Origin of the sequence: Aeoliella mucimassa (genome assembly GCF_007748035.1) — a bacterium.
GTDB lineage: Bacteria > Planctomycetota > Planctomycetia > Pirellulales > Lacipirellulaceae > Aeoliella > Aeoliella mucimassa.
This window is the reverse complement of sequence record NZ_CP036278.1, coordinates 2,595,218-2,652,888: the sequence shown is the minus strand read 5'-3', so window position 1 is coordinate 2,652,888 and position 57,671 is coordinate 2,595,218. Positions and strand designations below refer to the sequence as shown.

Here is a 57,671-nt window from a genome sequence, read left to right as displayed (position 1 = left end):
GCTGAAGACAAAAGGGCGACCGACTTTTGTCTGGTCGTTAGGATGTTCCCAGTTCTCCAACGCCTCGTCGCTAAACCAAATAGTGATGTTTCCACGCTCGATGAGCGACTTGTTATACTCCTTCCAGTTCGTGACTTTGTAGGTTCGTTTTTCTTTCGTAGCCATGTTCGATCTCCGTAAAAAAGGTACGTGGTTCCATTCCACGTTAGTTTTTACGGAGGTTTGTGACTAATTGTTCAACAAGGCCATTGCGAACCGCCATTCACACATACGATTAAGAGGTGTGTACGCCATCATTGTCGGTCACCTTCTGCACTATGGAAGAGAATATCGAGTAGTGAACATATTGGTAATAAAAGAGGTCTCTGAACTACGGTTGTGCTGATGGGCTCTTGAAAAATGCACCAGCGATAAAGCTCCAGCTACCCCAAGCGGTAGCGAACCGGGCTCAGAAACGGGGTGAAACAGTGGTTGCAGGCCAGCCGTAGCGACGCCCGCGTCGTGTAGATACGAACGTAGCAATACTGCATCGTGCAGATTCTGGGTACCATCGAAGTTAAGGTCGCCATTAATATAGCTATCAGCTCCTCCCAAGAAGTACCGGTCCGAGTTGGGAGCCCAACTGGCGACGAATGCTTCTAAATCTTGCGCATCAACGATTCCGTCCTGATTCACGTCTCCTTCCACGCCATTGAATGCTACCGGATCGAGATCGTCGAACGACATCGCACCGAACAGGATCTCTTGGTACAGCGAGTCTCCACCTTCCCAAAGCACGCCAAACTGTTGCGAATCGATTTTCACCAGATCGGAGTAGGCGGACGGACCCGGGTGGATTAGGGTCGACTTTTCCCAGGTGGTTCCTTCGTCGAAACTCACGCTAATGGTCATATCGTTGCGACTCGTCGGATTCGACGGCGCGGAGTGTAGTAGAATGTTTTGGTCGTCTCCTTCATCGGTCGCCTGAAAGCGAACTACCGCATTCTGGACCACCGGACTGCTGAGCTGAGGCTCAGCGACAAACGGTCCGTCGTAGGTCAAGCCGCCATCGCGACTGTAGGCGATGGAACGAGTTCCCGGGGCGGTTCCGTTGTCGCGTGAGTTGAAATAGAGAGAGCCATCCACCAGTTCCACCGCTACGTTTTCGTTCGGCTTGATAACACCGCTTGTCTCGTCGTACACGGCGCCGAGCGCCCAGGTCTCGCCATGATCGTCGCTATACACGACATGGGCACCCCAATCGCCGCTTATGGTGTGGTCCGAGGGAATCACCAACCGCCCAGCGTGCGTACCGCGCTCAAGTTGAATCCCGTGCACCGGGCCAGTTGCGTACCATCCCCATCCAGCCGGTTTGACAGCAGCAGTTATCTCACGGGCGCGGCCATCGCTATCGGCTTGCCAGGTCTTGCCATGGTCGTCGCTATAAGTGACAAACACTCGGTCGTTTTCGAGAGTGAAGGGCATCCAGATTCGGCCTGGGTGCTGAGGATCGAGCAGGTCGACGACAGGGGACTGATTTCCGGCGGTTACGTTTTCGGTTGGCAGGCCATCCCAGCCGCGGTAGTGATCGTTTTCGATCACCACCTGAAGCGGCCCCCAGGTGTCGCCATTGTCGGTGGAGCGTTTCATCACCACGTCGATTTCGCTGGCATCGCCGCCCGATCGTGCTTCGGCAAAAGCGAGAATATCGCCGTTGGCCGCTTTCACCATGGTTGGAATACGGAAGATGTTGTAACCTTCCTTTCCGCTTTCAAATACGACTCGCTTGTGAATTTCCGCGTGCAGCGTGCTACTCATCGCACAAGTGCACACAACCACCATTCCCAACGAGAGAAACCGCCTCAATCGTCGCATGATCAGCTAGTCCTATAACATAAGTAGTATCGGATCTCTGTTTCCAATTGTTCGTGCGGTCCAGCCGGGTTAGCCTCGTCGCAGACGACGAGGCCAACCCGACCGGTGCTGCCACCGCGTAACCAAGCTTAGCGGCGTCGAGCCCAGAAACCGGCCATTGCCAACGCGAGTAACGTTGTGGTTATGGTTGCTGGCTCCGGCACGATCGCTACAAAATCATCCGGATTCAGTGCTCCCAGGGAGATACGCACCTGATCCATATCTCCTACGAACTTTCGATTACTTACACCAATGAAATCACCGATCGTCAAGTCAGCGGTTCCACCCATGATGGGTGAGCCCCACGCATTGGGGGCAGCGACCATATCGACGAGTTGATGATCCACATAAAGTCGTAATTCCCCAGCCAATGCGTCGTAGACGCCAGCTACATGATGCCAGTCGCCGTCGGTTATTTCTTGTCCTAGCAAAGTAGAGTCGCTCCGCACCGCAGCTGTCGTGGTCGCATGATCGTCGAGGAAGAACCGCACGTCGCCATCTCCCTCGATACGAAACCACATTTCTCCGCCGCCGGTATCGTTCTTAGAGACCAATCCCATGGTGGAACCAACCTGTGACGTGCGAAACACCGACTCCACAGTGAAGCTCTCGCCCGGCAAAATGTACAAGTCACTATCGTTCGCAATTGAAAGTCGGTGCGAGCTTTCGCTATCGTCGCTAAATGAAAGCGCGGAGTCTCCAGCATCTAAACCACTGGTGTAGCTCAAGGTGTCGCTAAGAACGAAACCATTGTGGTTTCCAGTTTCATCGACAAGCAAATCGCCCGACACCAACCCAGTGCCTGGTTGCGACTCGTTGAATTTATAGTCGGCGAGGATTCCCGAAGTACGAATTCCAGGTGCAGGCAAGCTAGCAGGCGAGGCGGTTACGCCGTTTTGCATGACATCGAGCACTTGCCCATGCGACAATACGTCGTCGTAGAGAGCAATGTTGGAAAGCAGCCCATTGTAGAACCATTGGTTGCCACTGCTGTCGGTATTGGATCCGACTGCCATGGTATCGAGCGCCAAAGCGGCATCGGTGAGACTTCCCCACAGCGGTTCGTAGCTCTGTCCAACATGAACGCCGTCGAGGTATATGTTCGTGAGCTCCGTCACGCTATCGACCGAGACTGCAAAGTGATGCCAGTTTCCATCGTCGACACCTTCTTGACTAGCGACGAATCCCGCTTCGCCGGTGGGGTTGCCGCTTTCATCTCGAACGTCGTACCGCAAACGATTATTCTCAATGAACAAGCGAGCTTCAGTAGAACCGACGGTGCTGTTCGAAAGCGTAAAAATGGCTCCAATCGAAGTGTTGCCGTGGTTAAACCACCCGGTGATGGTGCCACTTGTGAGTTCGTTTAACTGGGAAACATGGTCGGACAAAGCGACGCGACCATCGACTCCATCGAGCTGCATCACATCGCCCATGACACCGTCGGTGACGCCTTGCGTAACTCCCCCTTCGATCGAGCCATCGTAACTGTTGCCCGATTGATCGAGTGCGGTACCGCTACCCGCGATGTCGTCCAATGGCCAGTGAGCCACCAGAACCGCCTGCGTTGTTTGAGCAAATAGAATAGAGGAAAAGGTGAAAGCAATTACCCACAGAGGTCTCTTCGTCATTGGACACTCCTCAAGTCAAGCTGTTACCTCATGAGACTAGGAACCAAGCCGTCCCGGTACTTGTAGCACCACTGGCACTTCCACACATTCTGGTTCTTCAATGCTGTTTTGAGTCTGAGCTAACAGCAGTTTGGCCAAGTGGTGACCGATTTCCTCATCCGAGGCAACCGGCTTCGCAAACGCGTAACGCTCCTCTTCTTTGTCGCGGGCGAAGTAATCGCAAAAGGTGATGTCGAACTTCCCTCGCTCCAATCCAAGCTGTTTGATCGCTTCGTCTACCGCTTCCGCCATGCGACGCGTACGGCAGATGATCGCCGTCGGTGGATCGGGCGTGTCGAGTACGGTCTTAATTTCGGCGATCGATGCGTGAATATCCGATGGCAATCCACGCATGGTCAGGCGATCGGTGGTAAACCCTTCGCCCGCAAGCTCAGCGGAAATTGCGTCGAGCGTGGAATGATCGCCCGGGTAGATGATTTGGCGGACAAAATACGCAAATCGTTTATGACCTTGTTCGAGGAGCCAGTTCGTGAGTATTTTGCCCGTATCCCACATATCGCGATCGAGTCGGGCCAGACCACGAATTCCGGGATACACCGATCCGTGAACCACCGCAGGCAAACCCGATCCTGAGACGAGCCGCTGCGTCTCGCAACTCGCCCGCACCAATACAAAACCGTCGGTAGTGTCAGCCCCTAACGCCTGGCTTATAAGTTGCTGCACCAGACCCACTTCATCCCCCTGAGGCAGGAAGCTGATCTGAACGTGAACTCCCGGCAATTCGCTTTGCATCCCCAACAGGATGTGATCGTTGCCAACCCCTTCTGTCCGTAAATAGAGTGGGTGAACGAGAAAATGCACGCGGTGCAGCAACAAGTGTTCGGTTGTATCTGGAGTAGTGAGTATAAATGCACCACGTCGCTGTTGTCGCGAGATAATCTGTCGCCGCGCGAGCAGTTGCAACGCACGATTAGCGGCACTCGTACTGACCGTCAAAAACTCAGAAGCTTCGGCCGTAGAGAAATAGCGATCGCCCGGCTGCAATTGCCTGGACTTGATATCCTCGATCAGCAACTCCGCCAAATCAGCAATTTGCGGAGTAATAGAAACCGCTCGCTTAGCCATGACCCTACAACTGAAAAGACAAGAAATACCGCCAGCGACTTGAGTCGTTGCCCGCATGATACTATTATATTGCCTTAGGTCAAGTATTATTTCTACGCTTTCAGAAATGTTTTAAACACCTGTTTTCCAGACACTATTGCAGCTCACTAGCCTTCAGGCTGGCCCCACGTGCTCTAAGATGACACCTCGGACTGGGGAAGATCTCGTAGAAACCACATCGAACCGGGCCAATTTGCTCTCTGCCTTCTTATCTCGGGAGATTCGCATGTCGCCGACACGTTTCCACTGCTTCCAACTCGTCCTAGCGTTGATTATGTGTGCAACTGCCTTCCGTCCCGCGGATGCAGCCGATGCATCAGGCTCGACTACAGAAAACTCGACGGTTCACGAAGTCGACGTGTTCGTATCGGGACAAGGTGCCTACCACACCTACCGCATTCCCGCGATCGTCGCGACCACCGAAGACACGCTGCTCGCTTTTTGCGAGGGTAGGAAAGAAGGGCGGGGCGACGCTGGCGATATCGACCTGCTTTGCAGTCGCTCGACCGATCAGGGGCTAACCTGGTCGGAGCCTGTCGTAGTTTGGAACGATGGCAGCAATACCTGTGGTAACCCAGCCCCGGTGGTCGACCAAGAAACCGGCGTCATTTGGCTCGCTTGTACTTGGAACCTCGGATCAGATCACGAGAGCCAAATCATGGCGGGCACGAGCGAAGACGTGCGTCATGTGTACATGCTGAAATCGGAGGACGACGGACTCACCTGGTCGACGCCAAAAAAGATTAGCGAGTCGGTTCGCCAACCGCACTGGCGATGGTACGCCACGGGGCCCGGCAATGGGATTCAACTCGTTCACGGGCCGCACGCAGGGCGGCTATTGATTCCAGCGAACCATTCGGATCACTCGAATCCCAAAGCACACCCTTACCGAAGTCATGTGTTTTGGTCGGACGACCATGGTGACACATGGCAACTGGGCGGCGTGCACGAAGATCGCACGAACGAATCGGCCGTCGTCGAGCAGGCGGATGGTTCCATCCTGCAATTCATGCGGTCGTATCACGGAAAGAACCGCCGGGCCGTGGCCGCGAGCGACACCGGCGGCAGCAAATGGGACTCACTCTATCTCGACGAGACTCTCGATACGCCCGTGTGCCAGGCGACGGTCATTCGCTACTCGTGGCCCGACGATGAGCAACTTGGTAGCAAGAGTCGCATTTTGTTTGCGAGCCCTCAAGGCACCAAGCGTTCTCACATGACTATTTGGCTCAGTTACGACGAAGGAACAACCTGGCCGGTTTCGCGAGAGATCTACGCCGGTGGTGCAGCGTACTCTTGTCTAGTGGTGTTGCCGAATCACCAAGTCGGTCTGCTTTACGAAAAGGACGATTACAAGAAACTAACGCTGGCGACCTTCACGATCGAATGGCTGGAAAACCAACCATGAAGCCACTCTCAAGCCGTGAGATACGCGGCAACTGGGCAACCTTGCTGGCCAGTTGGAACGCCGATGAGTCACTAGACCTGGGACGCATCGCGGTCGAGATCGACCTGCTCATCGCCGCTGGAGTCGATGGTATCTATTGCAATGGCACCGCAGGCGAGTTTCATGCGCAGACCGAGGAGGAGTTCGCCACGATTGGAAAGCTTCTAGCTGACAAATGTGAGTCGGCTGGCATGCCATTTCAAATCGGCGCCAGCCATACGTCGGCCATAATCAGTCGGCAACGCGTTCGCCTTGCCACGTTCCTGCGTCCCTCGGCCATCCAGGTCATCTTGCCCGATTGGTTTCCGGTGACCATCGACGAAGCGATCGTGTTTCTCCAACGCATTGCCGATGATTCCGCAGGCGTGGGGCTCGTGCTGTACAACCCACCACACTCCAAAGTCGTGCTGTCGGTCGACGAGCTTGCTCGGCTGGCCCACGAAGTACCACAACTGGTTGGTATTAAGGTCGCCGGTGGGGATGCCGAGTGGTACACCAAGATGCAACCGCTGTTCGAGCGGCTAAGCGTTTTTGTCGCCGGGCATACGCTTGCTACTGGAATATCGCAAGGCGCGCATGGCGCGTACTCAAACGTCGCATGCTTGAATCCTGCGGCAGCGCAGCGTTGGTACGATCAAATGCTCAACAACCTGCCGGCTGCCCTTGAGGTGGAAGAACGCATCCGCCGCTTTATGCGAGAGTCGATCGAACCCTTCATTACCGAACAGCGTTTCTGCAATGCGGCTTGCGACCGATTGCTGACTCAAGTAGGGGGATGGTGCGACATTGGCCCCAACATGAGGTGGCCTTACCGCTCGATTCCCTCCAGCGTAGTTCCCGCGCTACGTGAGATGGCGCAGCGCACCATTCCGGAGTTCATCGTGCAACAACCGTAACGCTTCGCCGAAGCTACGGCTTAGGATACACCTTCGCTTCTTTCGACCACGCCTTCCACTTGGCGGCCATCTCCTTCACCTTCTCGGGCATGTCGGCCGCCAGGTTATGCAATTCGGTACGATCGACTTCGAGGTCGTAAAGCTCCCACTGCGCCGCATCGATCCGGCGAGGCTTGGCAACGTTTCGCCCCACGAGCTTCCATTTTCCATCGCGAATGAATGCGTTGTGCTCGTGCTCAATGAAGATCGGATTCTCGCGGCCGAGGGCCTCTCCGGTAAACGCGCTACGCAGCGAAACACCATCGCCTGGCAAGATATCGTTCCCCTGGTAGGTCGTCGGATAGGTTGCACCTGCGACGTCGATCAACGTTGGCATGATGTCGATCAGCTGGGCGGGGCTTTGATACCAGTCGGCCTGCTGCTTTACGCCGTTCGGCCAATGCATGAAGAACGGAGACGAGGTTCCCCCTTCGTGGGCAAAATGCTTGTAAAGCCGGAACGGAGTGCAACTGGCATTCGCCCATGCTTCGCCATAGGAGTTATCGTTTTGCTGATTGCGTTTCTCGACATCGTAGAACTCACCGCGTCCGAGGATGCCACCTTCGGCACATGCTCCATTGTCGGAAAGAAAGACGATTAACGTGTTATCCAGCAGATCATGCTCAGTCAGGTACTTTTCAAGCTTGCCGACATTTTGATCGATGCGATCAATCACCGCAGCATAGATCGCCATCTTCAATTCCATCTCGTCCTGCTTAGCCGGTTTCAGAGAATCCCAGGCGGGAACCGACTCGGGGCGAGGTGAGAGTTCCCACTGCGAGTCGATCAAGCCTAGTTCGATCTGGCGTTGGTAGCGCTGCTTGCGTAGTTCATCCCACCCCATCTTGTACTTACCCCGATACTTGGCAATGTCGTCCTCGAATGCCTGGAGCGGCCAATGCGGAGCAGTGTAAGCCAAGTACAGAAAGAAAGGCTTTTCGCTCTGTGCTTGCTGGTGCTCGTCGATAAAGCGAATCGCGTAGTCAGTGAAGGCATCGGTGGTATAGAACGCTTCGTCGGTCGTGCTTTCGGGTTTCGCGATGGCCTCGTTGCCGAACGTCATACCGCGTGGATGCGTGGGGAAGAAATAGCGAGTCGCGCCGGGAATGCAACCAAAGTACTTGTCGTACCCACGTTGCAAGGGCCAGAGCTTCTGATCGTGGAAACCAAGATGCCACTTGCCTGCCATCAGTGTGGCGTAGCCACTCTCGCGCAGCACCTCAGCGATCGTAACGCAGTTGCGATTCAAGTATCCCTGATAAGCTGGAACCGAGTCATCGTTCACGTGCGTCGGTGAGTTGGTCATATGACCGATGCCCGTCTGATGAGGATGCATGCCGGTCATCAACGTAGCGCGAGTAGGACAGCAACGAGCCGTGTTATAGAACTGAGCAAACCGGACGCCACCAGCAGCCAAGCGATTAATGTTTGGTGTGTCGATCTCACTGCCGTAGCAACCGAGATCGGAAAATCCCATGTCGTCTACCATCATTAGAATGATATTCGGGCGTTCGGCCGCACCTGCACGACTCGCTACTTCAGTAATCCAACAACAACCAACGACTATCGCTGCGCAAACACTGATTGCACGACATCGGAACGCATTCATCGAAGTGCCTAACTATGATCTGTGCTCAGGCAATGGTATCGCACAGCCTGAGTAATCCATGGAAGAATCCAAGCATCGCCTGCGAAGGAGAACCAAAAAAGCTGACGAATTGCCGCCTTCTACAGAGATTTACGTAAAGATTTTGCCAGCCAAGAAACAATATACTATACCCACCTGGGCTTTGCGAATCGGTGATTTTTGATTCTCTCCGGCGGTTCCCCTTGTTGGTTGAGTAGTTTTTGCTCATCACAAGAGGGTTACACGAGAACCAAGAACACGTGCCGATCGCACGGCTCAATTACACCCTTTTTTGTCTCCTATTTCCTTGGTACTCCAAGGATCTGGTGGCCATCGAGGAACTTGCGCGCCGAGTTCCGCAAACTTTTTAACCTATACTCTTTTGTAAGCGGGCGGCTGTTGCCAAAATCCGCTTACGTTAGCTTGGACCCACATCACACGACGACTTGAGATGACTTATTCTCACAGTTTTTGCTTGGCGTTATGCATGGTCGCGTGTGTGTGTTGCTGTCCCTGCATAGCCGACGAACCAGCACTCTCCGCGGCCGACAGTCCTAGCAAACCGCTATTTACCGATCCCCACTACAACGGATCATGTGATCCCGAAATAGTTTGGAACAACAGCAGCCAGGAGTGGTGGATCTACTACACCGCACGTCGAGCCACGCGCGACATAGCGATCTACGTGGGCACGCCGATCGGTGCGGTTTCGTCGCCCGATCTTGTGCACTGGACGTTTCGCGGCTACGTGTCGTTCGACGCAGTGCCAGGCAAGCCCGACATGTCGACCACCTTTTGGGCGCCGGGCATCATCAGCCATGGCGACTCGCTGCACATGTTTGTCACTTACAAAGAAAACGCCATTCCTCCCTGGGGAGGTAAAGGAGTCATTCGGCACTACGTGACCTCTGCCACTCAACCGCTCGATGGCTGGAAGCTTGTTAATGTCCCCAACTTTAACCAGCCCGATCCGATCGACGCCTCGCTGCTGCGAATCGGCGACGAGTATCGCGCGTACTATCGCGTCGGGAAGGGGGGTGGCATTCAATGGGCCACCAGCACCGACCTGAGCGAATGGACTCCGCAAGGCAAATGCCCCGGCGACGTGAACGCCCCAGCCCGGCAGCGCGGCTTCGGCTACCAGGAAGCCCCTTATGTGTTTCGCTGGCGAGATCGCTACTGGATGCTAACCGATCCCCATGAAGGGCTTGCGGTGTACGAATCCGCGGACGCGATCACCTGGACGCAACGACCTCGCATCTTGCTCGAACCAGGTACCGGCTTGCAAGATAACAGCCGCGCGCGTCACCCTAGTGTGGCGGTCGTCGGCGAGCGGGCGTTCGTTTTCTATCACACCGAACCGAATCGTCCGTACCCAACCCCACCGCCCGAAGAGCGGACTCCGCACCAGAAAATCAGTTATTTGCAAATGGCCGAGTTGAGCCTCGAACAGGGGCAGCTGACCTGCGATCGTGATATCGCGATCGATTTAACGAGCCTGGCTCGGCCGTAATTATCGTCTTCCTTTCCACAAATCCCCGAGAACAAATGATGAGTGATTACCTGCTTGGACGTTTCCACTCGAAACCATTTCGCCTTGGCAGTTGCCTGGCAGCAATTTGTTTTTGCTGCAGCCTGCCGATGGCTCCGGCCAACGCGCAAGAAGCGAATGAACGCGAAGTGAAGAAGCCATTCGCCTCGGAGCTCATTACCAAATGGGGCGAGGAGGTCACTGCCGAGAACGCATGGACCGAGTATCCTCGCCCGCAACTGGAACGCAGCAATTGGCAAAACCTGAATGGCAAATGGGACTACGCGGTCCGGCTCGAAACCCGCAAGAACGCTCCCAAGAAATGGGACGGCGAGATCCTAGTGCCTTATTGCCTGGAATCCCGACTCGGTGGGGTGCAGCGACTGCTCACCCCGAAGGACGCCTTGTGGTACCACCGCACGTTCACCGCGACTCCTGTGGAGAACGAGCGAACCTTGCTGAACTTTGAAGCGGTCGACTACGAATGCGAAGTATTCGTCAACGGCTCTTCGGTCGGCACTCACAAAGGGGGTAACACTCCCTTCGCTTTCGACATCACCGACGAAGTGAAAGCTGGCGAGAACGAACTTATCGTGCGTGTGGAAGACAACACCCAAGAGTATCAGCTTCGAGGCAAGCAAGTGTTCAACGCCGGCGGCATCTGGTACACCCGCGTCTCGGGCATCTGGCAAACCGTGTGGCTCGAGCAGGTTCCTGCCAGCTACATCGAGAAGCTGAAGATCGCGACCGACGCCGAGAATGGCAGCATCACCGTGCGTCCCACCCTGAAGGGGGCAGCCGAGGGAGCCAAGGTAAAGGTCGTGGTGAAGGATGGCGAGCAAGTGGTCGCCGAGCAAATGAGCGATCAAGACAGCATCGAACTTACGATCGAAAACGCCAAGCTCTGGTCGCCCGACTCACCGCATCTCTACACGCTGGAAGTTAGTACGCTCGCTGCCGATGGCTCGTCGGCGGATTCGGTGAAGTCGTACGCTGGTATTCGCACCGTGGGTAAGGTCACCGATAAAGATGGTAACTTGCGGTTCACGCTGAATGGGAAGACCATCTTTCACTTCGGTCCGCTCGATCAAGGTTGGTGGCCCGATGGGTTGCTGACTCCTCCTTCGGACGAAGCGATGGCCAGCGACATCGAGTACCTCAAAGCGGCCGGTTTCAACATGATTCGCAAGCACATCAAGGTCGAACCTCGTCGGTACTACTATCACTGCGACAAGCTCGGCATCATGCTCTGGCAAGATCAGGTGAGTGCCGGTAAGGGTCCCGCTTGGACCCGCTTGGCTCCGAATCCCGAAGACGCCCAGTGGCCCGACAGCGCCCACGAGCAGTACATGGTAGAACTCGAGCGGATGATCGATACGCTTGAGAACCATCCCTCGATCGTGGTCTGGGTTCCGTTCAACGAAGCATGGGGCCAGCACCGCACGATGGAAGTCGGCAAGTGGACTGTCGAACGCGATCCTTCGCGCCTGGTGAACATCGCCAGCGGCGGTAACTTCTGGCCAGTCGGCGATGTGGTCGACGCCCACCAGTATCCGCACCCTGGATTCCCCTTCGAACGAGGAGAAGGGGGCCGCTTCGATGGCTTCATCAAAGTGGTTGGCGAGTTCGGCGGCCATGGGTATCCCATCAAGGAGCACCTCTGGAACCCCGAGACCCGCAACTGGGGCTACGGCGACCTGCCGCAGACGAAAGAGGAGTACAAGCAGCGCTACGAGACTTCGATCGAGCGTCTGAACTCGCTCCGTCTGCAAGGCATCGCCGCTGGTGTTTACACCCAGACCACCGACGTCGAAGGCGAGATCAACGGCCTGATGACTTACGACCGCAAGGTCATCAAGTTGCCAGCCGAGGATCTGGCGAAACTGCATCAGCCGTTGTACGAAGTACCGGCCGATGAGAAGTAATGCAGCCGCGCTGGTTCGCGTGATGGGCCGAAGCCATGCCTACCAGCTGCAACCTTAGCTGCAAGACCAACGACCGCGGCATTGCCACTCAACCGGCAATGCCGCGGTTCGCCATTTTCATTGCAGCCATCCCCGTACTACGATGGGGTGCTTCACAGAAAACGCTGGACAGTCAAACTACCGGGCGTTTTAAGAGTTTTGACAGACTAGTGATGCCAAGCCTGGCACCACCACAATTCCCCTAAGAGCAAGGGGAAAAGGATACTTGAGCGTGATTTGCACCATTCGACGTCTGATGTTCCTTGTAGTCCTGGCCGTGCTGATGCCGAGGGTGCTGTCGGCCGCGGAGACGACTCCGCCGAATATCGTGCTGGTGTTCATCGACGACATGGGCTGGTCCGATCTCTCCTGCTTCGGCGGCGAGGGACCCACCACCGAGAATATCGACCAACTTGCCGCTGAAGGCATTCGCTTCAACCACTTTTACGTGAACTCGCCGATCTGCTCTCCCTCGCGGGTGGCCATTACCACCGGCCAGTACCCGCAGCGATGGCAAATCACTTCGTACCTCGACAACCGGCAGAGCAACGACAATCGCAAAGTCGCTCAATGGCTCGATCCCAAAGCTCCGATTCTCGCTCGCGAGCTTCACCAAGCTGGCTACGCGACCGGGCACTTTGGCAAATGGCACATGGGGGGGCAGCGCGACGTCGACGACGCTCCCCCGATCACCGACTATGGGTTCGACCAAAGCCTCACCAACTTCGAAGGCATGGGTCCCAAGCTGTTGCCGCTCGCCATGACTCCAGAATGGCCTGAACCACGTAAGATTTGGGAAGGAGCTGTCCGCCTGGGTGGCCCTCCGGTCTGGAAGTTGCGATCGCAGATCACCGGTGGCTTTGTCCAGACGGCCATCTCGTTCATCGACGAAAGCCAACGCCGTGGGGTGCCATTCTATGTGAACGTCTGGCCCGACGATGTGCACTCTCCGTTCTTCCCGCCGGTCGAAGACTGGGCCGATACCAAACCGGGACTTTATCAAGCGGTGCTCGACAACATGGATCGCCAACTCGGTCCATTATTCGAGCGGATTCGTAGCGACGAGCAGCTTCGCAACAACACGCTTATCGTGTTCTGCTCCGACAACGGCCCCGAGTTCGGCGCGGGGACCTGCAAGCCACTGCGAGGGGCCAAAACCTGGCTCTACGAAGGAGGGGTTCGCTCGCCGCTGATCGTATGGGGGCCAGGGCTGATCAATACCGATCGCGTGGGGCAGATAAACAAACAATCGATGTTCAGCGCGATCGATCTGAATCGCTCGCTCTACCAGATTGCCGGCATCAATCCCCCGGCCGACACCCAGCTCGACGGCGAACCACTGGCCGACACGCTACTCGGCAAGTCGAACCAAAGTCGACAAGCACCGATCTTCTGGCGACGCCCGCCCGATCGCCCTGGCTTTAGCCAAGGCTTTCAGGAAGACAATCCCGATCTCTCCGTGCGCTCGGGCAAGTGGAAGTTCTACGTCAACTACGATGGTAGCCTACCACAGCTTTACAACATGGATAACGACGAGTCGGAAACCACCGATCTGGCCAGCGGCTACCCCGACGTAGCTCAGTCGCTGCAAAAAGCGGCGATGGACTGGAACGCAACGCTCCCGCAAGACGCTGGTGCGGATCAACCGACTCGAACCGAGTAACCTTATTCTACAGGATCCACTTCGATGCCAACCCATCGGTCATGCAAGCTCGGCATTATTCTTATTCTGTTGGTATTGCCCCTCGCTTCACTCGCCTGGGTGGCACCTGTGGCCACCGCGGGTGATCGCCCCAACTTTTTGTTGATCGTGGCCGACGACCTCACCTGGACCGACCTCGGCTACGAAGGCAACTCCGAAGTCCATACGCCGAATCTCGACCAGCTTTGCCAAGAGAGCATGCACCTGACTGGCATGTTCACGCCAGCGACCACTTGCTCTCCTTCGCGCAATGCGTTGTATACCGGGCTCTATCCGATTCGCAGCGGAGCTTACCCGAATCATACGCGGGTCTACGAGGGAACCAAGAGTGTGTTCACGCTGCTCAAGCAAGCTGGGTATCGGGTTGCCTTGCAGAACAAGTCGCACGTGGGGCCTCCGTCGAGTTTTCCCTACGAGCATATCGAAGGGGCTGATGACCTTACCGAGACCGAAGCGTTCGTGCGCCGCAGCGGCGAAGAACCCTGGCTGCTGGTGTACGCCTCGAACGATCCGCACGGGCCTTGGACACGCGGTCCCAAGAAGCGATTCAAGCCTGCCGAACTGACCGTCCCCCTGTACCTGCACGACAATCAGGATACGCGCCGCGCACTGGCGAACTACTATGCTGAGATCACGAAGCTCGACAACCAGGTTGGCAATCTGCTGAAACTGCTCGACGACTGCGAGCAAAGCGACAACACGTTGGTGGTGTTCGTCAGTGAGCAAGGGAGCAGCTTCCCCTACGGAGGCAAATGGAGCCTCTACGACAATGGCATCCGCGTGTCGACACTCGTCCGCTGGCCTGGCAAGGTGCAACCCGATTCGACTAGCGATGCACTAATGCAATACGTCGACGTGGTTCCCACCTTTCTCGAAGCCGCTGGCATCGATCCCACCACGATCGACGTCGGTTGCCCCGACGCTAAGGGAGCCACCGGGTACGATGGGCAGAGCTTCCTCGGCATCCTCACTGGCAAACAGCAGCACCTACGCGACTATATTTTCTCGCAACACACCACGGTCGGCATCCATGGTTACGACGAGCCCTATCCCATGCGGGCGGTGCGAGATTCGCGTTACAAGCTGATTCTCAACCTCACCCCGCAAAACACCTACTCCATCGGCGGCATCCACAAGCATCGCCTACTGGCTACCTGGCAGGCCGATGCCAAACACGATGCCGAACTGCAGGCCCGCATCGACTGGCTAGGCAAACGCCCCGCCGAGGAGCTTTACGATTTGGAGTCCGATCCGCTGGAAACTCACAACCTGGCCGACGATCCCGGGTATACTGAGATCAAACAGCGGCTGCGGGCGGCACTCGACGAGTGGATGCACCAACAAGGCGACCAAGGACTCGACACCGAAATGGCCGCCAAGAGCAGGCAAGGCCCTAGCGACGAAGAGAAGAAGGCCGCCGCACCGTAAGCGAATCCCCTATTCCACCTACTAGGCGAGGGTATCGGCGATGAACACGCAACCGTTTCTGGGCTCGATACTCCTGCTGGTCGCGTCGACCTGTTTGGCCGCTGGCTCCACCGACGCGCAGGTGGTACTCTCCGGCGAGCTAAAGCAATGGCATAACATCACGCTCACCCTCGATGGCCCTCAAGCGGCCGAAACGGACGACACCCCGAATCCGTTTCTCGACTACGCGATGCAAGTGACTTTCGCCCACGAGTCGGGGCAACTGCAGTACGTGGTGCCTGGCTATTTTGCCGCCGATGGCGATGCAGCGAATACTTCGGCCAGTTCCGGCAATAAATGGCGGGCGCATCTGGCGGCCGATCTCACCGGCGAGTGGACATATCGCATCTCGTTTCGGCAAGGTCACCACGCGGCGATCGACTCATCGGCCGACAGCCAACCGCTCGCTCCATTCGATGGGCTCAGCGGCAAGTTCACCGTGGCACCGACCGACAAGCGTGGGCGCGACTTTCGCGCTCATGGCCGGCTCGCTTATGTCGGGGAGCGATACCTGCAGACCAGCGGCACCAAGGAGTACTTCCTGAAGGTCGGAGCCGACGCACCCGAAACGCTGCTAGGCTACGTCGACTTCGACAACACCATCGCCGGCCGGGGAAAGAGTGTTCCGCTGAAGACCTGGCAACCGCATGTTCGCGACTGGCAACCGGGAGATCCCACCTGGCAACAGCAGAAGGGCAGGGGACTCATCGGGGCGATCAACTACCTGTCGGGCAAGGGCTGCAACGCCTTCTCGTTTCTCACCTACAACGCCGGCGGCGATGGCGATAACGTCTGGCCATTCGTCGAACGCAACGAGAAGCTGCATTACGACTGCAGTAAGCTCGATCAATGGGGCATCGTGTTTGAACACGCGACTACCAAAGGGATGTACCTGCACTTCAAGATGCAAGAGACCGAAAATGACGACCAACGTGGCTCTGACAAACCAGTACCCACCGCCCTCGATGGCGGAGAACTTGGTCCCGAACGTAAGCTCTACTGCCGCGAACTGGTCGCCCGCTTCGCCCACAACCTGGCGCTCAACTGGAATCTCGGCGAGGAGAACACCCAGTCAACCGTCGAGCAACAAGCGATGCTCGACTACCTGGCCGAGATCGATCCCTACCAGCACCTCCGCGTGCTGCATACCTATCCCCAACAACAGGACAACGTCTACCGCCCGCTACTCGGTGAGCGTTCGCAATTAACCGGCGTGTCGCTACAGAACGACCACATCCATGAGACCCACGTTCAAACCGTGAAATGGGTGCAAGAGTCGACCGCTGCTGGCAAACCGTGGGTGGTCGCCTTCGATGAGTCGGGTTCCGCGGCCCACGGAGTCTGCCCCGACCTTGGCTATCGCGGCTTTGATGGGCACGACAAAGCGGGCAACATGGCGTATACCGAGCATGAGGTCCGCTGGCAAACGCTGTGGGGAACCCTCATGGGAGGCGGCGCTGGTGTCGAGTACTACTTTGGCTACCAATTCGACGAGAACGATCTGCTGTGCCAGGACTGGCGTAGCCGCGATCGCAGTTGGAACTACTGCCGAATCGCGATTGATTTCTTCCGCGACCAGCAGATTCCGTACTGGCAAATGACCAATCACGACTCGCTGGTCGGAAACCCCGATCACGACAACACGAAGTACTGCCTGGCTAGCATCGGCGAGTGTTACGTGATCTACCTTCCCCAGCTAGACCACACCGAACTCGACCTCCGCAATGTTGCTGGTGAGTTCGACATCCAATGGTTCAATCCCCGCGATGGTGGAGAGCTAATAGCCGGAAGCGTACCGACCGTCTCCGCCGGTCGGCTCGTCGACATCGGCTCCCCGCCTGCCAGTACCGACTCGCACGACTGGGTCGCTTTGGTACGGAAGGATCGCTAACGACTTCTTTTGGTTCAGCCTCCATTTCATTTAACACTTTTTGCCTGCGTTGCAGTGAAAGATTGACTTGACCCGAACTCCATGCACAATAGCTGAAGCTCAACAGTCGTAGGACTAGTACGACTCTCGAATGCCCGATTCCCATGAATAAGAACCTCAGGTGGTGGCTCTACTTTACGATGGCCACTGCAGTACTTTTTGTCCTGCACCTACTTCGATTGGTAGATACGTGGAACGCATATTACCTGGATGGCTCTCGGGAGTTTGGCTGGCCGCTGACCTACATCTGGGCGAACGTTTGGGGATGGCATCTCGAATACCGCAGGTTTCTGATCGACTTGCTAGTGATGGTGCTTATGGCCAAACTGTTTGCGGATGCCTCCGTAACCGGCTATCGAAACTACTTCCGTAAAGTAAGGAACTGGGGACTCCCTGATTCTACTTAGTCATCTCCTTCGACTGGTCTTTTTTTCAGAACGCCATGAACCCATACCAATCGCCCGAGAGCCCCGCTGTCGCCCGCAGTCTATCGATGTGGAGATCGTTCGCCATCGTGGTAATGAGCGGCGTTGGGTTCGGCCTGGCTGGCTCGCTGCTGGGGCTGATGATTGCCCTGCTCGCGCCGGATTATTATCGCATGGTATTCCACATCTCTAACAACAGTGGGACGAGTCTTCTGCAACTCGGCATGGGACTTGGCCTGACGCAAGGCGTTGGGTGCGGCATCGCGGTTGGTGTCGCTTTGGTGTTCGCGAACGCCTGGTACCGCTCGCGGATCGCCCGCATCCTCGGGCAGGGTTCCTAATGCCCTTCCCGGCACATCAATACCAGCAGGTCAGCCATCTCTGCTACACTTGAGTGGCCTTCGCCGCCGACCCAGGCGATTCCCCCTTCCGACACCTGCCCCCACGCTGACGCATGCCCCGACTTTCCCACGTAAGCTTCCTTCTGATCGCTGGCTGGCTGCTTACTTCCAGCCATGGACTGGCCCAGCTACGCCTGAACGATACGACATCGCTCCACTTTGCTACCGCCAAGCAAGGGCGCGAGGTGCTGACCGCGCGCGACGACTTTGTCGAGCGGCTAAGCCCCTTCGATCGTGCTGCGCGTTTGAAGTCAGGCGAAGAGGTTGCCGAGGACCAGTACCTGGAGTTCGTCGGCCAGCAGGTTCGAGAGTGGAGCGACGTAGAGCAGCAGCATATCGCTGCCGCCTTTGCGACGGTTCAACCGATGTTGGAATCGCTCGACTTGCCGCTGCCGAAAGAAGTGTTGTTGATCAAGACCACTGGCAGCGAGGAAGGGGGAGCCGCGTACACGCGGGGCAACGCGATCGTGCTGAACAACAGCCATATGGCCGAGTCTCCAGCCATGTTGAACAAACTGCTGTGCCATGAGTTGTTCCATGTGCTCTCGCGGGCGAACCCTGAGCTTCGTGAGCAACTTTACGATTCGATCGGCTTCGTCGCTTGCGACGAGCCACAGCTGCCGAAGGAACTCGCCGCACGAAAAATCACGAACCCCGATGCTCCGAAAAACGACCACTGCATTCGGCTGAGCATCGACGACCAGGAGCAATGGATGGTGCCAGTGCTGCTATCGAGTTCCAAACGGTACGACCCACAGCGCGGTGGTGAGTTCTTCAACTACCTCGAGTTCAAGCTGCTGGTGGTCGCGGATCCTGAGGCCGAGAAAACCACCGACGAAAGCACTCCGCCCGCCGAGGCGAAGCTCGTCGATTTGCGACAAGCCAGCGGTTTTTTTGAGCAAGTCGGAAATAACACCGGCTACATCATTCACCCCGAAGAAATTCTGGCCGACAACTTTGCTTTGCTCGCGATGAAACGAGAGAAGCTTCCCTCGCCGGAGGTAACAGAAAAAATGGCAAAGATTCTGAAGAAGTTTTCTACGCACCGCGCGCAGCAAAGCCCCGTGGAGTCCACCGAGCCTTAGTCGTTCGTCGCCCAATCAGTCGAACAAGCACTATCGCGTCGTGATCAACTCACAGAGCAAGCAGCATACGGACTTCTGCAGCTTCAACTCTGCAATTTAGCAATTCGCTTTCGCCAGCTAGCTACCATGCTTTTCACGGTGAATTCAGCGTCTTTTCCTTGCACTTTTTGCCTGGGGACACTTCCCAAACTACCCTTGTTCAGGGCAAAATAAGTGTCAAGTCAAAGCCAACGATCTATCTGCTGCCCCGGGTGGTCATCGGCTGTGGGAGCCTTATGGGCTCGTCTAAATCTAAGTTACCTTCCACCCGAGGTATGCTATGCTTTGCCGCCGCTACCGCTGCGTCACATTTGCTATCTGTACATTGCTCGCGCTGCTCGTTTGCCGCAGCAGCCAAGCCGACACCGACTACGCTTCGCTCGTCAACGGTTTGATCGGCACCGACTCGGAGCCGGGCTTCTCGCACGGCAACATCTATCCGACCGTTGCGACTCCCTTTGGGATGACCTTCTGGACTCCGCGGACTGGTCGTGAGTCGGGCTGGATCTATCAGTACGACAAGACCGAGCACCATGGCTTCCACGCTACGCATCAGCCGAGCCCCTGGATGGGCGATTACGGCATGCTCGGCGTGATGCCGTTCGACAATGGCCCGGCCAAGGGTCGTTTGCCGGTTTCGAAGTTCAGCCACGACACCGAAGAGGCAAAGCCTTACTACTATGGTGTCACCATGGAAGACTCCGGCGTGCGGGCCGAAATGTCGGCTACCTGCCGTAGCTCGGCCATGCGGTTCGATTATCCCAGCAGCGACAAGGCCTGGATGCAGGTCGACGCTTACGGGCGGAGTGAGTTCAAGATCAACGAAGCCGAAGGCACCATCGAGTGCACTGGTCGCGTCCAACGCGGCGGTGTTGCCGGTGACTTTGGTTGCCGCTACGTGCTCGACTTCGATTGCAAGATCGTGGATGTCGAACGCTCGCCCGACCAACATTGGATCACCGTGAAGCTGGCTCCGGCCGAAGATGGCATCGTCAATCTGAAGATCGGTAGCTCGTTCATCAGCCACGACCAGGCGAAGCTGAACCTCGACCGCGAAATCGGCAGCAAGTCGTTCGACGAAGTGGTCGCGGCAGCGAAAGCCGAGTGGAACAAGCGTCTGTCGGTCATCGAGATCGAAGGGGCCACCGACGAGCAGATGGTGACCTTCTACTCCAACCTGTACCGCGCTTTGCTGTTCCCCCGCATCTTCTTCGAGTACAACGCCGAAAACGAGATGGTGCACTACAGCCCCTACTCGGGCAAAGTGGAACCAGGCGAAATGTACGCCGACAACGGTTTCTGGGACACTTTCCGCGCGGTTTACCCACTGCTGTCGATCATCGATCCCGATATCAACGCTTCGATGGTTCGCGGCTGGATTAACGCCTACAAAGAAGGGGGCTGGTTCCCCAAATGGGCGAGCCCCGGTTATCGCGACTGCATGATCGGCACCCACGTTGAGAGCGTGATTGCCGACGCCCTGTGCAAAGGCATCACCGATTTCGATCTCGATGCGGCCGCCGAGGCTTCCATCAAAGACGCTACCGCGTTTAGCACCAACGGCGCTTACGGCCGCAAAGGCTTGAAGGAATACCTGGAACTCGGCTACGTGGCCAGCGATCGCACCGGCGAAGCCACCGCCCGCACGCTCGAGTTCGCCTACGACGACTGGTGTGCTGCTCAGGTTTGCAAGGCAGCTGGCCGCGACGACGTGGTGCCGATGCTGCTCAAGCAGTCGCAGTACTACCACAACGTGTTCGATCCTGAAGTCGGCATGATGCGTGGCCGCGAAGCGAGCGGCGAATGGCGTCCGAACTTCAAGGCCGACGAATGGGGTGGCCCGTTCACCGAAGGTAGCTCGTGGCACTATAGCTGGAGCGTACTGCACGACCTGCCTGGTTTGATCGCCCTCATGGGTGGCGACGATGCCTTCGCTGGCAAGCTCGACGAAATGCTCGCCGCCAAGCCGACGTTCGGCGTTGGTCACTACGGCGGCGTGATTCACGAGATGACCGAAATGGTCGAGTGCCACATGGGTCAATACGCCCACGGCAACCAACCTGTGCATCACGTGCTGTACCTGTACAACTTCTCGGGCAAGCCTTGGAAGACCGCAGCTCCTGTGCGTCAGGTCTGCGATACGCTGTACGGTCCTGGTGCCGATGGTTACTGCGGCGACGAAGACAACGGCCAGATGTCGGCCTGGTACCTGTTCAGCACGCTCGGCTTCTACCCGGTTTGCCCCGGCAAAGCTGGTTACGTGCTCGGCAGCCCCCGTTTTGCCAAGGCCACGATCCACCTGCCTAGCGGCAAGGATTTCGTGATCGATGCTCCCGGCAACTCCGACACCGCTATTCACGTGCAGTCGCTCGACCTCAACGGCAAGTCGGTCTCCCGGTCGTGGATCAAGCACCAAGAGATCACAGACGGCGGTACCCTCACGGTCAAGATGGGCACCGAGCCCAACGAAGACTGGGGCACCGACGTCGAAGACCGCCCCTTCGGAGATTGGGAACAAGAGTAAGGGGTCGTCTTGTGAAGGATTCACGAGGCCAGGGATCGGCCTCCAAGTCCTGCTCTTGAAAACACCGCTGGCCCTCGGGTTCCTGCTTCCTACGTGGGAACCCGGGGGGCAAGCAGACGGTCGCCTCGCTTCGCCCTGGCTGCCGAATCACTTCTTCCAACACTTCTTTCCAGGCACATCATGAATATCAAACACTTGCTTTGCCTTAGTCTGCTCCTCACCTGCGCCGGCCCGCTGCAGGCTCAAAAGTTTGAGTCGAAGCGCCCCGCAGAGAGCGAGCGATGCTTTACGAGTCCCACCATCGAGAAGGCGATTGCCACGACTAAGGCCAAGATCGCGGATCCGGAACTTGCTTGGATGTTCGAGAACTGCTATCCGAACACCCTCGACACGACCGTCGACTACGAGGTGATCGATGGCAAGCCCGACACGTTTGTGATCACCGGCGACATCGATGCCATGTGGCTCCGCGATTCGACCGCCCAGGTCTGGCCTTACATGCCTTACATCGTGGAAGACGAGAAGCTTCGCCTGCTGGTCGAGGGTCTCGTGCGTCGTCAAACGAAGTGCGTGCTGCTCGATCCGTACGCCAACTCGTTTTACAAGGATATGGAGCGTGAGTCGCACTGGAAAGACGATTATCCCAGTCCCATCGACGGCGTGCACGAACGCAAGTGGGAAATCGATTCGCTCTGCTACACCGTGCGACTGGCCAACGAGTACTACAAGCTCACCGGCGATGCTTCGATCTTCGACGAAGACTGGCAACGCGGTGCAAAGCTGATTGTCGAGACGTTCCGCACCGAGCAACGTCGCAACGGCACCCCGTTCCGGTTCCGCCGCAGCACCGATCGCATGCTCGACGCCCCGGCGTTCGATGGCACCGGTCGCCCTGTGAATCCGTGTGGGCTCATCGCTTCGTCGTTCCGTCCGAGCGACGACAGCACGCTGTTCCCCTTCCTGATTCCCAGCAATCTGTTCGCGGTGCAATCGCTCAAGCAGCTGGAAGCCATCTTCCGCAACCAGCTTGACGACGACGATTTTGCCGACGAATGCAAGGCGATGGCCGACGAAGTGCAAGCAGCCATCAACAAGTACGCCAAGCTCGACCACCTCGACTACGGCGAGATCTATGCGTACGAGGTCGATGGTTTTGGCAACCGCGTCTTCTGGGACGATGCGAACGTGCCAAGCCTGATGTCGCTCGCTTACCTCGGTGTGCACAAGACCAGCGATCCGATTTACGTTCGCACGCGTAAGTTCCTCTTGAGCGAGAACAACCCTTACTACTTCCGCGGCACCGCCGCCGAGGGTCAGGCCAGCCCCCACACCGGCAAGGTTCGGATCTGGCCAATGGGTATCATCCTGCGGGCGATGACCAGCACCGACGATGCGGAAATCACCCACTGCCTGCAGATGCTTAAAGACACGCACGCTGGCACCGGCTTCATGCACGAGGCCTTTAACAAGGACGATCCACAGGACTACACCCGCGACTGGTTCGCCTGGGCCAACACCCTGTTTGGCGAGCTGATCGTCAAGATCGACCACGAGCGTCCGCACCTGCTCGAGACCAAGTTCGAGTAAGTGAGCCTGCGGCGAACTTCCGACGCTGCTCGTGACAACCGAAACCTACAGAAACCCTCGGCGAAAGCCGGGGGTTTTTCTTTGCCATCGGTCGTAAACGCTCAGTGCTATTCGGCGGTTTCCGCTGGAGCCATCAGCGCCCGTTCACAGCCAGCTATCGATCGCTGTGCCTGCCATTCAAGCGGTACATGCCACAGAACAACAGGTAACCACACACCGCACCACCGATCATCATGCCCCAGATCGGAGCCCTGTAATAGGAGGCCTCAGAACCCGCATCCGTTAGCAGCGCACCAATTCCCATCGAAGCCATCAGCACAAACATGCTCCCCACAAGGTTGGCGATGCCGAGTAGCTTCTCTCGCTTTCGAATCCGATAGTGCCAAGCGCTCCACTCTCCGTAAGCGTACCAGCCCAGCGGGCAGAGAAGTACGATTCCGCTCTTCGAATCGCTAGGTACATCGGACTGAGGGAGCACGATGAGCACTCCCAAGATAAGCAGCAACGCAGCGGTGAAGTTCACCACAAACAGCCCCCACTGCAGAAGCGTGAACTCTGCCGGATCTACAGGATCTCCCGCGACTTCCTCGGGCGACTGATAGGGGTTGATTACTATAGTCATCGTCGTGATGGGGTACAACCGATGCTCGCTTCCAAGGATTCGCACGCGACAGGCACTTGTCAGTCAAATCGCAGTATATCCGCGAGGTCGAATGGCCGTCACCTAGCAAGGGGTGGGTGTTGCTTCGCTCGTCGCTAGCGAGCAGAAAAACTATTGCGCATTGCCCGATTTTTCGCTCGCAAATGGCCACCTGGCGCGGTATAAAACAACCACACAAATGAACATTAGAACACCTACCCATTGCCCCCGATCCCACCCACTATTGTGCCCCCAGGGGGCTTTATGTTGCTCCCCTCCTTCAGCGACTTACGACGACACGTTTGCCAAACAAGCCGACAAACGCAGTGGTTATTTCGATCCTCCGTGACGTAAGTCGAGCGAAAATAAAGCCCCCACCCATCGATTTCCTGACTTCTGGAGCATTTCCCGTTTGGCGTCCAGTGATCTCCATCGGGTACAATCAAGGTCCTCACTTTTCTGCACACGCCAGCCTAGGAATCGCGCCATGCCGAGCCTACTCTCCCGCCTGTTCGTTATGCTGCTGTTGGGTCCCCTGTTGAGCGTCGGGGCCATCGCGGCCGAGCAGCCCAACTTTCTCATCATCCTGGTCGACGATCTTGGGCTCCATGACTTAGGAGTCGAAGGAAGCACGTTCTACGAGACACCGCACATCGATGCGCTGGCCAACTCCGGCATGCGATTCGAGCAAGGGTACGCTGCGTGCCAGGTTTGCAGTCCGTCGCGAGCGAGTTTGATGCTTGGCAAAACGCCCGCTCGGATCGGCATCACCAACTACATCGGCGCATCCAGCGGCTGGCAATACAAGCGGAACGATCCGGTGATGCCGGCCGAGTACGCCCGCCGGCTTCCGGCCAGCGACACCACCATTGCCGAGGCTTTGCATGCGGCCGGATACAAGACGTTTTACGCAGGCAAATGGCACCTCGGCGACAAAGGTTCCTGGCCCGAGGATCATGGCTTCGACATCAACAAAGGTGGTTGGTCGGCAGGCTCTCCCAATGGCGGTTACTTTGCCCCGTGGAACAATCCGCGCCTGCCAAGTGGCCCCAACGGCGAGTCGCTCGCTATCCGCTTGGCGAACGAGACCGCTGCGTTCGTCGAACAGCATCAACAGCAACCCTTCTTCGCCTGCATGGCGTTCCATCACGTCCACAGCCCAATTCAAACCAGCAAGGCGTTGTGCGAAAAGTACCGCCAGAAAGCAGCCGATGAAGGACTGCTCGACAACGAGCATCGCTTTCAGTTCGATCGGCGTTTGCCTGTGCGGCAAGTGCAGGACAACCCGATTTATGCAGGCATGATGGAGACGCTCGACGACGCAGTCGGCATCGTGCTCGACAAACTCGCAGCGACCGGGCTCGATAAGAATACCGTGGTCGTTTTCACCAGCGATAACGGTGGCGTTTCGTCGGGCGATGCGTACTCGACTAGCTTGCTTCCGCTCCGCGGCGGCAAAGGTCGGCAGTGGGAAGGTGGACTGCGGGTTCCGTTGTACGTTCGCGCTCCCGGCATCACCGAACCTGGCGCGGTGACTTCGGTCCCTGCGATCGGCATGGACATCTTCCCCACCTTCCTGGAACTCGCTGGGGTGACAGCCATGCCCGAGCAGCACCTCGACGGGGTGAGCCTGGTTCCTGTGCTGAAGGGAGAGACGATCGCCGACCGCGACCTGTTCTGGCACTATCCGCACTACGGTAACCAAGGGGGCGAGCCTTCGTCGGTCATTCGCTCCGGCGATTGGAAGCTGATTTACTACCACGAAGACGGCCGCGTGGAACTCTACAACCTGCCCGACGACACCTGCGAACAAACCGACCAGGCAGCCGACCATCCCGAACTCGTCCGTAAGCTGCGTGCGAAGCTGGTCGCCTGGCTTGCTGAAACCGGCGCGACGTTTCCAACAGCCGACCCACGGTTCGATCGCCAGAAGTTCGAGCAGAAACTCACTAACAGCCGCACCAAACAGCTCGAAGGTTTAGAAAAGAAGCACGCTCGCTTCCTCGACAGCGATTGGCAGCCGAATCCCACCTGGTGGGGCAGCTTGCCGCAGGATTGATCGGCTGGTGCGTGAGACACAAAAAAACCCTCGACTTTCGTCGAGGGTTGATGAATCGTCCGTTAGCAGCTGCTCGCCAGGTTACTTGTCGAGTGCTTGCAAGGCAAACGCGTAGGCCCCCAGCGAGATCGCTTCGCTCGTGCCAAGGCGACTCATGCCGACTCCGATGCGTTGCAGCGGATCGTACATCACCTTTTGATCGGAACCAGGAACCGTCACCTCTCGCGAATCGCCCTTGAGGAACTGCTCGAGCTGGGCAGGGTCTTCGAGATTGAAGACCTGAGTCGGAATCCGGCGGAAACGATTTCCGTCGGGGCCTACCCAGTCGCTATTCATTTCGTCCACTAGCGCCGGCAAGAAAGCGGGCCAGGCACCAGAAACACCACCACCAATCACCCCAATGCCATCGATCAGAGTCAAAGCAGTTGCCATGGCGTCGCCCGCCACTTCGCCGAGTCGGCGGAAGGCTTCCTTCGCCGCGTCGGTATTGCCTTCGGCCGTGCCTTGGGCGATGTCGAAAATATCCTTCGGCTCAGGTACCTGCTCGAGCGCAATACCACTCTGCTCGGCATATACCCGACGGACCGCACGGATGCAGGCACCTTCTTCCGCGTTCATCTCAGGAGCCAGTTTATTGCGAAGCGTCCACACCTCAGCAGCAACGGAATTGTCGCCGATAAACGCACGACCATCGCGTACGATACCGCCCCCCAGGCCGGTGCCGAGCGTGATACCGAACAAGTTGCGATACCGCTTGGGGCTGCCAGCCTTCTCGAGCAAGTCGTTCAGATATGGCAGGATGCCGCCGATAGCTTCGCCATACGCGAACAGGTCGCCATCGTTGTTGATGAACACGGGGATGCCGAACTTCTGTTCGAGCATGGGTCCCAGCGGAACCCCACCACGGAAGGCAGGCAGGTTGCCGAGATCGCCGATGATACCGGCCGGGTAATCGCAAGGCCCAGGGAAGGCAAAGCTGATGGCCACCGGCGGTTCGGGGCACATCTCTTTGACCTTGGTGAAACCTTCGACCAAACCAGCTAGGCACTTGTCGAGGTCATCCGCGTTCGAAGGCAACGCGACCGTTTCGGTCACCGGCGTTCCGCCACGCATGGCAGCAAAACGAAAGTTTGTTCCCCCGGCATCGAGGGTCATGACGATGCGAGAATCGTTATTCATGGTATTGAAAAGGGGTCAGGATTCAGCAGCCAGAGGTCGCAGCGAGACTCGCCAGGACCTCGGCCGCCATCGAATGATAGAAAGCGAGCAGCACGAGCAGTCGATGTTCGACAGCCAGACGCTGAGCACGTGCGTCGAGTCGAATTACTCGGCCGCTGCAGGAGCCTTACCGCTACGGAGCGACAAAATGAGCAAGTACAAGAAGCAAACCGCCGGTACCGCGAAAGCGAGCGTGGTGGCTACTTTCGAGTCGATGAGCTGTCCCATCAAAAGCGGCACTAAAGCACCACCCGAGATGGCCATGCACATCAAACCCGACAGTTCACTAGCCCGCTCGGGCTTCTCTTCCACGGTGATCGAGAAGAGCATCGGCCAGATGTTCGCAAAGCCCAAACCACCGAGCACTACGCCGGTGATGATCAGCGGCTTGCTGCCGGCAATCACCAGGCCAATTCCAATGAGACCCAACAACGCGGAAAGGCGGAAGAACAAATGGGGGTTGATATTAATCGAACCAGCAACCAAGCGACCAACCGTGAGCACGCCGAAGAACAGCGTGGGGCCCAGCAGCTTGGCGTTGTCCTGCGTCAGCCCAACATCCATCAACACCGGTTCCAGGAAGGTACCCATGCAGACTTCGGCACCCACGTACAAGAAGATACCCACCACGGCCAGCGCGAACACTGGCAGCCGGAGCAGAGCGAGCGACTCGATGATTCCAGGTGGTTCGTCGGCTTTGGTCTCGTCGATCCGCATGATGGCAACCAGCACGAACGCGATGGCCATCAAACCAAAGTAAATCGGGAAAGCACCGCGCCAGCCCAATTGGGCGAGCAGACCAATCGCACCGACCACTGCTGGCAAGTACGTGGAGGCCGAACTACCAATACCCTTGAAGCCTTGAGCGAGCGCCAGGTTGCGGCTGTAGTTACCGGGAGCACTCACGTCGCGCATGATCGGGTTGCCAGCAACTTGCAGGAACGTAGTACCCACGCCCAACAGGAAGATGCAGCCCAGCAACAGAGCATAAGGAGGAGCCACAAAGGCCGGCACCGCCACGGCGATGGTGTTGAGGCCCAAACCGAGCAGCAGTACTGGCTTCTTGCCGATACGCGCGGCGAGCCAACCGCCGGGCACGCTGAACACGGCAAAGGCAATAAACACGGCGAACGGCATCAGCGTCGCCATCACTTTGGAGAGTTGATAATTCTCGCCTACCGCATTGGACAACGGGCCCATGGCATCGGCCACACCCATCAACAGAAACGCGAGCAGGATCGGGAGCGTCTTAAGATTCATAATTGCGCAGCACCATCGGGGCCAGTGATGATAAGAAGAACGAAAGTCGGCCGCGGACAATGGGCAGTAAGACACACAACCGGACGAGAGCAAGCGGTTGGAAACCGCCTGTTTCCTATGCTCTGTTATAATCGCCGGCCACGGGATACGGTAGCGGGGGCGGCTAAGAAACAAGACCTCGACACGAAAGCTGTTCGGCCGGAACACACCGTAAAAACGAAGCTTCTGTGTGCTGAAATCGAGCGGAATCCTGCCACTCGGTGTGCGGTTCAGGCACACCACTCACCTTTGAACGACAAAGGCCTCCGCTGCCGATCATCGGCAACGGAGGCCCCGCGTGATTTACTCCGATTATTCGGCTGCGTTCGACTACGACTCGTCGCTCGAAACCGAAACGTCTTCGGTATCCATCGGCACGATACTGCTGCCGGGGGTCGAGGGGAGCCGAGGCATCGAGATCTCGGGGAACTCTCCATCGAGGGCCGAGAGGAAGGCCACCAAGTCGGCGACTTGCTCGTCCGAAAGGTCTTCGCCCAACTGCAGCGTACCCATCAGTTTCACGGCTTCCTCCAACGTAGCGGCCGAACCATTGTGCAAGTAGGGAGCGGTCATGGTGACGTTACGAAGCGTGGGAGTCTTAAACAAGTAGCGGTCCGACTCGTCGCCGGTGGCCAGCTCGCGTCCGTAGTCTTTGTCGAGATGATGCTTGGCGACCAACTCTTCCTCGGCCGACGAGGGGAACTCGTAGAACTCTCCACCAAACAGCGGTGCGTCATGGCACGACGCACAGCCTACCTCGTCGAACAGCAGCATGCCACGAACCTGTTGTTCGTTCATCGCCTTCAGCTCACCCTTCGCATAACGATCGTAAGCACTGTCGGGCGTGATCAGCGTGCGCTCGAAAGCAGCAATCGCCTTGGTCGCGTTCTTGATGTTCATGGCGTCTTCGCCGAAGACTTCTTTGAACGATTCGACGTAGCCAGGAATCGCCTGAATGCGTTCGACTACCATATCGTGCGATGCCATGCCCATTTCGGGCGCGGCCACCATTGGTCCACCAGCCTGGTCTTCGAGCGTTTCGGCGCGGCCATCCCAGAACTGGCTCGGCATGAAGGCCGCATTCCACACGGTCGGCGAGTTACGTTCGCCAGTCCGTCCGAGGATGCCCATGCCGACGCAGCGGCAGTCGTCGCCACCTTCCATCACGTTGTGGCACGAGTTGCACGACACGGTACCGTTGACCGAGAGTCGCGGATCGAAGTACAGCTGCTTGCCGAGTTCCACCTTGGCAGCCGTCGAGGGATTATCGTCCGGCGTGGGGGCAGAGGAGGGGAGGGGAGCCCACCCTTCCGGCAACTCCGACTTGGCTTCGGCCACTACCGGAGTGGTAGTCACTTCGCCGGCGGGGGTCACGAGGGCGGTTTCGTCGGCGGGGGTCACGAGGGCGGTTTCGTCGGCGGGCTCCGGCGCTGGTGGGGTTTGGACTGGTTTACTGCAGCCGGCGACCAGTACGACAGCGAAACATGTCGCGGCCATCGCCAGACAACGACCAACAGGGTGCATCGATATCAGCATGGCAATTTACTCCTCTGGAGGGGATCCAGTATTTGAAGGACAGCCTGTTTCTAGCAATTCGATAGAGCCGCCTATCATAAGCCCCGTTCAAGCCCGTGACGACAGGGCTGAACCGCCCACACCTGGGCCGCAAAGTGGCCAAAAACAGTTGTGGAAATGGCCAGAGAATCTGTTCTAATAGGGGAAAACATGAACTCAGCTCGCTCGAAGCGATCGACACTCACCGACAACTGCGACAATATGTCTCATGCAATAGCACTACAAATGCCCCCAATCGCACCCCCTGGGGCGATATCTTCCCTGAGCGCTCGAATCACCCTAATCCGAACCGCTTGCCAGCACACGATTTACGACAATACTGCCGCAAGCCAGTCCCCTTTATTTTGCCCCCACGAATCGTTTTCCGTGCATTGGGGGCAAAATTCTCCGGCGGCTTGCTGACATAACATTCGGTTAACTGAAGACCGGTGCCCACTCTGAACTACTACTCAAGCATGAAGAATAGCTATGTGTCATCCCATCACGTTCAAGCCTGGTACTAAGATCGACCTCCAGAAAATCGACCCTCGCAAAGTCGACGGCGACTGGGAGAAGGAAACCGCCTACGAACAGATCGCAGAGTACACCAAGCGGAGTCGCGAGTTGGCTTACAAGCTGTACGCCGAGAACAAACGGAGCGTGCTGCTGGTGCTGCAGGGCATGGATACCGCGGGCAAAGATGGCACGATTCGCACCGTGCTCACTGGCATCAATCCTCAGAGTTGCCAGATTGTGCCCTTCAAGCAACCGAGCTCCTTGGAACTCGATCACGACTTTCTCTGGCGGGTGCACATGGCGGTTCCTCGTCGTGGCAACATCGGCATCTTCAATCGCTCGCACTACGAAGACGTGCTGGTGGTTCGTGTGCATAACTTGGTGCCAAAAAATGAATGGAGCACTCGTTACCATCGCATCAATGAATTCGAGGACTTGCTCACCGACGGCGGCGTAAAAATCGTCAAGTGTTTTCTGCACATCAGCAAGGAGGAGCAGCGCGAGCGACTGCAGGCGAGGCTCGACAAACCGCACAAGCGATGGAAGTTCTCCAAAGGCGATCTGGCCGAACGCAAATTGTGGGACGACTACCAGGAAGCCTACCGCGTTGCACTCGAAGAGTGCAACACGAAGCACGCGCCTTGGCACATCATCCCGTCCGATCGCAAGTGGTACCGCAACCTGGTAGTCAGCCGGTTGCTGCTCGACACCTTGGAAGAGATCGACCCTAAGTTCCCCGAAGAAGAGGAGGGCCTGGAAGATATTATTGTGGAATAACCGCTAACAGCGACCTACCAGCGTTAGTTGTGCGTGGTATTCGCTCCATCGCCCCCCAAATGGCGGCGCAGGTAGCTGGCTCGTTCGATATTGCGATCCGACGAGTCGAGTTCCATGCCGGCCAGCTTTTGCAGGTGCGCTGGTTGCGTGTGCACAAACAACTTGTTGACCGTTGGAATGGCAACGTCGCCGATCAAGCCGAGGTTCACGCCCATGCGAACACTGGAGAGCAAGTGCAAGGTTTCTTCGCTGCTGATGGTCTGGGCGTTTCGCAAGATACCATATGCCCGGCTCACGCGATCGTGCAGCGTCTCCTGGCTTTCGCGTACCAGGAACTCACGCGCCTGGCGTTCGTAATCGATCAGCACCGGTACGACGTCGGATACTTTCTTGACGAGTTCCTGCTCGCTAAGTCCCAACGTAACCTGATTCGAAATCTGATAGAAGTCGCCCATCGCCTGGGAGCCTTCGCCATACAAACCACGCACGGCGAGATTAATCTTTTGCAAACTACGAAACACCTTATCGATCTGACGCGTGATGACCAGCGCTGGCAGGTGCAACATCACGCTGACGCGAATGCCGGTACCCACATTGGTTGGGCAAGCGGTCAGGTAACCGAGCTTTTCGTTGTACGCGTAGGTCACCTGCTCTTCGATCAAGTCGTCGAGCATGTCGATCTGGGCCCATGCGGTCTCCAGGTCGAGTCCGCTGTGCATCACCTGGATGCGAAGATGATCTTCTTCGTTGATCATCACACTGTATTGTTCACGCTTGTCGATCGCCACGGCGCGGGCGCCGTCGCTCTCCGACAGCTCGCGGCTAATGAGTTGCCGTTCGACGAGGAACGCCCGGTCGACTTCCGGCAGTTCGCTGACATCCACGTACAACAACTCGCCGGGAAACTTCTTCGAATCGTTCGAAGCAGCAATCCGGGCGTGCAGAATCTTTTCGATCTCGATGCGGTCGGCCGGTGTCGCCCGCGCGATGAAAGGGAACTCGGCCAGGTTGCGAGCCAAGCGGATACGGCTAGAGATCACGATGTCGGACTCAGGCCCGGAGCCTTTGAGCCACTCACCGCTTGCTTGCGCCAGTTCTTCGAAATTGAGTGGCATCGCCAAAAGATTCCCAGTGGGCTAGTCGATCGAAACTTACATCCAATAAAGTTTAAGCGTTTTCGCCGCTGGGGTCAGGTGCATCGCGGGTCGCTTCGATGGCGCGAATCTCGTCGCGCAGTTTCGAGGCTTCCTCGTAGTCTTCGCGAGCTACGGCTTCCTTCATCTCCCGACGGAGCCGGATCAGCTGAGTTTGCTGCTCCGCATTGGCACCATATCCCTTGGGCACTTTGCCCACGTGATGAATCTCGTCGTGAATGTTCAGCAGCAAAGGCTCCAGCTCGTCAGCAAAACAGACGTAGTCGTGGGGACATCCGAGCCGCCCCTGCTTGCGGAACTCGCGGAAGGTTATGCCACACACTGGACAAGCTTGCTTGTCGAGCCGGGCTAGTTCTTCGGCGGTTTCCCCCACGGCCAACTGCTGAGCCAGCAACCCCGCCATGGCCGGCATCACATCCGACGCATCGTCGTCGGCCGGAGGAGCCAGGAACGCCTGGGCGCAGTCTTCGCACAGATGCACTTCGCTCGGTTCACCGTCCACCAAGTCGGTTATGTGAAATGTCGCCTTTTTATCGCATTTCTGACACTTCATGGTGGCAATCACTCACTGGGAACCAAGACGAAAAACAAACCAAACCCCTCGTTAGGGATTCTATCGGAGGGCCCTATAGTGTCAAGGCGAGTGAACGCCAGCATGCATTGCATCAAACCATTACCAGACAAGAAGATACGTACTGCCACGGTGAGCTTGCGAGGGCTCCGCGACTGGTCTACGCTGTGGTTCTACCAGGGGGCTTGCCCCCTCTGAAATAGCCAATTCAACTCCCCTGATTCCACCCGTCGACGATCGCTAGCGGCCGCCCCGAGTATACGTTCCATGCCACACTTTCCTATTTTTGAAGACTTCGCCAAGCTCACCGACTCTGCCGATTATGTCCCGGTGTGCCGGCGACTGATTAGCGACTCGTTAACGCCGGTGAGCGGGTTCAAGGCGATCGACGATGGCAAATCGGCCTGTTTATTCGAAAGCGTTATCGGTGGCGAGAAAGTGGGTCGCTACAGTTTTCTGGCCAGCGAGCCCTATCTGTTGCTCGAAGCCTACGGCAACAAGGTGGAAGTGACCAAGTTCGGGCCTCCGGCTGAACTGGCGGACGACAAGACCGACGTCGCCCCACAACGGACCACGCTCGAGAGCGATAATCCGCTGGAAGAACTCCGCCAACGGGTTGCCGAGGTGAAAGTGGCAAAGGTGCCAGGGCTGCCGCCATTCGTTGGTGGGGCTGTCGGTTACGCTGGTTACGACACGGTTCGCTACGTCGAGCGATTGCCAAACGCCCCGGAGGATGATCGCCAGTTGCCGGACATGGCTTTTGCCTTTTTCGATCATATGGTGGTGTTCGACAATGTGACCAAAACCGTGCTGGTGCTGGCACTTGCCAAGGTGGAAGGGGCCAATGACAAGGACTCGCTGAAGGAAATCTACGAGACAACTTGCCGGCGGGTCGATCGTCTGGTGAGCAAGCTGTCGACCCCGCCGGCCGGATTGGTGCCGGTCGACATTGCGACCTCCGGAGGTGTTTCGCTGCAATACACCGCCAACTTCACCCAGCCTGGCTTCGAAAAGGCGGTGGAGAAGTGTGTCGACTACATCCGGGCCGGCGACATCTTTCAGGTGGTGATCAGCCAACGGCTCAACGTGCCGATCACGAGCGACCCGTTCGAGGTCTACCGAACGCTGCGAGTGGTGAATCCCAGTCCCTTCATGTTCTTCCTGCGAACCGCCAACTGCACGCTGGTGGGGAGTTCGCCGGAAATCATGGTGCGAGTGGTCGATGGCAACGTGACCGTCCGGCCGCTGGCAGGCACCCGCCCGCGGGGGGCCACCGAGGCCGAAGATCAGGCTCTGGCCGACGAACTGCTGGCCGATCCCAAGGAATGCGCCGAGCACGTGATGCTGGTCGACCTGGGACGCAACGACGTGGGCCGCGTTGCCGAATACGGCTCGGTCGAAATCTCGGACGTGATGGTCATCGAGCGATATAGCCACGTGATGCACATCACTTCGAACGTGAATGGCCAACTGACCGACGATCGGGATGCCTTCGATGCACTGGCCGCCTGCTTGCCAGCCGGCACCGTGTCGGGCGCACCGAAGGTGCGGGCCATGGAGATTATCGACGAGCTGGAACCCCACCGCCGGGGCCCCTACGCAGGGGCCGTCGGGTACATTGATTTCGCCGGCAATATGGACACCTGCATTGCCCTGCGTACGATGGTAATAACCGAAAACACCGCCTACGTGCAGGCCGGCGCCGGCATCGTGGCCGACAGCGTTCCGGCCACCGAATACCAAGAGACCCTTAACAAAGCTCGTGGGCTGCTAAAAGCCATTGAGATTACCGAGCATCGCACCAACCAGGCCTAGCGAGCCCACACGTCAAAGACTTCAGCCGATACATGGAATCCATTGCTGGCAAATTGCTTGTAGCATCGCGAGAGCTTCGCGATCCAAACTTCACCCAGTCGGTGGTGATGATGATTGAGCATTCGCCAGAAGGGGCGTTGGGAGTCATCCTGAATCACCCTTCCACGACATCGGTATCCGAAGCCTGGGCGCAAATCGACGGCGGCGAACTGGAAGACGACACCCCGGTGTTCGTCGGAGGCCCGGTCCCCGGCCCGCTAATCGCACTGCACGCGATAGAGGACCTCGGCGAAAAAGAGGTGCTGCCCGGCGTGTTTATGTCGGTGCAGCGCGACGTGATCGAAAAACTCGTACTCGCACCCGACACCCGGTTGCGACTCTACAGCGGCCACTCCGGTTGGGGAGCAGGCCAACTGGAAGACGAAATGAAGGCCGGCGGCTGGCACATTGTTTCGGCAGAACCTGGCGACGTTTTTGCCGACCAGGAACAAACCGAAGATCTTTGGCAATATGTGCTGGAACGCATGGCGATCGACATCATGCTGCCAGGCGTTCCACACAACAAGCTGCCACGCGATCCCAACATGAACTAACACGTGGCAGCCACCCGATCGGTTCGTCGCTTAGCGACGGTACTCGAAACCAGCAAAACCACCGTGATACAGCATGTCGTGCGTATCATTCAGCCCTAAGTAGGCATCGTTCGCCAGTTCCACATCCGTGATGTACATCACTTCGTAACCAGTCCGCAAGGCAAAGCAACTGTTGATCTTCCAAATCAAGGCGACCGAGGCTTCACCAGCAAACGACAGCTCGGTTCGCTCCGTCTTCACCCGGTTACCCGTGGTGTAGGTATTGGAGTTGATCGTACCGGTTTCGTCGGTGTCGGTTGTCGCAGGATCGTCGTCCAACACTTCGGTCGTGGTGGTCGTGATTTGGTTCAGATGCGAACGGTTGATCATATTGCAGTAAATACCACTATTCGCAAAGCCTTGGAAGTAAACCTTTTGCGAGATATTCCAGAGATCCCGTCGCACACCCATTTGGAAACCAATCAGGTTGTTTTCGACCTTATGCAAATTGAGTGCATCACTCGTGATCGAAGCATCGCCAATCGCCAGCGGCACCGAAGGATACTGATGCGTTTCGTCGCGAACCACTTCGTCGAGCGAGAAGTAACGCACACCAGCGTAAGGCTTCCAGTAGCTGGTATTCAATGCTTGGAAGTTCAGTTCCAGAGCATGCAAGCTCGAACTGTAGTTCAGCGAGCGACGCTCATCGAGAGCCACACTGGCTGGTGGACCAACCACAGCAGGCACATTGGTTACCGGCATGATAAGGCTGGCGTTGTAGTCGTCGACGCCAATGTAGCCCAATACCAGCTCATAGTTCTTGCACTGGGGATAGTAAGCCGTACCCACCAAACGAGCACCTGCCGAATGGTCGAAGTTCTCATACTGATCCAGAGCGTCGAGAGTGGTACCGAGCTGCGTAGCCAGCGGGTCCAAATCGACTTCGTCTCGGAACAGGAAGATCCCGTCAGCCTGAATGCGCCAGCGTGGGCCGACCTTCCAGTCGTCTCCACATCCTGGGCCGGTGCGATAGGGCGAGCCCCCGCATCCCCACTCGCCACACCCACTGGTGCCGCAAGAGCCGCCTTGACCGCTGGCAGCACCGAGCTGCCGGTAGAAGTCTCCATTGGGATAGGCCGAAGAGCCACTCCCTTTAGGAGTCACCGGCTCGGAATAAACAATATCCGAACCCGCACCTTCCATCGTGCCAAGTTGCGTGGTTTGAGCCTGAGCGGTTTGAACCAGCACCGTGTGTAAGATGCAAGCAACCGCGAACCGTACTGTATAACTGCGACAACGCATGATTCAATGTTCCCCCACAATGAACCTGAGCCCGTACTTACTCCCTGACGAGATCAGGTAGAGGTGCTGTGGTGCACGCCGTCCGCGCACCAAAGTCGCACCGATCCTGGTAAAGGGGATCGACCAAACGGGCACCCGCCGGCCAGCAACATCGTCAGAAACCGAAGAGTTTTCCCAATTCACCCCTTCGGACGCCCGAACGCTAGCATTTTTACAGCATCGCGAGGCAGGCATCCACCTGATCGTCGGTACCAACAGAGACGCGAATTCCCTCAGGCCAACCGTCGTACGACATATACCTTACAAGGATGCCAGCCGACTTGAGATCCTCATACAGTTGCTTCAGATCGCGACTCTCATGCGTGCACCACACAAAGTTCGCCTGCGAGTCGGTTATCACAAACCCTTTATCTTTGAAGGCATCTGCCATGCGTGCACGAGTGGCGAGTACCTTCTCGCAGTTTTGCTTCAACCAAGCCTGATCGTCTATAGCAGCCGTGGCCGCAGCGATCGAGAGGGCGTCGCAATTATAGGAGTCTTTTACCTTAACAAGCTGTTCAATCACCTGAGGTTGGGCGACACAGTATCCGAAGCGCAAACCAGCCAGCGCGTACGACTTACTGAGCGTCCTTGTGACGATCACGCTGGGATTCTCGCCGACCAGCGAAAGGCAATTGGCTTCGGCGAAATCCACGTACGCCTCGTCCACCACCAGAGGGCAGGGGAGCGAGTCTGCTAGCTTGGCCACTTCAGCGACTGATAGCACGGTGCCGCTCGGGCTGTTGGGGTTGGCGACAAATGCCAGGCGCAATCGGTCGGTCGCGGCGGTGAAGCGCTCGCCCAATTGCCAGTCGGCCTGAAAATCGACCACGTCGACCTGGGCGCCTTGGATGTCGGCCAGCGTCTTGTACAGCACGTAGCTCGGTTTGGGATACCGCAGCAGGTCTCCCTCGCCGACAAAGGTGCGGGTGAGGATGGTGAGAATGTCGTCGCTGCCGTTGCCGCACAGAATCCACTCAGGCGTGATCTGCGGCAAGTCGTCAGCTAGCACTTCCGCGGCCCGCAGCCGGAAGGCTCCCGCCATGGGGTCGGGATACTTCTGCAGCCCCGCCTCGGCAGCCTGGCGAATGGCTTCCACCACCCGGGGCGACGGCGGATAGGGATTCTCATTAGTATTCAATTTAATGACCTTGCCACGGCGAGGCTGCTCGCCGGGCTGGTAGCCGGTCATGCTTTGAATGGCGGGTCGAATCATGGCAGAAATGGCTAAAACCACCGCGTTAACAGGTTGCGAAACAAAAGGAAACACTCCAATCCACCAGTTGAATCCATCGCTAGCAGCCCTGCAAGGCAGCGGTCGATTTCCATCTGGCGACTACGATACGAGCAGGCGATCGCCGTAAAACGCTAAACTATGGGGCTCTGAGTAGCCGAGTTTGGTGGAGGACATTTGCCTTTCCGGACCCACGACGCTTAAAATGTTCAGCATGGGCTTACCTATTCCAATATTTGCATACTTTCTCAACCCGACCGGGTGCATCTGTACGTGCCCGGCCTAGAAGCCGGAACCGCTGTGCCTATGCGGCCACCCTTGCTGGTTACCGCTAGTTTCTGAAGCCCGCTCACTGCTTACCTGGTAAGCCCCCGCCCCGAGAAGGAATGCCAACCATGGCGACCGATTTCCGCCTGAAAGACCAACTACCCAATCTAACCAAACGCATCGTCGGCACGTACGACAGCCTCGGCAGCATCAACCACCTAGGTCACTGCCCGCTGCCGAGCTACGACGAAGTGGTCGCCGTGCTGGACGACTTGGACGAAATCCTGTTTCCAGGATATCGCCGTCGCGAAGGACTCCATCGTAGCAATGTCGAGTTCTACGTCGGCGACCTGATCGGCCGCCTACACGACCGCCTTACCCGGCAGATCGGCCGCGCCCTACGCCACGAAGCCGGCGCGACCAGCGACTGCAATACGATCGAAGACTTCGAAGCCTTGGGCCAGGCCAAGACGATGTTGTTTCTTGACCGGCTGCCTGAGTTGCGATCGACGCTGGCTACCGATGTGCGTGCCGCCTACGATGGCGACCCAGCATGCAAGTCGCCCGACGAGGTGATTTTCTGCTACCCGGGTCTCGAAGCCATCACGGTCTATCGCCTTGCTCACTTGCTGTACGAGCTCGATATTCCTTTCATCCCGCGGATGATGAGCGAATGGGCTCACGGCCGCACCGGCATCGACATCCATCCTGGTGCTACCATTGGCAACTACTTTTTCATCGACCACGGCACCGGTGTCGTGATCGGCGAGACCTGCCACATCGGCGAGCACGTGAAGATCTATCAAGGTGTAACGCTCGGTGCGTTGAGCTTCGCCACCGATGGCGAAGGCAACCTGGTGCGTGGCCTTAAGCGGCATCCCACCATCGAGGACCGCGTAGTGATTTACGCGAATGCGACCATCCTCGGCGGCGAGACCGTCATCGGACACGATTCGGTGATTGGCTCCAGCGTCTGGATCACCAAGTCGGTCGATCCGCACAGCACCGTTGTGCTCGAAAAACCGCAGCTCCGCATCCGCGACGCTGCCGGTGCTGCGAAGTAGCTTCGCAGCGCATCGTTACGCGAACACCTAACACCTATCGCCCTCGCTCACACCGGTGTGAGCGAGGGCGAACTCGTTTCACTATTCTCAAACTGCGACGCCTGCGATTACTTCCGCAGGATCGCGTTCATGTTCTTCTTGTACGCCTCGACGCCAGGTTGGCCGTAGGGGTTGATGCCGATCAGTCGGCCTTCGACCACGGTGGCCAGCATCAGCATTTGCAATAGCCCACCCAGGGTGTACTCGTCCAACTTGGGAAGCACCAAGTCGGCCGTGGGGCGATTGTCTTCGCGATAGGCTTGATTCGTACCAGCGATGGCCGCCGACAGGATGTCGGGTAGCGTCTTCTTGGCCAGCTCGTTGAGTTGGTCCTGGTTGTTGTCGCTCTCGCCGATGGCCAAAGGCTCGCGGGTACCTTCCTTCACAATTACGTTCGTGATGTACTTGTCGCGTTTGCCTTCTTGATGCTGCTGGCCACGCGAATGCAGGTCGCGAGTGTTCACAATCGTCAGCGGCATTGCTCCACGCTCTTGCTTGCCGAGGCTCTCGGCGAGCAACTGGTCGTACCACAGGCCCACAGCTTCGAGCCGCTTGCCCCACGTCGATAGGATGCGGATGTCGGCGCCGTGCTTCTCTTCCATCGCGTGCCCAGCGGCCACGTAGCGAAGCACTACGTTCTTGTCGAACGGAGTGCTGGCGAAGTGCTCATTCATGTCGGCCGCACCAGTGAGCAAGGCCTCGATGTCGAGTCCCATGATGGCCGCCGGCAGCAAACCAACCGCCGAGAGCACGCTGAAGCGTCCACCCACGCCATCGGGCACGGGGAACTTCTCGGGGCATCCCAGCTCCGTCGAGAGATCAAACAGCTTGCCGCTGGTGCCAGTCACCGGAACGATGAACTTGCCGAGATCGTCGGTATCGGTGAGCGACTCTTTGAGCTCACGCAGGAAGATGCGGAACGCAGCGGCGGTTTCCAGCGTGCCACCGCTCTTCGAGATCACCACGATGCCCCAGTTGCCGCTGGTGGAACCGAGCAAATCGAGCAAACCTTGAGCCGCATCGTTGTCGACATTATTGCCTTCGAAGTATACCTCGGGGCGGCCGTTGCGAAGCGTCGGAGCCACTTGGTTGTAGAACGGATGGCAGCACGCTTCGAGCAGCGCCCGAGCGCCCATGTACGAGCCACCGATGCCGAGCACCACGACCCGATCCACCAGGTCGCTCAGGCGATCGGCGGTCGCCTTGATCTGGGCCAGCTCGCTCTCGTCGCCTTTCTCGGCCAACTCGTCGAGCAAGCGATTCGGCAGCAAGTGAAAACCTGCGTCGAGCGGCTGCTTAGCCTCGGGCACGTTGCCACCGCCGGCCCACAGATCGGCATCGGCCAGTACTTCTTCTCGCACCGAGGTCAGCGGCACGGCCAGCTTTTCCAAATCGGCAGCTTCGAGTCCGCCAGGTCCGATGAGCGTTCCGTCGAGATTGTATTCAAGCATCATGTCTGTCACGTGGGGTTGTGGATGGATGGGTCTTGATCGCTATAAGGTGCCGAGGTTCGGCTGATTTTCGAACACGGAATGGACCTCTCCAAGCGAGCGGGGAGACCGGCCGCCGGACGCGGTTCATTTCCTCGTCTATCGTCGCATACTTCCGCCATGTCGCAAGGGTTGACTGGCCCTTCGGGTGGGCGCGGGCGATTTGCCGATGCTTTGCTACAATATGTCCATGAGACTCCTAATTGATGGCTATAACCTGTTGCACGCAACCGATTTGTTCGGCCAAGGCAAGCTTGCGGGCACGCTGCAAGGCTCTCGCGAAGCCCTGCTTGCCCGGCTGGCCGACATGCTTTCGGCTGGCGAGCGGCGGGCCATGGCCATCGTGTTCGATGCCGCGGGGGCTCCGCCGGGGCTGCCCAAGCAGGTGCACTGGGACCACATGACCGTGCGGTACGCCCGCGAGTACGCCGATGCCGACGCGCTGCTCGAGGAGATCATCGAAACTCACCGGGCTCCCCGCGGGCTGACCGTGGTGTCGAGCGACCATCGGGTGCAACGAGCGGCTCGCCGGCGAGGGGCCGCTTATGTCGACAGCGACCAATGGTATCGCGATCTGGTGACTCGTCGGCCTCAGCGACCTGGGGGATCGACAAAGCCCAAGCCCGGCGGCAGCGTCGACTACTGGGTCGATCAATTTCAGTCGGCCGAACTCGAGCAGATGGAAGCCGAGCTACGCCGCACGACGCAGCCGAAGCTCAGGCCGAAAACCACCAAACGGCAACCACATGCTCCGCCGACCGCCGATGGCGATTTCGAGAACCCGTTCCCCCCTGGATACGGTGAGGACCTGCTCGATGGCGAGTAAAGTTATGTCGGTGTTGAAACCTCCGTTCGGCTTATGGTTGTTCGGTTAACTCAATCCCAGGTCGTTCACAAAACTCGACGTCACTACGATCTTCGACTCCGCGATTCCAAGTTGACTCGCAATAATTGGCCTCAGTTCATCAAACACCTGCTCGTCTGTTTCGAGATCGGTTTGCTTGGTTGCGACTTTCGCTCCAGGATACTTGCGGGCGATGTCGCCGAACGTGGTCCAACCTTCCGGTGATACCCACCGCATCGGCCGCGTCGCCAGCACTCCAGCGACTGGCCACCCTAGCGCGGCAACGAATACCATCGGCAACGCCGGCGATGCTTCGACCAGACTCCAAGTGAACGCGACCATTAACCCAGTCGTAGTGAGACCAAGCGACCACCGCAACCAACCAGGGCGACGCAACCATGGCAGCGCGGCAATGGTCGACGACAACTCTCTCCACAACTGCTGTCGCTCGCGACGATCCAATCGGTCGACCACCAACGCTCGTGTTCGAACGCGAGCCCTCGTATCGTCGACCACTTCGCGGACCGTGCGACGTAGCGACAGAACCGAACGCAACGTGGGACAGACTTCCCGGCGGGCGGTTTCGATGCGAGTGCGAATCAGGGCAACGAGATCACCGACCGTGCGTACTTGCTGCGCTTCGTGATCGTCGATGGAAATGCCGAAGTGATCTTCGACTTCCATCACCAACTCAACAGCGTCGAGTCCCATGACCTTCGCACCTACTTGCGAGGAACCATCTGCAGAATCCGGCAGTGAACCGGAACGTCGTTCTGCTGCATTTTATCGCGAGTCGGTCGCGGTCGATATCGATTTTTAAAGAGCATTCGCAGGTTTTGCCGCACGCACGCGAGCCATTGCCAGAACGAGGCATCCAACCACCACTAGCAACATGGCCGACGCGGGTTCTGGGACTCGCAGCACCGCGACCCATGCAGATTGGTTGCCGGCGGGGTCGATCCCGTTGCCGGCTATCACCCGACCGTCGTCCGAGATAGCAGTCGCCGAAGTCAGCTTCCACCCGTCGAGCTTGCTGCCGAGGCCATATTTGTCGCGCAGCATAGTTTCCAACTCGTAGCTTTTGCCATTCGCCCAGAGCATGGCGATTGGTTCGAAGTACGCGTCGGTCAAGGGATCCGAGAAATCAAGCGTCCCGACAATCGTCTCGCCATCGGCCGAAACGTCCAACGCAACCGACGAGCCACCCATTTCGAGTGAGATCGGCTCCCCATTCACCCATTTCGTTGCGTGCGACTTGAACCAACCATCCATCGTCATCACTGGAGTCCAACTTCCGACCACTACCGAGCCATCGAACGACGATGCAGCCACCCGCGAGGTGCCAGCGGCATTATCGGCCGGCAGTTCAAACAGCTCTCCATCGGGGGTGAAACGAACCGCGGTGCCGAACCCTGCTGCGGTGATCGCTCCTCCCGCATACGTGTTCCAATTGTTGAGCAGAATGGTCGAACCATCGCTTGAGATTGCACTCGGTCTGGTAGCCGGAGCCGACTCGATCGAAGGCAACGCGACCATCCCTTGCTCGGCAGTCCACATTCGGGGCCCTGTGGAGCTGGTGCCGACCACTTTACTGCCGTCGGCCGACATGGCAAAGCCGTTGAGCCATTCGTCCGTTGGGGTGCTCGATCGCAGCGGAGTAATGGTTTCTCCGTGGACCAATCCCGACGCGTAGCCAAAGCTATGCTCATAACTCACCAGCGCGGTCGACCCGTCGTAGCTCAGCGCTTCGACCCTTTTCGGATTCGCAAACGGATAGTCCGTCTCCGGCAACCGCCCCAACGAATACCCTTGCTCGGCTTCGTACGCCCAGACAAATCCACTGCTACTGCAATCTTGCGAGGCGCAGTCAAAATTGATTCCTAACATTTGGGTCGACCCCGCGATCGTGCTTCCATCGCCAGAGATCGAAGTGACGTTCACCTTCGGCGACCAATTGCTCAGCATACTACCTGGTTCGGCCCCATGAATCCGGCTACCGGAGATGCCGTAGAAGTCGGCAGCTTCCGCCAGGGTTCCAACACTAACGAGTGCGATGGCAAGTAGGAGACTCTTCATGACGAACCTAGTGAGTGTAGGTAAAACGCGAAACCATATAGAAAACATAGCGTTTACAACTTCGTCGGGCGGACGACTCTTCTCCCTATATCGGGCGAAAATGGTCGTTCCCTCTGTTCTGGATGCGAGTCGGAGGAGATTCGGGCGGACGATACCGAAAACCGCGATAACCCGCAACGCCGAACCCTGCTCCGCGGTCCTCAAAGCTCCCAGAGGATTGTTTCCCAATTTTCCCACCGATGGGAAAATTGAATCTCCGCCCACTCTACAAAACCAGTGGTTTTCGGCTCCGAATAGATTCCCATTTCCCAAAACGCATCGAGTGGGAATCTATTTTCGCAGTGGGAATCAATCGCAAGTCGTTAGTGGGTAGTGGTTTACATCGATCCCTCCAGCGAAATGGCCCAAAATAGATTCCCACCCATGGGAAAGTATTCTGCGGTTGGGAGTTGGATGTTGGGAGTTGGATGTAGAAATGTCATCTTGAAGGAGCTTCCAGCGACTGAAAGATCTCAGCCCGCCACTTCGAACGTGTCACCAACGAGCGCCCCGTAGGATGTGGTCCAGGAGCTTCCAGCGACGCAGACCCATCACCTGCATTACCACCCGCGCAGCAGTAAACGCCCACGAAACCGAAATCGGGCTCGGAGAGCCCTCCTTGTATCTTGCAGAAAGGTTGGTATCAATAACCGAGCCGTCTTCTGCGGAGTGAGCGCAGCGAACGTAGCAGAAGACGGCGGCCGCCGGTAGATCGTGCCCTCCTGGGTCCTCACGAGACCGAAATTGTAGCTGGATCGCCGGTCGGCCGCCTGTCGAAGTAGCCCGAACAGTCGCCGGAGCTGTCTCATCAACAAGCTCGTATAAGCAAGGAAGGGTAACCGATGGAAAACAGTTTGCAAAGTACTTGGATTGGGGTTGATGTTGCCAAGCGTCATTGGGACGTGGTCGTTGCCGGGCAAACCCAGGTGCATCACTTCCCTGCCGACCAAGAGGGATGCCAGCAACTTCAGCAGTTGCTCGCTCAGCATCAGGTAACCCATGCCTGCCTCGAAGCGACAGGAGGCTACGAACGAATGTTAGCCGACTTCCTTCGTGAGCAAGGGATCGTGGTGAGTATCGCCAACCCACGTCAGATTCGCGATTTCGCCCGTGTTCAAGGCCAGCTTGCCAAGACCGATCGTCTCGACGCGCTAGTGATCGCTCGTTATGCGGTACTGATGCAGCCCAAGAAGACCAAAAAACCCTCGGAAAACGAGCGGAAACTCGGTTCCCTCCGGACACGTCGGCAGCAAGTGAGCGATGCTCTGACGCGGGAGAAAAACCGGTTGGGTACACAGCACGATGACTTGGTGCGCCAGTCGATTGAAGAAGCCATTGACTTCTACCAACGACAGCTTGAACAGCTCGATCAACAGATCCAACAGCTATTACAAGCCGACGATCAGTTTCGAGAACGCTCGGCACTGCTGACCTCGGTGCCTGGCGTGGGGGCAACGACGGCCGCAGCCTTGATCGCTCACTTGCCAGAGTTGGGATCGCTTAATCGTGGCGAAGCGTCACGTCTTGCAGGCCTGGCACCGATTAACCGTGATAGCGGAACCTTGCGAGGCAAGCGGATGATTGGCGGCGGCCGAGCGGTCGTACGCAAGATGCTCTACATGCCCACTCTCGTCGCGACCAAGCATAACCGAGTCATTCGCGAGCACTACCAGCAGCTGCTGCAACGAGGCAAAGCCAAAATGATCGCCCTTACCGCCTGCATGCGAAAACTACTACTGATACTCAATGCCATGATTAAAACAAATTCCACCTGGAATGACCCCCGGGAGACTTGATTTTCAAGACAGTCGCTACAGCGCGCATGCGTGGCAAATGGTTTCAATCGATTTGATGCTCACTCGGTTACATCTTTCCACCCTCCAACAACGAACCACTGACGACTAACAACGGACAACACATACCTGTCCATTAGAACACCACCACTGGCCAATTGCCAGCAAAAACGGCGAAAACCGTTGGAATCAATCTGTAGCTTTAGCGGGCGACGAGCTTTGCTCGCCAGGCATTGCTGCTGGCTCACTCGGCGGGCTTGTAGACGCGCACCCAGTCGATTTCCATGCCAGCCGGGTAGTGGGCCGGATCGGTTGGGCCGGTTTGGTTCACCCAGCCTCCGCCGACTTGCATCGAGAGAATGAAGTAGAACTCCTGGCAGAACGGCCACTGTTCTTCCCCCAGCGCCTCGACGCGGGGGTAGGTGTGCGTTGGCTCGCCGTTGATGGTCATCACGATCTTGTCGGCATCCCACTCGCAGCCGTACGTATTCCACTCGTCGCGGTTGATGTCGGAAGTCGATCCATGCTTCGGATCGTCCTTCACCCCAGGACGGTGCGTGTACTTCGAGTGGACGGTTTGATAGGCGATGGTATCGAAGTTCAGATGCTCCATCAGGTCGATCTCGCCATTCGCGGGCCAGCCCTTCTCGTTGCCGAGCATCCACAGCGCCGGCCAGGAACCCTGCGCCGACTTGAACCGCGCCCGAATCTGCACCTTGCCATACTTGAACGAGTACTTGCCCTCGCTAGTGACTCCCGCGGTGAGGTACGGCGACGAATCTTGTTCGAGATTGGGATTCTGGATTGCTTTCAAATGCAGCACTCCATCAGCGATCTCCAGCAACTGCGGATCGTCGGACATCGTGTTCTGCCAATCCGGCTTGCCGCGTTTGCATCGCGTCCACTTTTCGGCATCCAGTTCGTCCCCTTCGAACTCATCCTGCCAGGCGAGGGTCCATCGGCTCGCATCGACTTCTTCGGCGGTGCGAGGCTCCGCAGCCGTTGCCACGACACCCACCATCAATAGCCATGCGATGAAGAATTTGCCGATCATAGAAACCTCCCAAGCTGTTGAAAACCAGATGTTACTCAATACGCTTTGCGGACGAACTAATCGACCCGCTTCAGGCTGAACTCGCCGGTAGCACGAAGATCCAGTTCGTAGGTCGCGCCCGGTTCCATCCGAATCGAAGGTGCCAAGGCGTGTGTCGCGCGGATACCAAGCTCTTCGGCTTTTTTGCGATCGTTGGCGATGGTCCAGAAGTCGTTCCAGATCTGCTGCTCGAAGTCACTGGTCACCGAGCCGCGATCGTAGGCATTCGGCCGAGAGCCCACCTTGTCGATCACAAACCCCTCGTCGGGATTCTGATTCTCGCCGAAGATTCTCTCGAACAAGCAGATCGCGGTGCCGCGCTCAATGTCGGCCTGCTCCACGTACTGGTCGTCAAACTTTACCACCAGGTATTCGATATAAACCCGATCTCCCTCCAGCGTCAATTCGGCAGGCTCGCCAATCGGCTGGCCTTCGTCAGCCACCTCGATAAAGCGGATCTTGGTTTGCAGCTGCCCCGATTCGTCGGTCTGCTGATCGAGTACTTCCACTCGGGCGAGGCGGCGATGGAGCTTCAACAGTCGTACCGCAGTTTGCACCCGATCGAGGTCTTCCTGCAACTCGTCGATACGAACATCGCGTTCGGTGATGTCGTCGTTGAGTTCCGAGATTTTCTCGTCGCGCGTCACAAGCTGTTGCTTTACGTCGTCGAGGTCGGAATACGCCTGTTCGAGTTCGCGCTCTTTGCCTTCCAGCTCGCGGCGAGGTTCGCTGTAAGCCTGATACGCCTGAAACCCACCGTACCCGAACACGCCGACCAACACGGCCATCAACACGGTTCGCACGGTGGAATTAAAGTGAGTGAACGCTTCGCCAGTTTTGCTCATAACGCTGCTTGTGGATGTCTGCAAGGAAGGGGAACACCATCTAATATACCCGGCACGGCGACCCGCTGCGACATCAAGCAGAGCGCTTACTCATTCGACTTCGGCACTTCAACGCTTTTGGCCAGATACTTAGCCAGTCCAGCGATTCGGACCGTGGCATCCCATTTCGCCTGCTTGTCGTTCCAGAGATGCTTCAGCCCGCTCCGTTTTTTGAACAGCATGCCGGTCAATACGCCGGCGCGGCCCGCCATCGATCGCTGGCGATGCATGGCCTCGGCCGCCTGCGAACGCTCGCTCAGCGGCAACTGCACCACCGCCGACACGGCCACCAACGGCAACCCCACTCGCTGGCACGCCCGCGCTACCGCACTGCTCCAGGCATCTTCGACCACCGGCAACTGCTCGGTCGCGGCTAGCTCGCCGACTACCGGAGCACCAATAGTGCCAACTGTTCCGCCACGCAGCCCCTCGCCTGTGGGTGGGGTGAGTTCGACTCGCAGCGAGCGCCCCGCGGAGTCGATGAGTCGGGTCGCCATGACCAAAGTGCCGTGCTTGAGTTCGCGATCGAGACATATGCCCTCGGCCACCGACATCGCGAACTTCGGCAGGTGTGCGTCGACCACCGCGGTCACCATCCGCAGCGGTTCAACCGCCTCGCCGAGAGGGCGGGCGACCACCACAGGCACCTCAGCCAACTGTCCTTGGGCGATTTGCATGCGGTCGGCTTCCAACCGGCGTTTGTCGACCAGTTCGTCGACCACGGCATCGAACAACCACTTGTTCTCGCAAAGCACCGCGATCGCCGCGGCGGGGTCACTCGGACCACTCTTCAGCATCGCCTTGGCGACTTCGCTCGTAGCGGCCTGCTTCGCCTCGCTGACCATCCGCGAACCGAGCATGCGGGCACCAACTTGCCAGAGCCACCCCATGGCTATGCTTCCCGCTCGGCGATTGGCAACCGCAGCACGAATCGACAGCCGACCGGGCCGCTCTCCACGAGTTTGACGTTGCCGCCATGCAGTTGGGCGATACGCCAGCACTTGCTGAGCCCAAAGCCCAACCCACGCCCCGCTTCGCGCCCGCTATAGAAGGGGTCGAACATATGCTCACGGACTTCCACCGGCACGCCGGGACCAGTGTCGGTCACGGCGATTTCGGCCCACTCGTCGCAGCCTTGCAGCTCGGTGGTAATAGAGCCGCCGAAGCCGATCGCTTCCACACTGTTACGCAGCAGGGCGAGGATGGCGACCAGCGTTTGCGTCGCGTCGAGCTGAGCGGTTAGTGGCTCGCTGGGCGTTTCGCTATGTAGTTCGATTTGCTGCGTTTCGGCGATCGGCTGCATCTCGGCAACACACTGGTTGACGAGTTGCACCAGGTCGACCTCCTCCAGCACCAAGGCTGGCGGGTGGGCAAACAGCATCAGGTCCGAGATCATCTCGTGCGCGCGAATCGCCTGGGCGTCGATCGCCTTGAGCAACCGCCGCCGGCGAGGATCGGGCTCGTCGCGAAGCAGCGACTGCGCCCGGCCCGAGATGTTGGCCAGCGGATTATTGATTTCGTGACTCGCTCCGTACGCGAGTTCTTTCATGGCGGCCAGCTTCGCTTGCTCGAGATCGATCTCGCAACGATTCGGCTGGTGCACCAACGCGATCAAACGCGACAACCGCCAGTCGATGCCAGGCATCTCGAGCAAGTAATCCGACATCACGATTTGCGAACCGTAGTCGGGCACCGCGTGGAGCAGCCGCTCGAAGAACGCCGGCGAAGCGGCCGCTGGCAAGCCAAGTAGTTCGAGCTGCAACGCCTGGTTGCGAATCGATTCGGCCTGCGCAGCAAACGCCTGGGCGTCGCCCACGCTAGGGCGCAACCAGCATGGCGGCTGACTGGGCAACGACTTCAGTCGATCGGCCAGGCCGATTGCAAACTGGCGGGCCAGCTCGGCAATGGTTTGCGCCGCTGGGCAGTCGGTGGCCGCCCAGCGACAGAACCAAGGATCAATCAGCAGCGCGGCACTAAGCTGGCTCTCAGCGGCCAGCGGCTCGAGCAGCGCAGTCTCCAACGCCACCGCAGCGGCGTCGGACACGGCCAACGGAGGATTGCCCGGAGCGGAATGGAGAGCGGGCAACCACAACATCACATAGTGCCAGCGAACAAGTCGTGTGATTAGTTAGGCGAAGCCGATTCGATTTCGAGCAACTGACACACTCGGGTCGACAAGGCGTCGATATCAAACGGCTTCTTCATGAAGTCGTTCGCGCCCGCGTCGCGGAGTTGCTGAATGCGATCCTGCTCGACCATACCCGAGATGCAGATGATGCGAACTTCGTCCATCGACTTGTCGCTCCGCACCAACTGGCATACTTCCATGCCGTTGATATCGGGCAGCATCACGTCGAGCACCACCAGGTCGGGGCCGAACTCTTTGATCATCATGCCGGCGCCGAACCCGTTGTTAACGCTACGCACGTCGAAGCGTCCGTCGCGCTCAAAGTGATCGACCAGCAGGTCTACCAGATCCTCGTCGTCGTCGACGATCAGAATCTTGCGTTTGCCACTATCCAGAGCGTCGGTCGGAATGCCGTTGTCGCGCATGAACGAGTACAGCTGGTCGCGAGGAATGCGACGGAAGCGGCTACCCGGTACGCGGAACCCCTTGAGCTGTCCCGAGTCGAAGCAGCGAATGATGGTTTGCTGGCTGACCTTGCAAATCTTCGCGGCCTCGCCAGTTGTGAACACGGTTTTCATACGCTCAACCACCTCTCTCCTTAGCCATGTGAGCGGGAATGGCACGGCCATCAATGGCCGGAAACCAACGCGACACTGGGATGTGATATGTCCCTTTTCGTCGCGGGCACCAGGGCCCCGTTAGTTCCTGTTTGCCGTAAAGTGTAAAAAACTCACGATTTACACAATTCTACACGCCTCTGCAATTCGCAACATCCGCCGCGCCTGCCGAGGTTACCTGGTTTGCCAGGTGTGAGCGGATTATACGGGTCTGGGTAAACCAGTCAAGATTGATATTATTTCCATAAGTATTTGCAAGAAAACACTTTGCGCTTGATTGCCAGTGTTTTCTTGCGATTCGCCAACCCTCCGTTCCGCGATGATAGCACACCGGTACACGGCCGGACAATTAGGCTATTTGGGCGGAAAATCAATGCTGGGTAATCATGGACTGCACGCGCATGTTGCGGAACAGCAAGTTGGTGGTCGGGTCGTGTGCTTGCAAGCAAAACGTGCCCGCTTCGGTCCGCAGTCCGCGCCGAGGATTGTCGTCGGGCTTGCGGGTGTCGGTCCAGTCGACCACCTGCAGTCCGTTCACCCAAGTCCCGATGTGCGGGCCGTCGGCGTGCACGGTGGTGGTGAACCACTCGTGGTCGCTAGCATTCACCAGCCGCGCGTTCACCCGGCGGTAGATGCCGCCGGTTCCGCAGTCCTTAGGCTGGGTGCGGTCGCCATCGACGTAGGTGTTCTGCACTTGGCACTCGTAGCCGTTCATTTTGTCGCCGGGGATCGAGCGAAAGAACACGCCGGAGTTGGCCCCGTCGCCGTTGACTTTGCACTCGTATTGCAGCACGAAATCGCCATACACAGCAGTCGACTCCGCCTGGCCCGAGCCTCCGAGCACCTGCATCTCGCCTGCTTTGGTTACCGAAAACTCAGCAGGCCCCGCGAGGTCGGTCTTCCACCCGGTAAGGTCCTTGCCATTGAAGATCGGCTTGGTGTTTAGCGGTTTGAGCAGCACACGGCGGAAGTGCACCACCCCTTCTTTGTACTGCAGACCGATGCGTCCCTTGAGTCGTGGGGCTGGGCTGTTATCGACGTAGTCGCACACGAGTTTGCCATCCCGCTTCACCACGATTTGCGGGCCATTCGCGGTGATCTCCAGGCGATGCACCTGATTATCTTTCCCCCCTAACGAGGCCAGCTGGTCCGGCTCGTACTTACCGCGCGCATGACCGACGATACTACCGGTGGGGTAGTCGTTCGACTCGGGAGCGATGTTCACTTCGTAGCAGTCGCTCGTGGGATTCTCAGGCTCAAGCTTGCTGCGAATAAACACTCCGCTGTTCACTTGCTCGTCGTTACAAGTGTAATCGACTACCAATTCAAAGTCGGTCCACTCGGTGGTGGTCATCAACCAGCCTTTTTCCTGCCCTTCATAGTACATTTGATGATTGGCGCAGAGCGTCCAACCCTCGTCGTTCGTTGCCTGCCATCCAAACATCGACGCATCATTACTCAACTGCAGCCATCCCTCGGCGATCATCTCTTTGTCGAGCCAACAGGCGATTTTAGGAGCGTCGTTTTTAGGCTCTTCGTCGTCCGACGTTTGATCGTCTTGCAGCGTGAGCCAATTCGGTTGCCATGCATCCGGAGCAGGCAGTTCGGCCAAGGCTACGCCGGACGCAAGCCAGCAGAGTACGACCATAGAAGCAAACAGAGTACGCATCGAAGGGGGACCTTTCTCGTGACAGACGTCAACCGCGGGCCGATATCAATCGACCGGCCGGGGACGCACCGTTTGGATCTCAAGCTGCACCAGACCATCAAGACCTCCCGGGCCGGCGGCCTGGTGGGGGTGGGTGACCTCGATCGTAAGCTCGTTGCTCGGCAGAAGCAACTTATGCACCTCGTGACGCCAGTTGCCGGCCTCGCAATCGGGCAGCATTTGGTCGTTCAGCGTCACCCGGGCGGATGAAACGAGCGACTCGATCGATAACCAGACCTGCTGGTCGGTTTCGAGCCCCGTAGGCTGGTGAAACTTGCGCACAAAGCGCACGGTGCCGCGAAAGTCGTCGCCTAACGTGCTCGACCAGTCGGCCGGCAGTTGCTGCTTGCCCTCGCTTGAACGCGTAGGGTCGCCCGCCTGACGCTCGAGCACTTCGTAACGCCAGGGACCTCGAAGACGAATGCAGTGCATGAATACCGAACGGGAAAGTCAGTAGTCGGAGACCAGAAATTCAGAGCTTTGCCCTTTACTCGGGCTTCCTCCTATTCGGGAACAAAGTGCTGACGCACCGTGACTTCGCGAATCTGGCCGCTGTCGGGTTCGTAGACGCGAAGCGATACTTGCACCGCGCGAAGCGGAGCAGGGTAGGGGGGCGAGGTCTCGCGCTCGGCCATGTCGTCGGCCCCTAACAACTTGGTCCACGAATCGTTCGATCCATCGCCATCCATATCGTACCAGGTGAAGCTGTCGAACCCGTCGGTCCCCTCGTCGACCATCGGTACGCCGTTCAGGTCGTCACCGTCTTGGTTCACCCCGTCGTTCTCGTAGCTAAAGCTCCAGGTATCGTACACGCGGGTCAGGCGCGCGTCGTTGAGTTTCGACTTCGCGTGAGGCAAACCAGCATAAGGAGAGGAGATGGTGAAGGGGAGATTTGATAGGTTCACACCCCACCGCCGCGCGTCCAGTTCGTGCAGTTCTAGGTACCCAAGATCAACAAAGGCTCCCTCGCCGACCTGCATGGGATCGCTTGAGTTAAGGGCAAAACGCCACCCCACGTCCCCCGCATCGACCGAAGTGATATCGGTAGCAGGATCCACGGAATCACCATTTTGAACTGCAGAACCATTGGGATTGAGTGCATAGATGGGAGACTGTGGATCGTAAACTCGCACGTCGAAGCCTAAGACGTCGCTCAGCATCAGGTCGTTGCCGCGGCGGCTTTGATTGGGTCCCGTGATGCTCAGCGGAACCAGCCCAGTAGTTAGATGCACCACCTGGCCCAATCCGTTCGCTGCCGGGCCCGGTTCATTCACCACTGCACGGGCAGTGCTGCCGCCATCGAGGATGGCGAGGGGACGAATTGGGTAGCCACCGCCCGTACGCACATCAAAACCGAGCACTTCGTTGCTCGATCCGGCACGAGGATTGGCAGAAGCTCCTCCGCCACTCAGCTCGCGATCGACGATAAAGCGAACACTACTAGTCGATCCGCCGCCGGCCGAGACCATGACGAACGGGAAATTGCGACTGCCGGAGCTGGCGTCGCCAGCGAAACCGTGGTGTTCGTAGCGGTTTTCGCGTTTCGTTAGATCGGCCAACGTGTTGGCTTTGATGGTCCAACAGCCATCGGGGGCATTGATCGAATGATCGAACTCAATGCGGGCGGAAATATCGTACCGCTCTTGAAACGCAATCAACGCGGCCAGGGCTTCGGCCTGGTCGCTTGTTTCGTCGGCCAGGTTGGTAAGGATTCGTAGCACGCCGGGTCGGCTCTTATTGCCAGCATCGTCGACGTTGTAGTAGTAGTTGAGCCAGGGGGCCACCAGCAGCGTACGACGGTAAATAGTACGGAACCCTTGCTCCGAACTGGTGCCGAAGTAACCACCGGTATCGACGGCCGGATTCTCCACACAAAACCAAATGACTTCGGCCACCGGCGACGTGATTGCCTGCGATCCCCAATTGGCAAATGGATTTTGTTGGTTTATGTCGTCGTTGTCATTGGTATTAACATTGTTCTTCGGCGCGGGGCCGCTGAAAGGTTCTTTTTCGTTGCGCGATGTGAACGCGAGCACGTCGTCGTAGTCGCCGAGTCCACCGCCGTCGGTCACCCAACCGGGGTTGCTCAGAGCGAAGTTCGTGTTGCTGGCTGGCAGCGTGGAGCTGGCATGGTCGATTTCGCCAGGGATCGGATTCGAACTCAAGTCATCAGTCAGGTCACTGGGGAAGAAGTCGCAGTGAATGCCTTCGATGTATTCAAAGTATCCTGCGTTCGATTCCGGCTTGGTCCAAGGGAGCGTAGGACAGGTGATACCAGCGAGGTCGCGCTGCAGTGTATTGCGTACCTGGCGGACTTGATTGTTCACTTCAATCACGGCTTGCCGCTTCGTCACACTCGAACTGAGCGTGGCGAACACCCCCACGACGGTAGCCATCATCACTAGCGTGATCGTGATGGCAACCAGCATTTCCACCAAGGTGAAACCGACCCGTCGACGCGCGGGCCGCGTACGAACGACAGCGCCAAGCAAATGATAAGACAACGCACCCCTTCTAGAGAGGCTATGGAGTTGATACGACAAGATGGCTGAAATCACCTGGATTACCTCGATTCTCTGTGGCTGCCCGCTTCGAGCCCCTAAGGCGGGCTACCGCTACACATCCTATTGCAACCCGACGTAAGATGTTTGTCAAGAAAGAGTTGGGAATAGTTAGCCCCGTCGCTCCAACGGCGGGAGACAGCAGAAAACTTGGTGACAAAGTGGCAGATCACCTGGATCATCTGCAGTAACCGGCGATAATTGGGGGATTGCCTACGAATAGGAGAAAGGAAGTGCACTTCGGTTGCACGATCCACCATCATGGCACTTTACAAGCGATCAACCATTCTTGGACGATTGGGTTCGATTATGAATTTGCGAAGCGGATTGGCACTTTTCCCGCTAGCTGTAAGCTTTTTACTGCTTGGGGCCCAAGCCTCGCTGGGGCAATCGTCGGCCGACGCGATCGAGAATTACAATCTCGCGGCCCGCTACCAGAAGCTCGAGCAGTACGATCTGGCGCTCACCGAATGGCAACGCCTGGCCACCAAGCATGCCGACGACGCGCTCGCGGCCAGCGGTTGGCACCATGCGGGTGTGTGCCAGTTTCAACTGGGTAAGTACCCCGAAGCGATTCAATCGTTCGAAACTTTTCTGAAAAAATATCCCAAGCATGAGCTGACCGAAGCGACGCTCACCAACATGGGGCTGGCCGCTTACAACCAGGCCCAGGCGCTCGAAGGCAACCCGGCGAACACCGCTTACCAGCAGGCGGTTGCCGCGTTCGATCGGCTGCGTAAGGAGTTCCCCACTAGCAAGCTCGCCCCGCAGGCCGACTATTACCGGGCCGAGTCGCTGTACGCTTTGGGGCAAACCGAGAACGCGGTAAAGGCCTACCGCGAATGGCTTCAGAAGCATGGCGACAGTCCCTTGGCAGGCGACGTGCGATTAGCGTTGTCGGTGGCCTTGAACGAAACCGGCGACGCCGACGAGGCAATCAAGTCGCTCGAGACGCTACTGTCCACTAACCCCGAACCTGTCGTCGCTGGCGAAGCGCTCGTGCGCCTGGGCGATGCCCTCTCGGCCGCGGGTCGTTATCAGGAAGCCGCCACACGTTACGGCGAAGCCCTGACGAAGGGCGACGCGCTGATGGACGCCAACTTTGCCCGCTCGGCCCGAGCCAGCGCCCTGTTCAACGCCGGCGAGTACCAACAAGCCGCAGAGGCCTACGAGCAACTTGGCGACGTCGCCTCGGCTGGCAAAGCCCTCTACCAAGCTCAGTCGTACGCCCAGGCGGCCGAGAAACTTGGCACTGCCTACCAGGCCAAGCCAGAAGATGCCGACCTGGCCCACTGGTGGGTCCGGGCGCTGATCGAAGCCAGCTCGGCCGAAAAGGCCTTGGCGGCCGCCGACCAGGCGCTGGCCAAAACCAGCTCGCCCGAATTGATGCTGGCCAAGGCCGATGCGATGTATGCCCTCGATAACCAGCGAGCCGCGTCGGTAGATGTCTACGCAGCGGCCGCAGCGGCCGGCGAAGGCGAAGTGGCCGCCGAGGGATTCTACCTGGCAGCCGCGACCGCGCTGGAATTGCAGGACTTTGCCAAGGCCAAGCAATACGCCGAGCAAGTGATCGCCAAGTATGGCGATTCGAGCTTTGTCGGCGACGCCCAACTCACCCTGGCCGAGGCCCAGCTGCGAGCCGGCGAGGCTCAGGCAGCTGCAACCACGTTTGCCGAGCTACTGAAGTCGGCCGACGACGAGCATCGCCTGGCCTGGAGCGTTCGCAAAGCGTGGGCCCATAGTACCGCTGGCGACGAGCAAGCAGTGCTCACCACGCTCCAACCGCTCAACGCAGCGGCCGACAGCAGCGATGGCCAGCAGGCCCAGTTCCTCGTGGGTCGCGCGAATTACCGCCTCAAACAGTATCCTCAGGCGATCGAAGCCCTGAAAGCAGTCGCCGCGCTCGATCCTCCGAGCAACTGGACCGCTGAAGCCAAGTTGATTACTGGCCGCTCGCAAGCCGCCGCTGGGGAGTTGGATGCAGCGATCGCTTCGCTAACGTCGCTCATCGACTCGCAGCCCGAAGCCACGATGCTGGCCCAGGCCTATTACCGACGGGGCGAAGCCAACGAGAAAGCGGGCAACGCCGAAGCGGCCATCGCCGATTACGACCAGGTGGTAGCCACCGCAGCCAAGCACCCGCTGGCTCCGTACGCCGGCTATCGCGCGGCACGATTGCTGCTCAACAGCGATCAGGCCGCCGCGGCCGCGGAGCGGTTTGCCAAGCTAGCGACCGAATACCCCGATCACGCCCTCGCCCGCGAAGGGCAGATGGGGCAAGCCAGTTCGCTGGCTCAGGCCGGCAAGCATACCGAAGCGCTGAAAGCTTTGGCCGGCATGGATGGCAAGAATCCTCAGGTCGCCTTGGCCCGCGGCACCAGCCTGGCCGGCCTTGAGAAATGGGACGAAGCTATCGCCGCACTCACCACTGCCACCACCGCCGGCGACGAGTTTACCGATCGCGATCGGGCGTGGTACGAGCTCGGCTGGGCCTATCGCGAAGCGAAGAAACCGGCCGAATCGCAACAGGCGTTCACGAAGCTGGCCGAACAGTTTGCCGACAGCCCACTGGCTCGCGACGCGATGTTCCGCATCGGCGAGTCGCACTACGAAGCAGGCGAGTTCCCTGCGGCCGCGGAGTGGTTTGCCAAATCGGCCGATGGCAACATGAGCGATCCCGAGCTGCACGAGAAGGCGCTGCACATGCTGGCCTGGGCTCGCTTCAAGGACAAGAAATACGATCAGGCCGCCGATAGCTTCGAAGTGCAAATGCAGGCGTACCCCACCGCATCGCTGGCGGCCGACGCCAAGTGGATGCGGGGCGAGTCGCTCTTTGCCCTGGAAGAATACGAGAAAGCCTTGGCCGCGTACGACGAGGCCAAGGCCGACAAGCCCACGGCCCAGTCACTCGCCCCGCTCGGCATGCTTCACGCCGGGCAAGCGGCCAATCAGCTCAAGCAATGGGATCA

At 58.0% G+C, this 57,671-nt stretch carries 44 protein-coding genes (2 of these 44 running past the window's edge); 20 read left to right on the top strand and 24 right to left on the bottom strand.

Annotation, left to right across the window (positions count from 1 at the left end; translation table 11 throughout):
• From Pan181_RS10675 to Pan181_RS10660, 4 genes are all read right to left on the bottom strand, one after another.
• Positions 1–165, bottom strand: the start of a protein-coding gene (locus tag Pan181_RS10675; RefSeq protein ID WP_145244898.1) for an IS5 family transposase. Its footprint begins 777 nt before the window's first position; 165 of the gene's 942 nt are visible here — the first part of the coding sequence; its start codon is at positions 163–165; the stop codon falls past the left edge of the window.
• A 150-nt stretch (positions 166–315) separates the two neighbouring features.
• Positions 316–1,797, bottom strand: a complete 1,482-nt coding sequence (locus Pan181_RS10670; protein WP_197529150.1) for an exo-alpha-sialidase — start codon at positions 1,795–1,797, stop codon at positions 316–318.
• 185 nt (positions 1,798–1,982) lie between these two features.
• On the bottom strand, positions 1,983–3,521 hold the full coding sequence (locus Pan181_RS10665) for a LamG-like jellyroll fold domain-containing protein (protein ID WP_145246798.1): 1,539 nt from the start codon (positions 3,519–3,521) through the stop codon (positions 1,983–1,985).
• A gap of 36 nt (positions 3,522–3,557) precedes the next feature.
• Positions 3,558–4,646, bottom strand: coding sequence for a GntR family transcriptional regulator (locus Pan181_RS10660; RefSeq protein ID WP_197529149.1), 1,089 nt, complete (start codon positions 4,644–4,646; stop codon positions 3,558–3,560).
• A gap of 265 nt (positions 4,647–4,911) precedes the next feature.
• Here Pan181_RS10660 and Pan181_RS10655 point away from each other — a divergent pair, with 265 nt between their 5' ends.
• Positions 4,912–6,093: a sialidase family protein gene (locus Pan181_RS10655; protein ID WP_197529148.1), complete on the top strand. Its 1,182-nt coding sequence runs from the start codon at positions 4,912–4,914 to the stop codon at positions 6,091–6,093.
• Entirely contained in the window at positions 6,090–7,028 is a 939-nt protein-coding gene (locus Pan181_RS10650; protein WP_145246795.1) for a dihydrodipicolinate synthase family protein, read from the top strand. The genes Pan181_RS10655 and Pan181_RS10650 overlap by 4 nt, the downstream gene beginning before the upstream one ends.
• Before the next feature lie 13 nt (positions 7,029–7,041).
• Here the strand turns inward: Pan181_RS10650 and Pan181_RS10645 are convergent, their stop codons facing one another.
• Positions 7,042–8,676 (bottom strand): arylsulfatase, encoded by a 1,635-nt coding sequence (locus Pan181_RS10645; RefSeq protein ID WP_145246794.1) that lies wholly within the window; start codon positions 8,674–8,676, stop codon positions 7,042–7,044.
• A gap of 469 nt (positions 8,677–9,145) precedes the next feature.
• On the opposite strand from Pan181_RS10645, the gene Pan181_RS10640 reads away from it, so the two are divergent.
• From Pan181_RS10640 to Pan181_RS10595, 10 genes are all read left to right on the top strand, one after another.
• Positions 9,146–10,207 carry a family 43 glycosylhydrolase gene (locus Pan181_RS10640; RefSeq protein ID WP_145246793.1) on the top strand — a complete coding sequence of 354 codons (1,062 nt, stop codon included), beginning with the start codon at positions 9,146–9,148 and terminating at the stop codon, positions 10,205–10,207.
• 128 nt (positions 10,208–10,335) lie between these two features.
• The gene (locus Pan181_RS10635) at positions 10,336–12,150 is read left to right on the top strand and encodes a glycoside hydrolase family 2 protein (RefSeq protein ID WP_231943803.1); all 1,815 of its coding nucleotides are present in this window, start codon (positions 10,336–10,338) and stop codon (positions 12,148–12,150) included.
• Between the two features lie 295 nt (positions 12,151–12,445).
• The gene (locus Pan181_RS10630; RefSeq protein WP_145246791.1) at positions 12,446–13,852 is read left to right on the top strand and encodes a sulfatase-like hydrolase/transferase; all 1,407 of its coding nucleotides are present in this window, start codon (positions 12,446–12,448) and stop codon (positions 13,850–13,852) included.
• A 24-nt stretch (positions 13,853–13,876) separates the two neighbouring features.
• A complete protein-coding gene (locus Pan181_RS10625; protein WP_145246790.1) occupies positions 13,877–15,319 on the top strand; it encodes a sulfatase family protein in 1,443 nt (480 codons plus the stop codon).
• 40 nt (positions 15,320–15,359) lie between these two features.
• A complete protein-coding gene (locus Pan181_RS10620) occupies positions 15,360–17,249 on the top strand; it encodes a DUF5060 domain-containing protein (RefSeq protein ID WP_145246789.1) in 1,890 nt (629 codons plus the stop codon).
• A 143-nt stretch (positions 17,250–17,392) separates the two neighbouring features.
• On the top strand, positions 17,393–17,695 hold the full coding sequence (locus tag Pan181_RS10615) for a hypothetical protein (RefSeq protein WP_145246788.1): 303 nt from the start codon (positions 17,393–17,395) through the stop codon (positions 17,693–17,695).
• A gap of 35 nt (positions 17,696–17,730) precedes the next feature.
• Positions 17,731–18,054 (top strand): hypothetical protein, encoded by a 324-nt coding sequence (locus Pan181_RS10610; protein WP_145246787.1) that lies wholly within the window; start codon positions 17,731–17,733, stop codon positions 18,052–18,054.
• 113 nt (positions 18,055–18,167) lie between these two features.
• Positions 18,168–19,199, top strand: a complete 1,032-nt coding sequence (locus Pan181_RS10605) for an eCIS core domain-containing protein (RefSeq protein ID WP_145246786.1) — start codon at positions 18,168–18,170, stop codon at positions 19,197–19,199.
• A gap of 319 nt (positions 19,200–19,518) precedes the next feature.
• Positions 19,519–21,762 (top strand): GH92 family glycosyl hydrolase, encoded by a 2,244-nt coding sequence (locus tag Pan181_RS10600; protein WP_145246785.1) that lies wholly within the window; start codon positions 19,519–19,521, stop codon positions 21,760–21,762.
• A 180-nt stretch (positions 21,763–21,942) separates the two neighbouring features.
• The gene (locus tag Pan181_RS10595; protein WP_145246784.1) at positions 21,943–23,349 is read left to right on the top strand and encodes a glycoside hydrolase family 125 protein; all 1,407 of its coding nucleotides are present in this window, start codon (positions 21,943–21,945) and stop codon (positions 23,347–23,349) included.
• A 154-nt stretch (positions 23,350–23,503) separates the two neighbouring features.
• Here Pan181_RS10595 and Pan181_RS10590 read toward each other — a convergent pair whose 3' ends face one another.
• On the bottom strand, positions 23,504–23,971 hold the full coding sequence (locus tag Pan181_RS10590; RefSeq protein ID WP_145246783.1) for a hypothetical protein: 468 nt from the start codon (positions 23,969–23,971) through the stop codon (positions 23,504–23,506).
• Between the two features lie 505 nt (positions 23,972–24,476).
• On the opposite strand from Pan181_RS10590, the gene Pan181_RS10585 reads away from it, so the two are divergent.
• Entirely contained in the window at positions 24,477–26,048 is a 1,572-nt protein-coding gene (locus Pan181_RS10585; RefSeq protein WP_197529147.1) for a sulfatase, read from the top strand.
• An 81-nt stretch (positions 26,049–26,129) separates the two neighbouring features.
• On the opposite strand, the gene Pan181_RS10580 is transcribed toward Pan181_RS10585, so the two are convergent.
• From Pan181_RS10580 to Pan181_RS10570, 3 genes are all read right to left on the bottom strand, one after another.
• Positions 26,130–27,227 carry an ROK family protein gene (locus tag Pan181_RS10580; RefSeq protein ID WP_145246782.1) on the bottom strand — a complete coding sequence of 366 codons (1,098 nt, stop codon included), beginning with the start codon at positions 27,225–27,227 and terminating at the stop codon, positions 26,130–26,132.
• A 144-nt stretch (positions 27,228–27,371) separates the two neighbouring features.
• Complete coding sequence (locus Pan181_RS10575; RefSeq protein ID WP_145246781.1) at positions 27,372–28,526, bottom strand: MFS transporter; 1,155 nt, start codon at positions 28,524–28,526, stop codon at positions 27,372–27,374.
• A 369-nt stretch (positions 28,527–28,895) separates the two neighbouring features.
• A complete protein-coding gene (locus tag Pan181_RS10570; RefSeq protein ID WP_197529146.1) occupies positions 28,896–30,101 on the bottom strand; it encodes a cytochrome-c peroxidase in 1,206 nt (401 codons plus the stop codon).
• Positions 30,102–30,608: 507 nt separating this feature from the next.
• Between Pan181_RS10570 and Pan181_RS10565 the strand changes: the two genes are divergently transcribed.
• The gene (locus Pan181_RS10565) at positions 30,609–31,412 is read left to right on the top strand and encodes a polyphosphate kinase 2 family protein (RefSeq protein WP_145246780.1); all 804 of its coding nucleotides are present in this window, start codon (positions 30,609–30,611) and stop codon (positions 31,410–31,412) included.
• A gap of 23 nt (positions 31,413–31,435) precedes the next feature.
• Here Pan181_RS10565 and Pan181_RS10560 read toward each other — a convergent pair whose 3' ends face one another.
• Together Pan181_RS10560 and Pan181_RS10555 are read right to left on the bottom strand one after the other, a co-directional pair.
• Positions 31,436–32,527: a protein arginine kinase gene (locus Pan181_RS10560; protein WP_145246779.1), complete on the bottom strand. Its 1,092-nt coding sequence runs from the start codon at positions 32,525–32,527 to the stop codon at positions 31,436–31,438.
• A 52-nt stretch (positions 32,528–32,579) separates the two neighbouring features.
• Positions 32,580–33,119: a UvrB/UvrC motif-containing protein gene (locus Pan181_RS10555; protein ID WP_145246778.1), complete on the bottom strand. Its 540-nt coding sequence runs from the start codon at positions 33,117–33,119 to the stop codon at positions 32,580–32,582.
• Between the two features lie 285 nt (positions 33,120–33,404).
• Here Pan181_RS10555 and trpE point away from each other — a divergent pair, with 285 nt between their 5' ends.
• Together trpE and Pan181_RS10545 are read left to right on the top strand one after the other, a co-directional pair.
• Positions 33,405–34,952 (top strand): anthranilate synthase component I, encoded by a 1,548-nt coding sequence (gene trpE / locus Pan181_RS10550; protein ID WP_145246777.1) that lies wholly within the window; start codon positions 33,405–33,407, stop codon positions 34,950–34,952.
• Positions 34,953–34,984: 32 nt separating this feature from the next.
• Positions 34,985–35,545, top strand: coding sequence for a YqgE/AlgH family protein (locus Pan181_RS10545; protein ID WP_145246776.1), 561 nt, complete (start codon positions 34,985–34,987; stop codon positions 35,543–35,545).
• A gap of 30 nt (positions 35,546–35,575) precedes the next feature.
• Here Pan181_RS10545 and Pan181_RS10540 read toward each other — a convergent pair whose 3' ends face one another.
• Together Pan181_RS10540 and hisC are read right to left on the bottom strand one after the other, a co-directional pair.
• Positions 35,576–36,826: a BBP7 family outer membrane beta-barrel protein gene (locus Pan181_RS10540; protein ID WP_145246775.1), complete on the bottom strand. Its 1,251-nt coding sequence runs from the start codon at positions 36,824–36,826 to the stop codon at positions 35,576–35,578.
• A gap of 211 nt (positions 36,827–37,037) precedes the next feature.
• Complete coding sequence (gene hisC, locus Pan181_RS10535; RefSeq protein WP_145246774.1) at positions 37,038–38,081, bottom strand: histidinol-phosphate transaminase; 1,044 nt, start codon at positions 38,079–38,081, stop codon at positions 37,038–37,040.
• A gap of 413 nt (positions 38,082–38,494) precedes the next feature.
• Between hisC and epsC the strand changes: the two genes are divergently transcribed.
• A complete protein-coding gene (gene epsC, locus Pan181_RS10530) occupies positions 38,495–39,430 on the top strand; it encodes a serine O-acetyltransferase EpsC (RefSeq protein ID WP_145246773.1) in 936 nt (311 codons plus the stop codon).
• A 107-nt stretch (positions 39,431–39,537) separates the two neighbouring features.
• Here the strand turns inward: epsC and Pan181_RS10525 are convergent, their stop codons facing one another.
• The gene (locus Pan181_RS10525) at positions 39,538–40,923 is read right to left on the bottom strand and encodes a glucose-6-phosphate isomerase (protein WP_197529145.1); all 1,386 of its coding nucleotides are present in this window, start codon (positions 40,921–40,923) and stop codon (positions 39,538–39,540) included.
• 226 nt (positions 40,924–41,149) lie between these two features.
• Here Pan181_RS10525 and Pan181_RS10520 point away from each other — a divergent pair, with 226 nt between their 5' ends.
• Positions 41,150–41,785 carry an NYN domain-containing protein gene (locus Pan181_RS10520; protein ID WP_197529144.1) on the top strand — a complete coding sequence of 212 codons (636 nt, stop codon included), beginning with the start codon at positions 41,150–41,152 and terminating at the stop codon, positions 41,783–41,785.
• Between the two features lie 45 nt (positions 41,786–41,830).
• On the opposite strand, the gene Pan181_RS26870 is transcribed toward Pan181_RS10520, so the two are convergent.
• Together Pan181_RS26870 and Pan181_RS10510 are read right to left on the bottom strand one after the other, a co-directional pair.
• Positions 41,831–42,514 (bottom strand): phosphopantetheine-binding protein, encoded by a 684-nt coding sequence (locus tag Pan181_RS26870; protein WP_145246771.1) that lies wholly within the window; start codon positions 42,512–42,514, stop codon positions 41,831–41,833.
• A gap of 105 nt (positions 42,515–42,619) precedes the next feature.
• Entirely contained in the window at positions 42,620–43,879 is a 1,260-nt protein-coding gene (locus tag Pan181_RS10510; RefSeq protein WP_145246770.1) for a hypothetical protein, read from the bottom strand.
• Positions 43,880–44,760: 881 nt separating this feature from the next.
• On the opposite strand from Pan181_RS10510, the gene Pan181_RS10505 reads away from it, so the two are divergent.
• On the top strand, positions 44,761–45,714 hold the full coding sequence (locus Pan181_RS10505; protein WP_145246769.1) for an IS110 family transposase: 954 nt from the start codon (positions 44,761–44,763) through the stop codon (positions 45,712–45,714).
• 241 nt (positions 45,715–45,955) lie between these two features.
• On the opposite strand, the gene Pan181_RS10500 is transcribed toward Pan181_RS10505, so the two are convergent.
• The 8 genes from Pan181_RS10500 to Pan181_RS10465 all read right to left on the bottom strand — a co-directional run bounded on the left by Pan181_RS10500 (position 45,956) and on the right by Pan181_RS10465 (position 54,645).
• Complete coding sequence (locus Pan181_RS10500) at positions 45,956–46,765, bottom strand: glycoside hydrolase family 16 protein (RefSeq protein WP_145246768.1); 810 nt, start codon at positions 46,763–46,765, stop codon at positions 45,956–45,958.
• A gap of 56 nt (positions 46,766–46,821) precedes the next feature.
• Complete coding sequence (locus Pan181_RS10495; RefSeq protein WP_145246767.1) at positions 46,822–47,649, bottom strand: hypothetical protein; 828 nt, start codon at positions 47,647–47,649, stop codon at positions 46,822–46,824.
• Between the two features lie 86 nt (positions 47,650–47,735).
• Positions 47,736–48,578 (bottom strand): nucleoside phosphorylase-I family protein, encoded by an 843-nt coding sequence (locus Pan181_RS10490; RefSeq protein ID WP_145246766.1) that lies wholly within the window; start codon positions 48,576–48,578, stop codon positions 47,736–47,738.
• Between the two features lie 2 nt (positions 48,579–48,580).
• Positions 48,581–49,732, bottom strand: a complete 1,152-nt coding sequence (locus tag Pan181_RS10485) for a sensor histidine kinase (RefSeq protein ID WP_197529143.1) — start codon at positions 49,730–49,732, stop codon at positions 48,581–48,583.
• Positions 49,733–49,812: 80 nt separating this feature from the next.
• On the bottom strand, positions 49,813–50,394 hold the full coding sequence (locus Pan181_RS10480; RefSeq protein ID WP_145246764.1) for a response regulator: 582 nt from the start codon (positions 50,392–50,394) through the stop codon (positions 49,813–49,815).
• A gap of 409 nt (positions 50,395–50,803) precedes the next feature.
• Positions 50,804–52,102 (bottom strand): 3-keto-disaccharide hydrolase, encoded by a 1,299-nt coding sequence (locus tag Pan181_RS10475; RefSeq protein WP_145246763.1) that lies wholly within the window; start codon positions 52,100–52,102, stop codon positions 50,804–50,806.
• Between the two features lie 45 nt (positions 52,103–52,147).
• The gene (locus Pan181_RS10470) at positions 52,148–52,573 is read right to left on the bottom strand and encodes a hypothetical protein (RefSeq protein ID WP_145246762.1); all 426 of its coding nucleotides are present in this window, start codon (positions 52,571–52,573) and stop codon (positions 52,148–52,150) included.
• A gap of 71 nt (positions 52,574–52,644) precedes the next feature.
• Positions 52,645–54,645: a prepilin-type N-terminal cleavage/methylation domain-containing protein gene (locus tag Pan181_RS10465; RefSeq protein ID WP_145246761.1), complete on the bottom strand. Its 2,001-nt coding sequence runs from the start codon at positions 54,643–54,645 to the stop codon at positions 52,645–52,647.
• A gap of 384 nt (positions 54,646–55,029) precedes the next feature.
• On the opposite strand from Pan181_RS10465, the gene Pan181_RS10460 reads away from it, so the two are divergent.
• On the top strand, positions 55,030–57,671 hold the 5' portion of the coding sequence (locus Pan181_RS10460; protein ID WP_197529142.1) for a tetratricopeptide repeat protein. Its footprint extends 448 nt past the window's final position; the window shows 2,642 of its 3,090 coding nt (coding positions 1–2,642); the start codon lies at positions 55,030–55,032; its stop codon lies beyond the right edge, outside the window.

Coding starts and splice junctions, on each gene's coding strand:
- Pan181_RS10555 (WP_145246778.1), bottom strand. CDS start 33,119: ATGAAGTGTCAGAAATGCGATAAAAAGGCGACATTTCACATAACCGAC.
- Pan181_RS10490 (WP_145246766.1), bottom strand. CDS start 48,578: ATGGGGTGGCTCTGGCAAGTTGGTGCCCGCATGCTCGGTTCGCGGATG.
- Pan181_RS10475 (WP_145246763.1), bottom strand. CDS start 52,102: ATGCGTACTCTGTTTGCTTCTATGGTCGTACTCTGCTGGCTTGCGTCC.
- Pan181_RS10540 (WP_145246775.1), bottom strand. CDS start 36,826: ATGCGTTGTCGCAGTTATACAGTACGGTTCGCGGTTGCTTGCATCTTA.
- Pan181_RS10600 (WP_145246785.1), top strand. CDS start 19,519: ATGCTTTGCCGCCGCTACCGCTGCGTCACATTTGCTATCTGTACATTG.
- Pan181_RS10595 (WP_145246784.1), top strand. CDS start 21,943: ATGAATATCAAACACTTGCTTTGCCTTAGTCTGCTCCTCACCTGCGCC.
- Pan181_RS10570 (WP_197529146.1), bottom strand. CDS start 30,101: ATGCTGATATCGATGCACCCTGTTGGTCGTTGTCTGGCGATGGCCGCG.
- Pan181_RS10630 (WP_145246791.1), top strand. CDS start 12,446: ATGTTCCTTGTAGTCCTGGCCGTGCTGATGCCGAGGGTGCTGTCGGCC.
- Pan181_RS10605 (WP_145246786.1), top strand. CDS start 18,168: ATGCCCCGACTTTCCCACGTAAGCTTCCTTCTGATCGCTGGCTGGCTG.
- Pan181_RS10610 (WP_145246787.1), top strand. CDS start 17,731: ATGAACCCATACCAATCGCCCGAGAGCCCCGCTGTCGCCCGCAGTCTA.
- Pan181_RS10470 (WP_145246762.1), bottom strand. CDS start 52,573: ATGCACTGCATTCGTCTTCGAGGTCCCTGGCGTTACGAAGTGCTCGAG.
- Pan181_RS10620 (WP_145246789.1), top strand. CDS start 15,360: ATGAACACGCAACCGTTTCTGGGCTCGATACTCCTGCTGGTCGCGTCG.
- Pan181_RS10500 (WP_145246768.1), bottom strand. CDS start 46,765: ATGATCGGCAAATTCTTCATCGCATGGCTATTGATGGTGGGTGTCGTG.
- Pan181_RS10545 (WP_145246776.1), top strand. CDS start 34,985: ATGGAATCCATTGCTGGCAAATTGCTTGTAGCATCGCGAGAGCTTCGC.
- Pan181_RS10635 (WP_231943803.1), top strand. CDS start 10,336: ATGGCTCCGGCCAACGCGCAAGAAGCGAATGAACGCGAAGTGAAGAAG.
- Pan181_RS10640 (WP_145246793.1), top strand. CDS start 9,146: ATGACTTATTCTCACAGTTTTTGCTTGGCGTTATGCATGGTCGCGTGT.
- Pan181_RS10525 (WP_197529145.1), bottom strand. CDS start 40,923: ATGATGCTTGAATACAATCTCGACGGAACGCTCATCGGACCTGGCGGA.
- Pan181_RS10580 (WP_145246782.1), bottom strand. CDS start 27,227: ATGAATAACGATTCTCGCATCGTCATGACCCTCGATGCCGGGGGAACA.
- Pan181_RS10495 (WP_145246767.1), bottom strand. CDS start 47,649: ATGAGCAAAACTGGCGAAGCGTTCACTCACTTTAATTCCACCGTGCGA.
- Pan181_RS10615 (WP_145246788.1), top strand. CDS start 17,393: ATGAATAAGAACCTCAGGTGGTGGCTCTACTTTACGATGGCCACTGCA.
- Pan181_RS10625 (WP_145246790.1), top strand. CDS start 13,877: ATGCCAACCCATCGGTCATGCAAGCTCGGCATTATTCTTATTCTGTTG.
- trpE (WP_145246777.1), top strand. CDS start 33,405: ATGCCACACTTTCCTATTTTTGAAGACTTCGCCAAGCTCACCGACTCT.
- Pan181_RS10650 (WP_145246795.1), top strand. CDS start 6,090: ATGAAGCCACTCTCAAGCCGTGAGATACGCGGCAACTGGGCAACCTTG.
- Pan181_RS10585 (WP_197529147.1), top strand. CDS start 24,477: ATGCCGAGCCTACTCTCCCGCCTGTTCGTTATGCTGCTGTTGGGTCCC.
- Pan181_RS26870 (WP_145246771.1), bottom strand. CDS start 42,514: ATGGGACTCGACGCTGTTGAGTTGGTGATGGAAGTCGAAGATCACTTC.
- Pan181_RS10655 (WP_197529148.1), top strand. CDS start 4,912: ATGTCGCCGACACGTTTCCACTGCTTCCAACTCGTCCTAGCGTTGATT.
- Pan181_RS10665 (WP_145246798.1), bottom strand. CDS start 3,521: ATGACGAAGAGACCTCTGTGGGTAATTGCTTTCACCTTTTCCTCTATT.
- epsC (WP_145246773.1), top strand. CDS start 38,495: ATGGCGACCGATTTCCGCCTGAAAGACCAACTACCCAATCTAACCAAA.
- Pan181_RS10520 (WP_197529144.1), top strand. CDS start 41,150: ATGAGACTCCTAATTGATGGCTATAACCTGTTGCACGCAACCGATTTG.
- Pan181_RS10660 (WP_197529149.1), bottom strand. CDS start 4,646: ATGGCTAAGCGAGCGGTTTCTATTACTCCGCAAATTGCTGATTTGGCG.
- Pan181_RS10575 (WP_145246781.1), bottom strand. CDS start 28,526: ATGAATCTTAAGACGCTCCCGATCCTGCTCGCGTTTCTGTTGATGGGT.
- Pan181_RS10645 (WP_145246794.1), bottom strand. CDS start 8,676: ATGAATGCGTTCCGATGTCGTGCAATCAGTGTTTGCGCAGCGATAGTC.
- Pan181_RS10590 (WP_145246783.1), bottom strand. CDS start 23,971: ATGACTATAGTAATCAACCCCTATCAGTCGCCCGAGGAAGTCGCGGGA.
- Pan181_RS10480 (WP_145246764.1), bottom strand. CDS start 50,394: ATGAAAACCGTGTTCACAACTGGCGAGGCCGCGAAGATTTGCAAGGTC.
- hisC (WP_145246774.1), bottom strand. CDS start 38,081: ATGATTCGACCCGCCATTCAAAGCATGACCGGCTACCAGCCCGGCGAG.
- Pan181_RS10670 (WP_197529150.1), bottom strand. CDS start 1,797: ATGAGTAGCACGCTGCACGCGGAAATTCACAAGCGAGTCGTATTTGAA.
- Pan181_RS10505 (WP_145246769.1), top strand. CDS start 44,761: ATGGAAAACAGTTTGCAAAGTACTTGGATTGGGGTTGATGTTGCCAAG.
- Pan181_RS10510 (WP_145246770.1), bottom strand. CDS start 43,879: ATGAAGAGTCTCCTACTTGCCATCGCACTCGTTAGTGTTGGAACCCTG.
- Pan181_RS10565 (WP_145246780.1), top strand. CDS start 30,609: ATGTGTCATCCCATCACGTTCAAGCCTGGTACTAAGATCGACCTCCAG.
- Pan181_RS10560 (WP_145246779.1), bottom strand. CDS start 32,527: ATGCCACTCAATTTCGAAGAACTGGCGCAAGCAAGCGGTGAGTGGCTC.